Annotated in this window: 56 protein-coding genes and 1 tRNA gene (2 of these 57 cut by a window edge); 20 read left to right on the top strand and 37 right to left on the bottom strand. The window is 60.5% G+C overall.

The window, feature by feature from the left end; all coding sequences use genetic code 11:
* Positions 1-44: the beginning of a class I SAM-dependent methyltransferase gene (locus tag AB4Z24_RS04910; protein ID WP_441706279.1), read on the bottom strand. It extends 1,099 nt beyond the left edge of the window; only the first 44 of its 1,143 coding nucleotides appear in the window; its start codon is at positions 42-44; its stop codon lies beyond the left edge, outside the window.
* Positions 41-880 carry a prolipoprotein diacylglyceryl transferase gene (lgt, locus tag AB4Z24_RS04905; protein WP_441706278.1) on the bottom strand — a complete coding sequence of 280 codons (840 nt, stop codon included), beginning with the start codon at positions 878-880 and terminating at the stop codon, positions 41-43. The genes AB4Z24_RS04910 and lgt overlap by 4 nt, the downstream gene beginning before the upstream one ends.
* A gap of 208 nt (positions 881-1,088) precedes the next feature.
* On the opposite strand from lgt, the gene AB4Z24_RS04900 reads away from it, so the two are divergent.
* The 3 genes from AB4Z24_RS04900 to proC all read left to right on the top strand — a co-directional run bounded on the left by AB4Z24_RS04900 (position 1,089) and on the right by proC (position 2,997).
* Positions 1,089-1,367 carry an accessory factor UbiK family protein gene (locus tag AB4Z24_RS04900; RefSeq protein WP_441706277.1) on the top strand — a complete coding sequence of 93 codons (279 nt, stop codon included), beginning with the start codon at positions 1,089-1,091 and terminating at the stop codon, positions 1,365-1,367.
* 256 nt (positions 1,368-1,623) lie between these two features.
* Positions 1,624-2,121, top strand: coding sequence for a YbjN domain-containing protein (locus AB4Z24_RS04895; RefSeq protein ID WP_045836910.1), 498 nt, complete (start codon positions 1,624-1,626; stop codon positions 2,119-2,121).
* A 48-nt stretch (positions 2,122-2,169) separates the two neighbouring features.
* Complete coding sequence (gene proC / locus AB4Z24_RS04890) at positions 2,170-2,997, top strand: pyrroline-5-carboxylate reductase (RefSeq protein WP_441706276.1); 828 nt, start codon at positions 2,170-2,172, stop codon at positions 2,995-2,997.
* A 257-nt stretch (positions 2,998-3,254) separates the two neighbouring features.
* Here proC and AB4Z24_RS04885 read toward each other — a convergent pair whose 3' ends face one another.
* From AB4Z24_RS04885 to AB4Z24_RS04875, 3 genes are read right to left on the bottom strand one after another with little or no spacing between them, the layout of a single operon-like run.
* Complete coding sequence (locus AB4Z24_RS04885; protein WP_441706275.1) at positions 3,255-4,667, bottom strand: ATP-binding protein; 1,413 nt, start codon at positions 4,665-4,667, stop codon at positions 3,255-3,257.
* 52 nt (positions 4,668-4,719) lie between these two features.
* Positions 4,720-5,436: a response regulator gene (locus tag AB4Z24_RS04880; RefSeq protein ID WP_441706274.1), complete on the bottom strand. Its 717-nt coding sequence runs from the start codon at positions 5,434-5,436 to the stop codon at positions 4,720-4,722.
* A complete protein-coding gene (locus AB4Z24_RS04875) occupies positions 5,433-6,017 on the bottom strand; it encodes a MarR family winged helix-turn-helix transcriptional regulator (RefSeq protein ID WP_441706273.1) in 585 nt (194 codons plus the stop codon). The genes AB4Z24_RS04880 and AB4Z24_RS04875 overlap by 4 nt, the downstream gene beginning before the upstream one ends.
* 196 nt (positions 6,018-6,213) lie before the next feature.
* Between AB4Z24_RS04875 and AB4Z24_RS04870 the strand changes: the two genes are divergently transcribed.
* Entirely contained in the window at positions 6,214-7,110 is an 897-nt protein-coding gene (locus AB4Z24_RS04870; protein ID WP_441706272.1) for a branched-chain amino acid aminotransferase, read from the top strand.
* Positions 7,111-7,488: 378 nt separating this feature from the next.
* On the opposite strand, the gene AB4Z24_RS04865 is transcribed toward AB4Z24_RS04870, so the two are convergent.
* Positions 7,489-7,818, bottom strand: a complete 330-nt coding sequence (locus tag AB4Z24_RS04865; RefSeq protein WP_441706271.1) for a hypothetical protein — start codon at positions 7,816-7,818, stop codon at positions 7,489-7,491.
* A 403-nt stretch (positions 7,819-8,221) separates the two neighbouring features.
* On the opposite strand from AB4Z24_RS04865, the gene arfB reads away from it, so the two are divergent.
* Positions 8,222-8,641: an alternative ribosome rescue aminoacyl-tRNA hydrolase ArfB gene (arfB, locus tag AB4Z24_RS04860; protein ID WP_441706270.1), complete on the top strand. Its 420-nt coding sequence runs from the start codon at positions 8,222-8,224 to the stop codon at positions 8,639-8,641.
* Between the two features lie 166 nt (positions 8,642-8,807).
* Here the strand turns inward: arfB and AB4Z24_RS04855 are convergent, their stop codons facing one another.
* The 4 genes from AB4Z24_RS04855 to mnmA all read right to left on the bottom strand — a co-directional run bounded on the left by AB4Z24_RS04855 (position 8,808) and on the right by mnmA (position 11,940).
* Positions 8,808-9,482 carry a class I SAM-dependent methyltransferase gene (locus AB4Z24_RS04855; protein WP_441706269.1) on the bottom strand — a complete coding sequence of 225 codons (675 nt, stop codon included), beginning with the start codon at positions 9,480-9,482 and terminating at the stop codon, positions 8,808-8,810.
* Positions 9,483-9,709: 227 nt separating this feature from the next.
* Positions 9,710-9,786: transfer RNA gene (locus AB4Z24_RS04850), tRNA-Met, on the bottom strand.
* A gap of 149 nt (positions 9,787-9,935) precedes the next feature.
* On the bottom strand, positions 9,936-10,673 hold the full coding sequence (locus tag AB4Z24_RS04845; protein ID WP_441706268.1) for a class I SAM-dependent methyltransferase: 738 nt from the start codon (positions 10,671-10,673) through the stop codon (positions 9,936-9,938).
* A 43-nt stretch (positions 10,674-10,716) separates the two neighbouring features.
* Positions 10,717-11,940 (bottom strand): tRNA 2-thiouridine(34) synthase MnmA, encoded by a 1,224-nt coding sequence (mnmA, locus tag AB4Z24_RS04840; RefSeq protein WP_441706267.1) that lies wholly within the window; start codon positions 11,938-11,940, stop codon positions 10,717-10,719.
* Positions 11,941-12,347: 407 nt separating this feature from the next.
* On the opposite strand from mnmA, the gene sciP reads away from it, so the two are divergent.
* Positions 12,348-12,626, top strand: a complete 279-nt coding sequence (gene sciP / locus AB4Z24_RS04835) for a CtrA inhibitor SciP (protein WP_045836900.1) — start codon at positions 12,348-12,350, stop codon at positions 12,624-12,626.
* Between the two features lie 75 nt (positions 12,627-12,701).
* Here the strand turns inward: sciP and AB4Z24_RS04830 are convergent, their stop codons facing one another.
* Both AB4Z24_RS04830 and AB4Z24_RS04825 read right to left on the bottom strand, forming a co-directional pair.
* Positions 12,702-13,343, bottom strand: coding sequence for a hypothetical protein (locus tag AB4Z24_RS04830; RefSeq protein WP_441706266.1), 642 nt, complete (start codon positions 13,341-13,343; stop codon positions 12,702-12,704).
* A 219-nt stretch (positions 13,344-13,562) separates the two neighbouring features.
* A complete protein-coding gene (locus tag AB4Z24_RS04825; RefSeq protein ID WP_290992071.1) occupies positions 13,563-13,946 on the bottom strand; it encodes a flagellar export protein FliJ in 384 nt (127 codons plus the stop codon).
* Positions 13,947-14,628: 682 nt separating this feature from the next.
* On the opposite strand from AB4Z24_RS04825, the gene ctrA reads away from it, so the two are divergent.
* Positions 14,629-15,327, top strand: coding sequence for a response regulator transcription factor CtrA (ctrA, locus tag AB4Z24_RS04820; RefSeq protein WP_045836896.1), 699 nt, complete (start codon positions 14,629-14,631; stop codon positions 15,325-15,327).
* 315 nt (positions 15,328-15,642) lie between these two features.
* Here ctrA and AB4Z24_RS04815 read toward each other — a convergent pair whose 3' ends face one another.
* Complete coding sequence (locus AB4Z24_RS04815; protein WP_441706265.1) at positions 15,643-16,995, bottom strand: outer membrane protein; 1,353 nt, start codon at positions 16,993-16,995, stop codon at positions 15,643-15,645.
* Between the two features lie 191 nt (positions 16,996-17,186).
* Between AB4Z24_RS04815 and AB4Z24_RS04810 the strand changes: the two genes are divergently transcribed.
* Complete coding sequence (locus tag AB4Z24_RS04810) at positions 17,187-17,849, top strand: MBL fold metallo-hydrolase (RefSeq protein ID WP_441706264.1); 663 nt, start codon at positions 17,187-17,189, stop codon at positions 17,847-17,849.
* Between the two features lie 20 nt (positions 17,850-17,869).
* Here AB4Z24_RS04810 and AB4Z24_RS04805 read toward each other — a convergent pair whose 3' ends face one another.
* Entirely contained in the window at positions 17,870-18,247 is a 378-nt protein-coding gene (locus AB4Z24_RS04805) for a hypothetical protein (RefSeq protein WP_441706263.1), read from the bottom strand.
* 34 nt (positions 18,248-18,281) lie between these two features.
* On the bottom strand, positions 18,282-18,779 hold the full coding sequence (locus tag AB4Z24_RS04800; RefSeq protein WP_441706262.1) for a hypothetical protein: 498 nt from the start codon (positions 18,777-18,779) through the stop codon (positions 18,282-18,284).
* Between the two features lie 330 nt (positions 18,780-19,109).
* Here AB4Z24_RS04800 and AB4Z24_RS04795 point away from each other — a divergent pair, with 330 nt between their 5' ends.
* Complete coding sequence (locus AB4Z24_RS04795; protein ID WP_441706261.1) at positions 19,110-19,613, top strand: hypothetical protein; 504 nt, start codon at positions 19,110-19,112, stop codon at positions 19,611-19,613.
* Between the two features lie 19 nt (positions 19,614-19,632).
* Here AB4Z24_RS04795 and AB4Z24_RS04790 read toward each other — a convergent pair whose 3' ends face one another.
* Positions 19,633-20,223, bottom strand: a complete 591-nt coding sequence (locus AB4Z24_RS04790; protein WP_441706260.1) for a histidine phosphatase family protein — start codon at positions 20,221-20,223, stop codon at positions 19,633-19,635.
* Between the two features lie 116 nt (positions 20,224-20,339).
* Positions 20,340-21,071 (bottom strand): histidine phosphatase family protein, encoded by a 732-nt coding sequence (locus AB4Z24_RS04785; RefSeq protein WP_441706259.1) that lies wholly within the window; start codon positions 21,069-21,071, stop codon positions 20,340-20,342.
* 248 nt (positions 21,072-21,319) lie between these two features.
* On the opposite strand from AB4Z24_RS04785, the gene AB4Z24_RS04780 reads away from it, so the two are divergent.
* Together AB4Z24_RS04780 and AB4Z24_RS04775 are read left to right on the top strand one after the other, a co-directional pair.
* The gene (locus AB4Z24_RS04780) at positions 21,320-21,622 is read left to right on the top strand and encodes a hypothetical protein (protein WP_441706258.1); all 303 of its coding nucleotides are present in this window, start codon (positions 21,320-21,322) and stop codon (positions 21,620-21,622) included.
* Between the two features lie 92 nt (positions 21,623-21,714).
* Positions 21,715-22,254, top strand: coding sequence for a DUF3617 domain-containing protein (locus AB4Z24_RS04775; protein WP_441706257.1), 540 nt, complete (start codon positions 21,715-21,717; stop codon positions 22,252-22,254).
* Between the two features lie 60 nt (positions 22,255-22,314).
* Here the strand turns inward: AB4Z24_RS04775 and AB4Z24_RS04770 are convergent, their stop codons facing one another.
* The 3 genes from AB4Z24_RS04770 to uvrB all read right to left on the bottom strand — a co-directional run bounded on the left by AB4Z24_RS04770 (position 22,315) and on the right by uvrB (position 26,220).
* Positions 22,315-22,893 carry a type 1 glutamine amidotransferase domain-containing protein gene (locus tag AB4Z24_RS04770; protein ID WP_441706256.1) on the bottom strand — a complete coding sequence of 193 codons (579 nt, stop codon included), beginning with the start codon at positions 22,891-22,893 and terminating at the stop codon, positions 22,315-22,317.
* 102 nt (positions 22,894-22,995) lie between these two features.
* Positions 22,996-23,289, bottom strand: coding sequence for a GYD domain-containing protein (locus AB4Z24_RS04765; RefSeq protein WP_441706255.1), 294 nt, complete (start codon positions 23,287-23,289; stop codon positions 22,996-22,998).
* A gap of 84 nt (positions 23,290-23,373) precedes the next feature.
* Entirely contained in the window at positions 23,374-26,220 is a 2,847-nt protein-coding gene (gene uvrB / locus AB4Z24_RS04760) for an excinuclease ABC subunit UvrB (protein ID WP_441706810.1), read from the bottom strand.
* 275 nt (positions 26,221-26,495) lie between these two features.
* Here uvrB and AB4Z24_RS04755 point away from each other — a divergent pair, with 275 nt between their 5' ends.
* Both AB4Z24_RS04755 and AB4Z24_RS04750 read left to right on the top strand, forming a co-directional pair.
* Positions 26,496-26,711, top strand: a complete 216-nt coding sequence (locus AB4Z24_RS04755) for a PsiF family protein (protein WP_441706254.1) — start codon at positions 26,496-26,498, stop codon at positions 26,709-26,711.
* A 122-nt stretch (positions 26,712-26,833) separates the two neighbouring features.
* Complete coding sequence (locus AB4Z24_RS04750; RefSeq protein ID WP_441706253.1) at positions 26,834-27,565, top strand: SDR family NAD(P)-dependent oxidoreductase; 732 nt, start codon at positions 26,834-26,836, stop codon at positions 27,563-27,565.
* Positions 27,566-27,611: 46 nt separating this feature from the next.
* On the opposite strand, the gene AB4Z24_RS04745 is transcribed toward AB4Z24_RS04750, so the two are convergent.
* Both AB4Z24_RS04745 and AB4Z24_RS04740 read right to left on the bottom strand, forming a co-directional pair.
* Complete coding sequence (locus AB4Z24_RS04745; RefSeq protein ID WP_441706252.1) at positions 27,612-28,103, bottom strand: hypothetical protein; 492 nt, start codon at positions 28,101-28,103, stop codon at positions 27,612-27,614.
* An 88-nt stretch (positions 28,104-28,191) separates the two neighbouring features.
* Complete coding sequence (locus AB4Z24_RS04740) at positions 28,192-28,650, bottom strand: hypothetical protein (RefSeq protein WP_441706251.1); 459 nt, start codon at positions 28,648-28,650, stop codon at positions 28,192-28,194.
* A 292-nt stretch (positions 28,651-28,942) separates the two neighbouring features.
* Between AB4Z24_RS04740 and AB4Z24_RS04735 the strand changes: the two genes are divergently transcribed.
* Positions 28,943-30,145 (top strand): pyridoxal phosphate-dependent aminotransferase, encoded by a 1,203-nt coding sequence (locus tag AB4Z24_RS04735; protein ID WP_441706808.1) that lies wholly within the window; start codon positions 28,943-28,945, stop codon positions 30,143-30,145.
* 64 nt (positions 30,146-30,209) lie between these two features.
* Here the strand turns inward: AB4Z24_RS04735 and AB4Z24_RS04730 are convergent, their stop codons facing one another.
* Positions 30,210-30,458, bottom strand: coding sequence for a hypothetical protein (locus AB4Z24_RS04730; RefSeq protein WP_441706250.1), 249 nt, complete (start codon positions 30,456-30,458; stop codon positions 30,210-30,212).
* Positions 30,459-30,817: 359 nt separating this feature from the next.
* On the opposite strand from AB4Z24_RS04730, the gene AB4Z24_RS04725 reads away from it, so the two are divergent.
* Entirely contained in the window at positions 30,818-32,902 is a 2,085-nt protein-coding gene (locus tag AB4Z24_RS04725; RefSeq protein ID WP_441706249.1) for an elongation factor G, read from the top strand.
* Between the two features lie 62 nt (positions 32,903-32,964).
* Here AB4Z24_RS04725 and AB4Z24_RS04720 read toward each other — a convergent pair whose 3' ends face one another.
* The 8 genes from AB4Z24_RS04720 to AB4Z24_RS04685 form a co-directional block, all read right to left on the bottom strand.
* On the bottom strand, positions 32,965-33,717 hold the full coding sequence (locus tag AB4Z24_RS04720; RefSeq protein ID WP_441706248.1) for an RDD family protein: 753 nt from the start codon (positions 33,715-33,717) through the stop codon (positions 32,965-32,967).
* 176 nt (positions 33,718-33,893) lie between these two features.
* Positions 33,894-34,136 (bottom strand): formate dehydrogenase subunit delta, encoded by a 243-nt coding sequence (locus tag AB4Z24_RS04715; protein ID WP_441706247.1) that lies wholly within the window; start codon positions 34,134-34,136, stop codon positions 33,894-33,896.
* A gap of 27 nt (positions 34,137-34,163) precedes the next feature.
* Positions 34,164-34,961, bottom strand: a complete 798-nt coding sequence (gene fdhD / locus AB4Z24_RS04710) for a formate dehydrogenase accessory sulfurtransferase FdhD (protein WP_441706246.1) — start codon at positions 34,959-34,961, stop codon at positions 34,164-34,166.
* A 55-nt stretch (positions 34,962-35,016) separates the two neighbouring features.
* Positions 35,017-37,914, bottom strand: a complete 2,898-nt coding sequence (fdhF, locus tag AB4Z24_RS04705) for a formate dehydrogenase subunit alpha (protein ID WP_441706807.1) — start codon at positions 37,912-37,914, stop codon at positions 35,017-35,019.
* 55 nt (positions 37,915-37,969) lie between these two features.
* A complete protein-coding gene (locus AB4Z24_RS04700) occupies positions 37,970-39,538 on the bottom strand; it encodes a formate dehydrogenase beta subunit (RefSeq protein WP_441706245.1) in 1,569 nt (522 codons plus the stop codon).
* A complete protein-coding gene (locus tag AB4Z24_RS04695) occupies positions 39,535-40,065 on the bottom strand; it encodes an NAD(P)H-dependent oxidoreductase subunit E (RefSeq protein WP_441706244.1) in 531 nt (176 codons plus the stop codon). The genes AB4Z24_RS04700 and AB4Z24_RS04695 overlap by 4 nt, the downstream gene beginning before the upstream one ends.
* Positions 40,066-40,268: 203 nt before the next feature.
* Positions 40,269-41,174 carry a LysR family transcriptional regulator gene (locus tag AB4Z24_RS04690; RefSeq protein ID WP_441706243.1) on the bottom strand — a complete coding sequence of 302 codons (906 nt, stop codon included), beginning with the start codon at positions 41,172-41,174 and terminating at the stop codon, positions 40,269-40,271.
* A gap of 128 nt (positions 41,175-41,302) precedes the next feature.
* On the bottom strand, positions 41,303-42,046 hold the full coding sequence (locus tag AB4Z24_RS04685) for an SDR family NAD(P)-dependent oxidoreductase (RefSeq protein WP_441706242.1): 744 nt from the start codon (positions 42,044-42,046) through the stop codon (positions 41,303-41,305).
* A 335-nt stretch (positions 42,047-42,381) separates the two neighbouring features.
* Here AB4Z24_RS04685 and AB4Z24_RS04680 point away from each other — a divergent pair, with 335 nt between their 5' ends.
* Both AB4Z24_RS04680 and AB4Z24_RS04675 read left to right on the top strand, forming a co-directional pair.
* Entirely contained in the window at positions 42,382-44,703 is a 2,322-nt protein-coding gene (locus AB4Z24_RS04680; RefSeq protein WP_441706241.1) for an EAL domain-containing protein, read from the top strand.
* A gap of 136 nt (positions 44,704-44,839) precedes the next feature.
* On the top strand, positions 44,840-45,694 hold the full coding sequence (locus AB4Z24_RS04675; protein ID WP_441706240.1) for a TIGR01459 family HAD-type hydrolase: 855 nt from the start codon (positions 44,840-44,842) through the stop codon (positions 45,692-45,694).
* A 24-nt stretch (positions 45,695-45,718) separates the two neighbouring features.
* On the opposite strand, the gene AB4Z24_RS04670 is transcribed toward AB4Z24_RS04675, so the two are convergent.
* Complete coding sequence (locus AB4Z24_RS04670) at positions 45,719-46,699, bottom strand: NAD(P)H-quinone oxidoreductase (protein WP_441706805.1); 981 nt, start codon at positions 46,697-46,699, stop codon at positions 45,719-45,721.
* 194 nt (positions 46,700-46,893) lie between these two features.
* Here AB4Z24_RS04670 and AB4Z24_RS04665 point away from each other — a divergent pair, with 194 nt between their 5' ends.
* Both AB4Z24_RS04665 and rcdA read left to right on the top strand, forming a co-directional pair.
* Positions 46,894-47,085: a DUF1192 domain-containing protein gene (locus AB4Z24_RS04665; RefSeq protein WP_441706239.1), complete on the top strand. Its 192-nt coding sequence runs from the start codon at positions 46,894-46,896 to the stop codon at positions 47,083-47,085.
* Between the two features lie 380 nt (positions 47,086-47,465).
* The gene (gene rcdA / locus AB4Z24_RS04660; protein ID WP_290992147.1) at positions 47,466-48,014 is read left to right on the top strand and encodes a protease adaptor protein RcdA; all 549 of its coding nucleotides are present in this window, start codon (positions 47,466-47,468) and stop codon (positions 48,012-48,014) included.
* 89 nt (positions 48,015-48,103) lie between these two features.
* Here rcdA and rpmE read toward each other — a convergent pair whose 3' ends face one another.
* Entirely contained in the window at positions 48,104-48,328 is a 225-nt protein-coding gene (rpmE, locus tag AB4Z24_RS04655; protein ID WP_290992150.1) for a 50S ribosomal protein L31, read from the bottom strand.
* Positions 48,329-48,603: 275 nt separating this feature from the next.
* Here rpmE and AB4Z24_RS04650 point away from each other — a divergent pair, with 275 nt between their 5' ends.
* Positions 48,604-50,427 carry an ABC transporter transmembrane domain-containing protein gene (locus AB4Z24_RS04650; protein ID WP_441706238.1) on the top strand — a complete coding sequence of 608 codons (1,824 nt, stop codon included), beginning with the start codon at positions 48,604-48,606 and terminating at the stop codon, positions 50,425-50,427.
* A 225-nt stretch (positions 50,428-50,652) separates the two neighbouring features.
* Here the strand turns inward: AB4Z24_RS04650 and AB4Z24_RS04645 are convergent, their stop codons facing one another.
* From AB4Z24_RS04645 to AB4Z24_RS04630, 4 genes are all read right to left on the bottom strand, one after another.
* On the bottom strand, positions 50,653-51,681 hold the full coding sequence (locus AB4Z24_RS04645; protein ID WP_441706237.1) for a peptidoglycan -binding protein: 1,029 nt from the start codon (positions 51,679-51,681) through the stop codon (positions 50,653-50,655).
* Positions 51,682-51,686: 5 nt separating this feature from the next.
* A complete protein-coding gene (locus AB4Z24_RS04640) occupies positions 51,687-52,736 on the bottom strand; it encodes a flagellar motor protein MotA (protein ID WP_441706236.1) in 1,050 nt (349 codons plus the stop codon).
* A gap of 116 nt (positions 52,737-52,852) precedes the next feature.
* Positions 52,853-53,647: an inositol monophosphatase family protein gene (locus AB4Z24_RS04635; protein WP_441706235.1), complete on the bottom strand. Its 795-nt coding sequence runs from the start codon at positions 53,645-53,647 to the stop codon at positions 52,853-52,855.
* A gap of 81 nt (positions 53,648-53,728) precedes the next feature.
* Positions 53,729-54,649 carry the 3' portion of a tetratricopeptide repeat protein gene (locus AB4Z24_RS04630; RefSeq protein ID WP_441706234.1) on the bottom strand. 177 nt of this gene lie beyond the right edge of the window, so the window shows 921 of its 1,098 coding nt (coding positions 178-1,098); the start codon falls outside the window, past its right edge; it ends in the stop codon at positions 53,729-53,731.

Raw genomic sequence — 54,649 nt, 5'->3', positions numbered from 1 at the left:
CGGGACAGCGGCGTGTCGCGACGCAATCCAGTTTCCACGGTCACACGACAGCCTTTCCGGCAGCGCTCTTCCGGTTCGCAGTCCAGATCATATAGATGCCGAGCAGAAGCATCGGCACGCAATAGACTTGTCCGGCGGTGAAGGGACCGATGTTCAAGATGTGATCGGGTTCGGGCTCGCGGAAGAACTCGCAGATGCTGCGCGCGATCGCGTACCAGACGAGCCAGATGCCCGTTACGAGACCGGGCCGTTTCAATGCGAACAGACGATGGGTCGCGAACCTTATGATGACGAACATCACGAGGCCCTCGAGCAGTGCCTCGTAAAGCTGGCTCGGATGGCGCGGGTTCTCTCCGCCGTTCGGAAAGACCATGCCGACGTAGGCATCGGTGACGCGGCCCCAATGCTCCGAGTTGATGAAATTGGCGACGCGTCCGAAGAAAATGCCGATCGGCACGGCAGCGCAGCAGAGGTCCATCACCGAGCGGGCGCTGACCTTATAGATGCGGGCGAAGAGCAAGATGAGGAATGCGGAGGCGATGAGCGCTCCGTGGAAGCTCATCCCGCCTTTCCAGACCTTTATGATCTCGGCCGGGTTCGAAAAGTAAAAATCTGGATCGTAGAGCAGAACCTGACCGAGGCGGCCGCCGACGATGACAGCCCCGGTTATGTAGAGGAGAAGGTCGTCGACGCGCTCCAGCGTCATCGGCGGCTTGGCGTCGCGCCAGAGGTTCGGCGTCGATATCAGCCGGCGGATATACAGCCAGCCGAGCAGAAGCCCGGACATGTAAGCAAGGCCGTACCATTTGACTGAAATGGGGCCGAACTCGATCGCAACCGGGTCTATGTCGGGGAAGGTCAGAAGGGCGAGAGGTGTCATCGGCACTCCGAGCGAGGTTCGGCGATTGGCCGTTTCAGGGCCCTGAGAAAGCCTGAATGCGAAGCGTTGTTTGGGAACCCCTGAGCAAAGTCAAGCGGGCATCGTCGGCCGGTCCCTTGGCCCGCCGCGGCTCGGCGGCCGGGCTGAGCTTGCGGCCATCGGCGGCAATCGCCATAACTTGTGAACACCCTCAATTTCGAGACCCCAAATGACCCAGACGACGAACAGACTCTTCGACGACTTTGCCAAGCTCATGACGGACGCCGCCGGAGCAGCCGACGGCTTCAAAAAGGAGACGGAAGCGATCATCCGTGCCCAGGCCGAGAAGTTCCTGCGCGAAATGAACGTGGTGACGCGCGAAGATTTCGATGCGGTGCGCGAGATGGCGCAAAAGGCGCGTCAGGAAAACGAAGCGCTGGCGGTACGCATTGCCGCGCTCGAGGCACAGGTCACGCAGCTCTCGCTGCAAGGCACCTCTACCGTTTGAAGCATGCGCTCAAAGCATCCACAGATTAAGCGGCTTTTCACCAGCAAACGCCGCTGAACCGCCTTCCAGACCCCGGCGCGCCCGGGCTTTGCCACTTTGATCGTGGACAAGGTTTGCGCGCCGGTCCGGTCAGCTTGCGACTCGTATGGGCGTCTGGTTTTGTCCGGCGCAGCACTAAGCGGCGCTTTCGATTTGAGTGTTTTGCGTCGTTCGTTAGGCCATCCCGGCGCGCGGCAGACTTGGAGAGCGATAACAAATGGCAGTTGCGGAACAGGGTTCTGACCGCGTTCTCAATCCGATCGATCTCATCGAACAGCTTGCGCAGAGCCACGACTGGCCCTGCGAGCGGGCAAGCGACGAAGAGCTGACGCTCATCGTTGCCGGGACGTGGGCTGATTATCATATCTCGATCAATTGGCGCGACGATCTCGAAGCCTTGCATCTCGCCTGCGCGTTCGATTTCCGGGTTCCGTCAAACCGTCTGACGGAAATGTACCGCCTGATCGCGCAGATCAACGAGCAGCTTTGGCTCGGTCACTTCGATCTCTGGACGCAGGAAGGCCTCGTGATGTTCCGTCACGCGCTTTTGCTCAACGGCACCGTTGCGACTGTCAGGCAGTGCGAGGCCATGCTGAAGGCGGCGCTCGAAGGCTGCGAGCGCTACTATCAAGCCTTCCAGTTCGTGGTTTGGGCGGGTAAGGAGAGCAAAGAGGCCCTGGTTTCGACGATGTTCGAGACGCAGGGACAGGCCTAAGCCGGACGCCATCGCGGGTTCGGCGCTCTTCGCCGAGGTACCCTGAGAATGTCGTTGAAATTGAATGGTCCGGTGGTGCTTGCGGGCGCCGGCAAGATGGGCGCCGCTTTGTTGGAAGGCTGGCTCGAGCGAGGGCTCGATCCCGCGAATATTATCATCCAGGAGCCAAATCTTTCGGGTTCGGCTCTCGACCTCGCAAATCGGCACGGGATCAGGGCGGCGGCCAGCTTGGCTCCGCTCGACAAGGCGCCTGCCGTCATTGTCGTCGCGGTGAAGCCGCAGGTGATGGACGATGTTTTTCCGGGGCTGGCAAAAGTCTCGGGGCCGGAGACCGTGGTCATATCCATTGCGGCCGGCAAGACGTTGCAGAGTTTCGAACGTCATTTGCAGCCGGGCACCGCAGTCATTCGGGCGATGCCGAATACGCCTGCCGCCATCGGTCGCGGCATCACGGGCGCTGTCGGCAACGCGCATGTTAGTGCCACACAGAAGGCCGCTGCCGAGAGCCTGCTCGGCGCGGTCGGGGAGGTCGTGTGGGTCGACGACGAGAGCCTGATCGATGCGGTGACCGCCGTCTCGGGCTCAGGTCCGGCCTATGTTTTCCTTTTGGTGGAAGCTCTCGCGGCGGCTGGAGTGTCTGCGGGGCTCGATGAGGCGACGGCGAAGCAGCTGGCGCGTGCAACCGTTTCGGGTTCGGGCGAACTTCTCAATCAATCGCAGACCGATCCGGAAACGCTGCGGCGCAACGTGACGTCGCCCGGCGGCACCACCGCTGCTGCGCTTGCCGTGCTGATGCGGGAGGGTAGCGGTCTCAAGGAACTGATGACCGAGGCTGTGCTGGCTGCTCAAAATCGCGGCCGCGAGCTGGGACGTTGACCGGGGCTGGGATTTCGGTCTCGGTCTCAGTTCGCGGCTGCCAGTGTCATCCCGAACGGGCTGTGGCGGCCCGCGGCGATCGGGATTTTCGGTACCGGTGACTGCAGGCTTGGAGGACACCTTGCCAAAGTCGACGGGTTTGGCCCCCGGATCCGACGCCCATGAGGATGTAACTTCATAACATAACGGTCAAATCACGATGCCGTGTGTTCACGTCATAACGTATTAAAATACAAAGCGATTTTCGGAATTTTTCCCTACTTTGGCAGGGAAATAATCGCACGCAGGCCGCCCATGGAGCTTTCTCCGAGGGCGATATCGCCGCCGTGGCTCTTGGCAATGTCGCGGGCGATGACGAGGCCGAGCCCGCTGTTGCCTTCGTCCTGATTGCGGGCGTGGTCGAGCCGGTAGAACGGCCGGAATACGTTCTCGCGCTCGTGCTCGGGGATGCCGGGGCCGTCGTCATCGACTTCGATGCGCACCCATTGGCCCTCTGGCGCGACGCGGATGATGATGCGGTCGCCGAAGCGGGCGGCGTTGGTGACGAGGTTCATGATGGCGCGCTTCAGGGCCTGCCGTTTCAGCGGCAAGACGATGTCGCCTTTGCTTTTGCGGATCTTGAGATCGATGGTGCAGGCATAAATCGATGCGTCGTCAACGATCTCTTCCAGGAGTTCCTTCAAATTCGTCGGCTTGGCTTCCTCGCCGCCGTCGCCTTTGGCGAACGCCAGATAGTCCTCGAGCATGTGCTGCATCTCGTCGACGTCGCCCGAGAGCGCCCGCGTTTCGGGCGTGTCGTCGAGCAGCGCTAGTTCGAGCTTGAACCGCGTCAGCACCGTTCGCAGGTCATGGCTGACGCCGGCGAGCATTGTCGTCCGCTGCTCGACGTGCTGCTTGATGCGGTCGCGCATCTGCAGGAATGCGAGGGCTGCCTGGCGGACTTCGCGCGCGCCGCGCGGCCGGAAGTCTTCTGGGATGCCTCGGCCTTTGCCGAAGGCGTCGGCGGCATCGGCGAGCCGCAAGATCGGCCGGATTTGATTGCGCAAAAACAGGATCGCGACCGTCAGCAGGATGACGGACGAACCGACCATCCAGAGAAGAAAGATATGCGAGTTAGACGCGTAGGTTTGGCTGCGGGTCGCGACGAAGCGCAAAATGGCACCGTCGAGCTTGACGCGGATCTCGACGTTCTGGTCGCCAACGGTGTTGATCCAGAACGGCAGCTGAACGTGCTTGCGCAATTCGTTCGAGAGCGCGCGGTCGAGCAAACGGAAAAACGGCTTCGGTCCCGGCGGCGGAAGATCGCCGTTCGGAAGTACTTCCATTTGCAAGCTGAGACGTTCGCGCGCGAGATCGATGATCTTCTGGGCGCCGTCCGCTTTCGGCAGATCCTCATAGACCTCGATCAGCGCGGCAATGTCACGGGCGGTGGCTTCCGACAGGCGGCGCGTCACGGCCTGCCAATGGCGTTCCATGAACGCGAACGCTATGACGCCTTCGAGGACGACGATCGGCGTGATGATGATGAGCAGCGCCCGGGCGTAGAGGCCCTTCGGGAGCATCTCGGCGCCGATGTTGAGCAGGCCGACGACAAACGGGTGCTCACGGAAGCGCCGATACCGCGAGGCGCCGCTGCCGGTATCCGGTGTCGTTTCGGGCACAACCACCATTGAAGCTAATTTTCCACCGTTCGCGGAGCTCCGACGATGCCGGTCATCGCGGTCAATCCGTGTAGAGGATATAGCCCTTGCCTCTGACAGTCTGCAGGTAGACAGGGTTCGACGGATCCGCCTCGATCTTGCGGCGCAGGCGATTGATCTGGACGTCGATCGCGCGTTCGCTTCCGGTGCTGTCGTCGCTCGAGAGTTCGTGGCGAGGAACGGCAACGCCGATGCGCTGCGAGAAAAGCCTGAGGAGATCGCGTTCGCGTTCGGTGAGCTTGATGGCTTCGTCGTCGCGTTTCAGCTCGCCGCGGGCGATACTGAATATGCAGCCACCCATCCGGATTTCGTCACGTGGGGCGGATTGCACTTGGCCGCGGCGAAGGATGTTGCGCAGCCGGAGCAGCAGCTCGCGCGGATCAAACGGCTTCGAGACATAGTCGTCGACGCCGGCCTCGAGACCTGAAATGCGATCCTGAGCTTCGGCGAGGGCCGTCAACATGCAGATCGGGACAGGCCGCGTCAGCTTCAGATCGCGGGCGAGAGAGAGGCCCGACTCGCCCGGCATCATGACGTCGAGGAGCACGAGATCGAATGACAGGCCGCGCATGAAGGCGCGTGCCGCAGCGGCATCGGCAGCCTCGGTGACGCGGAAGCCGTTGCTTGATAGGAAGCGGCCGAGTAGGCCTCTGATCTTCTGATCGTCGTCTACAACCAGTATGTGCGGAGCGTTGTCCGCTAAAGGTTCGGCTCGATCCTGCGCCATCAGGGCTCTCATGGGTTATAATCGGATGCAGCGTCCGATGGGCCGGTCCGCTGACCTTTGATGAGGGTTTCTACCTGGGGCCGGTCTTTCTCTGTGATCATCGCAAAAAGAAAATTCCGCGCTACGGCATCGGCGCCTGGGCCGAGGTTCGCGAGCGCCCCCTCGATGCGTTTGGCCTGAATTTGTGTCAGTTTATCGTTCAGCCGCGCGCCTTTGGCGGAGAGGTATAGCCGACGCTCGCGCCGATCCTCGTTTCCGGCTTTCTGGATGATGAATCCTTCATCGACGAGCTGCTTCAGAACGCGCGCCAGCGACTGCTTGGTGATCTTCAAAATATCCAGCAATTCCGCGACTTTCAGGCCGGGATTGCGGTGCACGAAGTGTAGCACACGATGATGCGCGCGGCCGAAGCCGTACTGGGACAGAATGGTGTCCGGGTCGCACGTGAAGTCCCGATAGGCGAAATAGAAAAGCTCTATGTACGCGATCAGGTCGACGAGGGGGGAAGGCCGGCCATCAGCCCCCACGGAAGCGGACGGATGCCCAGTTCCGGCAAGGTGTTCTGATGGGCCTTCTGACGTTATGTCAGTCATGTTGACTTATTGGCCTCGATTGTATTCTGTTGCAAGCCAAAATGCTGACCTGTCCGGCAGGTCTCTCTGCTTCTGCGCGAGGCGCACTGAAACACAAGTTCCCGCGGTTTCAGCCTGCCAAGCCCCAGCTTTTCGAGACGCCCGGCCAACCTTCGGCACCCGCTAACCATAACGCCCTGGAAGGATTTTGACTCGTATGGCTGACCTCATCCCCTATCACGACCGCGATGGGCTCATCTGGTTCGACGGGGCCCTCATCCCCTGGCGGGACGCGAAGGTCCACCTGCTGACCCATGCGCTGCACTATGCCAGCTCGGTGTTCGAGGGCGAGCGCGCGTACGACGGCGAGATTTTCAAACTGACCGAGCACAGCGAGCGTCTGGTCGAGAGCGCCCGGATATTGGATTTCGAAATTCCGTATTCGGTCGCCGAAATCGATCAGGCTTGTCGCGATGTCATCGCCGCGAACAAACTCGGCGACTGCTATGTTCGCCCGGTAGCGTGGCGGGGCAGCGAGCAAATGGGCGTTTCAGCTCAGAATGCAAAAATCCATCTCGCGGTCGCGGCGTGGGACTGGGGCTCCTATTTCCCGATGGAGCAGCGTCTCAAAGGCATTCGCATCACGAATGCCGTTTATCGTCGGCCCGATCCCGCCTGTGCTCCGTCGCGGGCTAAGGCGGCAGGTCTCTACATGATCTGCACGATCGAGAAACACCGCGCCGAGCGCGCCGGATATTCGGATGCCTTGATGCTCGATTGGCGCGGCCGCGTCGCGGAGTGCACGGGTGCGAACATCTTCTTCATCAAGGATGGCGTGGTGCATACGCCGGAAGCCGATTGCTTCCTCAACGGCATTACACGGCGCACAGTGATTGATCTCGCGAAGGCACGCGGCATCACGGTCGTCGAGCGCGTGATCATGCCGGAAGAGCTTGGCTCTTTCAGCGAGTGCTTCATCACCGGCACGGCGGCAGAAGTCACGCCCGTTTCTGAAATCGGCGAGCACAAATACAAGCCCGGTTCAGTCACGGAAACTCTGCTCAATGACTATATGGAACTGGTGAAACCGAAGAAGCGCGCTGCCGCAGAATAGCGGTTAGCATTGGCGTTTACGGCTTGCACTGACGATCGGAGAGGTTGATGCTTGCGATTTGCGGCTTAAACTTTTCCGGTATTCATGATGGCGAGAGCATTACTTCTCTTCGCTGTACTGATGACCGCTTTTTGCGGTTTGGACGCCGCCTTGGCCCAAGAGGGTCCAGGCGGCGCGCTCGGTATTCAGCGCGACTGCCAAGTTCTTACGACGTGCAATTTTAAACGTGGCCGAGGCTGGCGGGGATGTTTGTCATCCTATTCCTGCCGGCGATGCGAGACCGTGCCCGGACCCTGTGTGGGTGGTGGTCCGAGAAAGCGCATTTGCGGACAATTGATTTGCGATTGGTCGGGGAGTTAGCCACTCGCAGCTTGCTCGCTAATTGCTCGCCGGGCGGCCATTTCGGGCGAGCGCGGTTCTCTTCGCAGCCCGGTCATCAGGAGACGCGTTCCGTAAGATGAGCGGCGCGCAGATGGCAAAAAGGAAGGTGGCGATGGTGAGGAACAGCGCCCCCACGGCGATGGGCGATAGCGAAATTCCTGCCCAATAGGCGATCAGCTCGGCCACGATGCACCAGAAAACGGCGGGCATGATCGATGCGATCGCCAGCCCGACGAACCGTGCGGTCCGGCCCCACTGCGCCTCACGAACGGCGGTACCGATGGACGAGATCACGGGTGTCGAGGCAGTTCGCATGGCGTCGAGCATGACCTTTCCGTCGTGTCATTCACTAGAATTCAGTGAAACCCCGATGGGAGCCTGGATTTCTTCGGCTACTCAATGACGCTAGGCGGCGACGTTAAAGACTCGGTAAACGCAATGACTTCAATTTGAACTAATGGGCCCCGTACTCGCTACGCATGAGCCGACGATTGGTTCCTTCAACGTAGTCAACAAATCGAGAATCGCCGAAAGGGATCTGCAACTGATCAACATGCAGAATAGGTTGTTGGCAACCTAGATGTCGTGTGGATTCCGGGGATCCTGTGGGTATTCCGGGGGAGCATATGCCTCTCTGTGCAGATTGCGTTCGGAGGGCCCGGTGATACATCTCCTTGAGCATAATGGACCCGTTGCGCGGCAAGCGCGGTCAGGAAGGGGCTGACGAGCCATGCGCGTGACGGACGCGGTCGAAATTGCCGAAACGGAACTCGAGGAGCGCTTCGTACGGGCGTCGGGACCGGGTGGGCAGAATGTCAACAAGGTCTCGACGGCGGTGGAACTGCGCTTCGACCTCCGGGCCAATACTTCCATTCCCGATTACGCGCGCGACAAGCTGAAACGTCTGGCCGGGCGCCGTTTGACGATCGACGGGATCATCGTCATCCAGGCGGATCGCTTTCGCAGTCAGGAACAGAATAGAGCCGATGCCCGATCGAGGCTCATCGAGCTCATCGAGACCTCGCTGGAGCGACCGAAGCTCAGGATAAAAACGAAGCCTTCCCGCGGCGCGCGCGAGGAGCGGATCAAGGCAAAGACCGTACGCGGAAAGGTCAAGAAGATGCGCAGCCGGAAAGTCGATTTCGATTGATTGGCCGCTGGCGGCTATGTGGAGATGTTGGGCAACCGTTGCCGCGAGGTTTGCCGGCGTCTTTAGGACGGTTTTGCGAACCCATCGAAAGATTGGCTCAGCGGTCGGTACCCGTTGCCGTTTTGGCGGCGCTGCCAAAATGTTGAACGGAATGGGTACCGAGGTGTTACAGCCAGAATGGGGTCTGGCAGCGCCGGGTTTCAGGCTTCGCGATAAAACTGATGATGTCGCGGTGGACCTTGATCGAGTACTTCCGACCTGGGCCCCAGCTGTCGGTTTGGAACAAGGTTACGAGCTCGGATTGCTCGACCATGGTCCTCATGTTGGAGGCGCTCATATCCTGTGCCCGCCAGCCGGCGTGTCGCGGATCGTCAGGGTGGTGGATGATTGCCAGCGCATCGGGTTTCATGATGCGCGGAAGCTGCTTGAGATAGTTGGAGGTGTCCTGGGCATCTATGTGCACGAACACGTCGAAACTCCAGACGAGGTCGACAGACTGATCGGGAATGCTGCTGAGATCGCCACCTGTCTCGACATATGTTGCAGCGCTGTCTCCGAACTTCGCCCGGCAGGCTTCGATGCATTTTGGAGAGAGGTCGACAAGCCAAAGTTTATCGACCTTGCCGACGAAATACTCGGACCACCGCCCGTGGCCGCAGCCGATCTCAAGGACCGATATGTCGGGCTTGATGTTCGGGATCAAGTAGGTGTCGACTAATGATTTCTTCCAATTGTCGTAGCTTTGGCCACGCGTCGTCGCGAACTCGTGGAACTCGTCCCCATCGGCTTGCCAGCTGTGGCCCGCGTTCCACGCTTCAAGATTTGCTGCAATGCTCGGCACGACTTCCCTCCGTCACGTATCGTCCCCGAAGCGCGACGTATCGTGAGTCGCGGCCGGACGTCGATCAGCACAGGTGACACAGACCCGGCACATCGAAGCAAGCACGTGATCTTAGCTGGTGGCCGGACGGCCTGGCTGGTGCGATCATTGACAACCTAGCCGTTGTCAGTCCGAGTCCAGACCGACTTCGTCTAGATGGAAAACATTCATCATTCAAACGGTGTGAGTGGTAGCGGGAGGCGGACTTGAACCGCCGACCTAAGGATTATGAGACCTTCGCTCTAACCACCTGAGCTATCCCGCCACACCGGCCAGCACGCTGGCATCGGAGCGACCGTCTATAGGGAGCGCCGCAGCTTTCTGTCAACACGGCGCTCCGTCCCGGCGGCACATGCGTGCCAACAAAATTCGATCGGGCCGGGAACGACACTTATTTCGCGTATTCCGCGCGGGCTATTCTGCGGCAAGCGGGCGCTGGCTGACTGCCCCTTCCTTGCGGAAGCGCATCATCGTGAAAATGCCCCACGGCCGCAGCGCCTTACGGTCGATCAGCTTCAGTTCGGGGCAAACCATCACACGCGACACGTCGAACACCGAGTGCCAGCCGACGAGGTCGGCGAACGGGGCCATCTGCCGCTCGACCCAGCCGCGCACGCCGTCGTCCTGGCTGAAGTGGTTGACGAGCATGACCTCGCCGCCGGGCTTCGTCACCCGCGACAATTCCTGCATGACCTTCTGCGGATCGGGCACGACCGTAATCACGTACATCGCGACCGTCTTGTCGAACGAGTTATCGGGGAAGCGAAGGTTGCTCGCGTCCATCTCGTAAAGGCCCGAAATGTTCGTCAGCTTCTCGGCTTTGACGCGCTCGCGGGCCTTGTCCAGCATCTCCGGTGCGAGATCGATGCCGACGATGTCCAAATGCTTTTTGTAATCGGGAAGCGAGAGACCAGTGCCGACCCCGACTTCGAGCACGCGGCCGTCACCGGAATTGATGATTTCGACGGCGTGACGGCGGCCGGCCGTCGAGATCGCGCCGAAGGTATAGTCATAAACCGGCGCCCACCGTCGGTAAGCGTCGCGGACCTGGCCTTCATCGAGCTGCAAAACCTTCGCTTCCGAACGCCTTTTCTGTGCTCCCGCACGCACTCCCGACGAGGCGTGGAAGCCCGAAGGCTTGTTATCGCTCACTGCCCGATCTCCATTCGTCCGCAACCGAATTCATGCGATGTGCCTAGCGGCCTGCGCCGGCCATCGTGGTGTTCCTTACCGCCTCTTCGGCGATATTTGTGGCCTTGATCGTTTTTGCAATATATCCCCCGCCAAGGACACGTCCCTCCGTCCCGGCGTCGGCATAAAACACGCACGCTTGTCCGGTCGCAATACCCTCTTCGCCGTCGGTCAGATCGACCCGGACGGCGCCGCCCTCTTCGACTGTGAGCAAGGCGGGCCGGAGCGCCTGCGACGAGCGCATGCGAACATAAAGCGAGAGACCGTCCGCCGCGACCTCGCGCAGCGGCTTCTCTCCGAGCCAATTGACGTTGCGAAGCATCAGACCGGTGGTCCTGAGCGCTGCTCGCGGACCGACGACGACTTCATTCTTCGATGCGTCGAGACGGACGACGTAAAGGGGCTCGGCGGCTGGGATTTTAATGCCGCGGCGCTGTCCGACCGTGTAATGCACGATGCCGTCGTGGCGGCCGAGAATGCGACCGTCGAGATGGACGATGTTGCCGGCGTCAAGCGCGTTCGGCTTCAGGCGTTCGATGACGTCGGTGTACTTCCCAGTCGGAACGAAGCAGATATCCTGGCTGTCCGACTTGTCGGCCACGGGCAGATTGAACGAACGTGCGAGGTCGCGCACGGCGGCCTTCTGCATGCCGCCGATCGGAAACCAGAGGGATGCGAGCTGCTCCTTCGTGATGCCGAACAGAAAATAGCTCTGATCGCGATCGGCATCGACGGCGCGCGAGAGGACGGGGCCATCCTTGGTGTCGTGCCGCTGAACGTAGTGGCCGGTTACGAGGACATCGGCGCCCAGATCCTTGGCGGTGTCGAGCAGGTCGCGAAACTTGATTTCGTTATTGCAGGTGACGCAGGGGATCGGCGTTTCGCCGGCGACATAGCTCTCGGCGAATGACTCGATGACCTTCGTGGCAAAGCGCGTCTCGTAGTCGAGGACGTAGTGCGGGATGTCGAGCGCTTCGGCGACGCGACGGGCGTCGTGGATGTCCTGACCCGCGCAGCAGCTGCCCTTACGGCCCGTCGCGGAGCCGTGGTCGTAAAGCTGCAGCGTGACGCCGATCACGTCGTGACCGGCGGCCTTCATGATGGCCGCGGCTACCGAGCTATCGACGCCGCCTGACATCGCCACGACGACGCGCTTTTTCGATGCGGCCGCCTGCTTTGGGGCGCGCACTGCGCTGCTGCCGGCAGATGATGTTTCGGTCTGGTTCATACGATCGACTGGCTCGGGCTCGTGGCAGGGGAGCGCAGTAAAGCTCCTACAACAATACCTCGACGCCGCTATCCTTCAAAAGATCCAAGAAATTCAGAGAATTGCCCGTCCGGGGCGATTGTGATCTCAGCGGGTATTGGGCCTTGTCCATCAATAATTGTCAAATCCGCCGTCTGCAAGGCGGTGTGGAGCCTCGCCACAGGGTTTTTGGCCCATTTTTCGCTGAGGAAAACGCCAAGACTCCACGGTGCTTCAAATCGGGACGGATCGCCTCAACAGCGCCCTGTTTCGGTAAGGTAATGTGGAATTGGCACGCCCATTTATATGTTTTTCACTCAATGGGTTAGTGCTAATTTAATCGCATGCGGTTATAACTAACCCTGGTCAAAGAGTGTGTATTGAGTATCATGACCGAACAGCAGATGAGAGCGCGCGGGCGCTACGTGATCGGACCTGATGGGTCGCCCCTCACGGTCGCAGACCTTCCCCCGCGGGATACGAAAAGATGGGTCATCCGCCGCAAGGCTGAGGTGGTTGCCGCTGTGCGCGGCGGTCTTCTCAGTATCGAAGAAGCTTGCGAGCGTTATACGTTGACCGTTGACGAGTTCCTGTCGTGGCAGCGTTCGATCGACAAGCATGGCCTGCCCGGCCTTCGCGCGACGCGTTTACAGGACTATCGGGACTAACTTTGTCAGGCTGACTTCGTCAGGCTGATTTCGTCAGTTTTCTAAAGTCCGTAGACCGATACAGCAGAGTGCAGTCTAGGGTTGCTGGGCCGGCTTGGCCTGGGCAGCCTTGACTTTTGCTTTTTGAGCCTTGGTCTTCTTCGCCGGTTGAGCTGCGTCTGCCGTCTCGGGCGGCGCAGGTATCCAACCTGGGACTGACGAGGTGGCTGCGCAACCATCTGTGCCCTTCGCCCATCGCGTGACGTCGTTCGTCATTGCAGAGGCGTATGCATCCGTCATCTTCCGGTTTTCGACCGTAAGCGTGGCGGAAGCTTCTCCCGTCGGTTCAATGCCGACGAGATAGGCCTTGGGTCCGCGCGGGTTGGGTTGCGTCGGATCCCGCTCATGAATGACGATTTCGGCCTTCCCCCCGCGCGAAGGTGCGTCGGCCGTCGCGTGAAAGATGTAATCTTTCTTGAGCGGGCCTCCCGCGGCGAACCAGCAGCTCATCGCGCCGCGAGCCAGCCGCGAATAAATCTCGGTTGCCGATCCCGTTGCGCCCGGAACGACCTTGGCCGCCGAGGTTTCGCCGCCGGGGAGCGCCGCGACCGTCGGCGCATTTTGACCGGACGGCTGAAGGTTCAGAGACTGCAATTCCGGTCCGTTGCCCGCGCAACCCGGCAACGCCGCCACGATCAGCAGCGCCGGCACCCATAGTGATGGACGGCGAACAGGCATTTTTCCCCGTGCGGCGGCGCACATAGACTCATTGCTTGAACACGAATGACAGTTGCAACTCGTGCCCGCCCGGCCTGATTTGGGCAAGGGGTCACGGTCGCACCAAACGGCGAAGCCAACAGAATTTGGAGGGAGAAAGGCGGCGTCTTTCGGGCGGGCCGCAGCGCCTGGGGCAAAGGGAAGCTGGGCTCTATGCGAGAGCCCAGCGACGCGAATCAATCAGCGGAGAGCGGTGATGCCGAAAGGGCGGTCCCGGCGGCCGGCGCGGGGATCGTCGAGGTTAGCGGCCTGCTGGGCGGCACGAGAGAATTGCTCAACCGTGTCATCCCGTTCGCGAACGGCGGCTGCCAGCTTCTCGCGCAGCCCTTCCGTCGACTGCCGGAGGTTGTCGCGCCGCTGCGCTGCCGCTTTTGCGAAGGTCGAATAGGAGAAATGCGCACGATCGCGAATGCCCGTGCGATCTTCCTCAAGTTGAATCTGGCGTTCAAGGTCGGCGGCCATCTGATCGAATTCGCGAATAATTCGCTCCAGATCGTCAACCTTCCTAGACTTCTCTTCTACTTCCCGACGCTTCAGGCGCATGGCCATGTCACGTGACTTCATCGTCCGATACCCCAAACAAATTCGAACTTTCCGTATCTTCGCCTTACACAAGAAGCGTGCCAACCAAGATGAGGCGTTGCTGCTACAGTAACAACGAAGAAACGAAGTCATTCCGATGGGCCGTCGCGTTGCACCAGCGTCCGATGACCCTCAATAATTAGGTATGACATACTGCGCTTAAGTTGCGGTAAAGCAACGGGTAACTATTTCTGACGGCCCGTCTCGTTTGGGGGCAAAATTTTAGTCATGCGCCGTCTAGGGCAATCTCACGAATTCTGTTAGCTCTTGATTCGAGCCGAATGCAGGTCAGAAGCGATCGGAGTCGGATAACGGGGTGGGCGCCTCGAAATCGGACTTTGCGGAAGATCTTGTCGGCGATCGAGAGGGGCGCAGTTCTAATATTTTGAAACAATAGCGGGCCATGCTTTGGCGCGAACGAGGATGCTTTGCCTCGCGACCGTCAATACCGTGACCGGCTTCGCGGAAGCTATGTCTATCTCCAGTTGCCGTCAGAACACCGGCAAGCCACGAGATGGTGAATTAGCTAACGCGAATTAGGGTTTGTTAACCTCTCGTCGCTAACTTCCTAACGATCGCTTAGCTCGATGGTTGTGCGTTTTCTTTGAGCGAAGGACAGACATAGCGCGGACACGGATCGGATTAGGGCACCAGAGGGACGGTCATGCGGGTTCTACTCATTGAAGACGACAGTGCCACGGCGCAGAGCATCGAGCTCATGCTGCAGTCGGAGGGTTTTAACGTTTATACGACGGACCTAGGCGAAGAGGGCGTCGATCTAGGTAAGCTTTACGACTACGATATCATTCTCCTTGATCTCAACCTTCCAGACATGAGCGGTTACGAAGTTCTGAAGACGCTTCGTGTTGCGAAGGTCGGAACGCCGATTCTGATACTCTCAGGTCTAGCGGGCATCGACGACAAGGTTCGTGGTCTTGGCTTCGGCGCCGACGACTACATGACGAAGCCCTTCCACAAGGATGAGCTCGTCGCACGCATTCAGGCGATCGTTCGCCGCTCGAAGGGACACGCACAGTCGGTCATCGAGACCGGCGATCTTCGCGTCAATCTCGACACCAAGACGGTCGACGTCAATAACCAGCGCGTGCATCTGACCGGCAAGGAATATCAGATGCTCGAACTCCTTTCGCTCAGGAAGGGCACGACCCTGACGAAAGAGATGTTCCTTAATCATCTCTACGGCGGAATGGATGAACCTGAGCTGAAGATCATCGACGTCTTCATCTGCAAGCTCAGGAAGAAGCTTCAGGCAGCAACCGGCGGCAAGCACTACATCGAAACGGTGTGGGGCCGCGGATACGTGCTGCGCGATCCGGGACATGAAGGTTCCGAAGCCGCTTAAGATTTCGCGCTCTTCGATCTTCACGCGCATTTTTTTTCACGCGCACAGGGGCCATGATGGCCCTTGTCGTGTTTTTGGGCGCAGCTTCGGCAACCCTACGGTCCCGAGAGTCGTTGCTGGCGAACGCCCCCCGCCACGTGCGGGCCGATAAGCTCGTCATCGCAGCCCACGCTCAGCGTCAGCAAACCTCCCACTTCCCGATCCGGCTTTAGCCCCGATACCTATTGTGGTCCACGCATGTGCTCAGGGGCCCACGAGGGGCCCCTGTCATTCGCATCAAGCGATCGATTTAGATCTGCGCCGAACCGGTGGCTGTCATGGGCGCCAGTTGATAGAAAGACGGCCCGTCTGAATGTCGGGATCGATGTGCGCGGGCGGGAAAGGGGATCCCAATCCGGGGAACAGCTCAAGGTTTTCGCTCGCCAGATCGATGTAGCGATATTCAGCTTTGAGCGAGAGCGAATCCCAGATTTTCGTTTCGACACCGGCGCCGATGAACGCACCCGAGATGCGCTTGGCGTCGTATAGAGTCGCACCGTTGCCGGGGCCGGGTCCGGCTAAAGAAGACAGGGTCGCTTCCATTCCCGCGTTCGCGTAGCCGCCGCTGACGAACAGCAGTGTGTCGGGAGCGGTGAGGTATCCCAACCTACCGCCGACCATCAGGATGTTCTTAAAGCCGCCGCGGCTTTCGTAGATGGGCGTGCCGGAGAAGCTGAGTTGATCCTTGTATTTCAGGTTCGACATATCAGCATCGGCGAGCGCGCCAACGACGAACCTTTTACTGAATTGATAGTCGTAGCCAACTGTTGCCGAGATGAAGCCGCCATCATTGCTGACGGGATTGTTCAGTGTGCTTGCTTCCGACGGGAAGGTTTCCTGCTTCTGGGCCACGCTGTAGCCCGCGCCGAAGCCGAGGTACGGTCCGGTCCAACTCGAGGTGATCGGCGGGATCGAGTTATCGACAACGTCCTTCTTGCCATCGCCAAAGCGGTAGTTGAGCGACATCCTGATGGTTTGGGTTTGCGGCTTCAACGTCTCAATCAATGTCGCTGACGGCACAGTGTCATTGAAAACAGCGCCTTCGGAGCGCATCGACGTATAGCGATACTCAGCCTTGAGGCTGAAGCCGTTGCCAATCAACGTTTCGACGCCGCTTCCCAGGAAATAGCCGTTGAAGCTTCCGATGTCGGCGCGCATCGAGGTTGGGCCGAAGTTGATGGTTACGTCACTCGGATCAGAACGGGCATAGCCGAACGTCGAGAAAAAGAGCGTTGTTGGTGCGACGAGGTAGCCGACGCGGCCGCCGACGGAGAGTTGATCTCCGAGCTTGAGGTGCCCAGTTTCGCTGAATAGGAAATTGGAAAAGTTGGTATCAGCGTCGGAGAAATCATAGTCGACAAAAACACCTACGACGAGCGGCCCGAACAAGGCGTGGTCATAACCCGCGCTAAGAGTGAGAAAGCCTCCAGCGCCAGCCTGGCCGTTTTTCTTATAATCAATGTTGGTCAGCCCGTCGGTCAGGCGGGTGTCGACGCGGGTGTTCGTCATGTCATACCCGCCGCCTATGCCGATATATGGTCCTGCCCAGTCGTTGGCGGAAGCCGGACCGGCGGCGATTATCAACGTGCTTCCTGCGACTAGCGCGAGGCCGGTCAGTTTCTCGATCATGGCATTCCCCGACAGGTGCACCAGAAAACGCGCTGCGCGCGTTTTGACGATGCTGAAACAATGGGCGCATATGTCCCGCTCATTGATATCGTTATCTGATTCGCGGACTAAGGGAGACGTAGCGCCAACGGGCCGCTTCGCGATCAGCGGTGGATTGTTTAAAATGGCCGGAGCAATACGGAGCTAGAGCCATGAGCGATACGACCGCCAAAACTGCATCCCCGCTCAAGGCGGCGATCGTCCGCGTGACGCCCTTCGAGCAGAACTGCACGCTGATCTGGGACGAGGCGACGAAGGCCGGCGCCGTCGTTGATCCAGGCGGCGATCTCGATCGCATCGAGCAGGCGATCAAAGAAGTGGGAATGAAGGTCGAGAAGATTTTGCTGACGCACGGTCATATCGATCACGCGGGCGGGGCGGCCGATCTCCGCGACCGGCTTGGCGTCAAGATCGAGGGACCGCATCGCAATGATGGCGTTCTGCTCGATGCTCTCGAGAAGCAGGGCGAGATGTACGGGATTTCCGGGGTTCGCAACGTGAAGCCCGACCGCTGGCTGGACGAGGGCGACAAGGTCACGGTCGCCGGGCACGAGTTCGAGATTTTTCACTGCCCGGGGCATTCGCCAGGGTCGGTCGTCTTTTTCGACCGGCGGCAGAAATTCGCGCTCGTCGGCGACGTGATCTTCCGGGGATCGATCGGACGAACCGACTTTGCTTACGGCGATCACGACGCCTTGATATCGTCGATCAAGACGAAGCTATTTCCGCTCGGCGACGATATCGCTTTTATTTGCGGTCATGGTCCGCCGAGCCAGTTCGGTCCGGAGCGGCTGACCAATCCGTTTCTGGTGTAAGTCTCCCAGGTGCCCGGCGGCTAGAAAGAGAATTCGTACGAGCCGCCGAGGCAGCCGAATATTCCGCATTCGCGCTGAAGTGTGCCGTAGCCGCCGTCCGAGATCGAATTGTCGTTGCTGTCGACCAAGTCGACCGTCTGCACACGAAGGGTCTCTTCGCAGCTTCTTCTACAAGCGGTCCAGCTGCCGCCGGGAAGCCGGACTTCCCAACCCCACTTCGGAGCGCGTCTGACGACGCTCTTGATAGCGCCGTTGCCGAAGCGGCTATAGGCGGTGATCACTTCGCCTTGCTTGTAGTTCGACCGAAGCCGGCCGATGTGTGCATCTGCGGCTGGCGGCATGATCGAAGTGAGAACTGCCGCGGTGCCTGCGACCGCTGCCAGCATTTTTGCGCGCATAGAAAATCTCATCCTTTGATGCTCGGGTTTCTTGCTAACGCGACATCGATATGTTGACGCCCTTGAACGACGGTCCGCTGGTTGCGACCGTTACCGAGTGCGAGCCTCCGGCAATCGAGACCGACATCGAGCCGCTGATGCCGCCGCTGATCGCCAGGTTCATTCTGTTGGATGACGCACGTCCGGTCACCGTTCCGGATTGATTGTACGTGCGCTCTTCCCAATCGCCGCTCACCGTGCCGTTGGCGTTGGTGAGATTGGCTCTGAGCTCGACCTTCGCGGAGGCGTTGGCGCAGCGAATCGAAAGACCGAGATTCGTTGGTCCGCCGTTGTTCGTATAATACCCTTTGCAGCGCAGGCTTTCGGTCTTGCCGTTATCGAAACGGGCGGTGCCCGAGCCGCTCCAAGTACCGGCGAGTTCGACAAACGGATTGTCCGACGCCGCTGCAGCGGGATTGAACGATAAGGCCAGGCCAACTGCTACAACGGCTGCCCACGCCGAGACTGACGCTGCAAGTCTATGATTGCGCACCACGAATTCATCCTTCCAAACTGTGGGCCCCCGAAGCGGCGGCATTATCATCCGATGTGAGCCGATTTGCGAGCCATATGGGAACGACAATGCTGCGCGTTCAAAGGTGTTGCTGCCGAGCGACACTCGCCACCATCCGTCGGTGCCGAGGTACAATCGTACGATCGATATGCAGCCTGCGAGTTTCCCAAATGTAGCCTCCAAAGCGTCGCGATCGAATTTCAAACTCCCGGTATTGTTGGGTGGCGCTGAGAAGCAAGACAGCGGCATTGCCGCGGGGTGGGACTCGGGGTGCGCCATCGTCAATCGATATGTTGAGGGAGTTCGAGCATGGGCCGGTCGTACCGCGTTGCCACGTATGTCGTTGCTGCAGCAATTTCAAGCCTAGTCGCAACCGAAAACCGGGCGGCTGCGCCTATCGATCCGCTGGCGAACCTCGCAGGGCGCTGGGTCGGCATGGCAACGATGACGTCGATGTCGGGACCCTCGTCGAATTTCAAATGCGTGGTGACTTACGTTGCGCGTCAGGACGGCGTGCGCGGCATGCGGCAGACGCTCCGCTGCGAAGACGGTGCGAACTTCAAGCTTCACGCGGCGACCGATCTTGCCGTCGAAGGCGAAAAGGTCACCGGCGCATGGACGGACAAGATCAACGACATCGGCGGCACGGTTGCGGGCATCGTAACTGCCGACGGCTTCGACGTGCAGCTTTCCGGCAAGTTCTTCGAAGCGCACATGGCGGTCGCCGGACAGGGCTGTGATCAGTCCGTAAAGGTTCTCCCGCAGGATGCGAGCGTATTCCGGGAACTTGCTGCAACTCTCAAGAAGTGTTGAGCCGCCACTTTCGATATCGTCAAAACGGCTGAACGATCTGGCCGACGACGGGAGCTGCGTCCGACTTCGGATCGTAGCGGAAATCCAGGATCAGGTTGAAGACGTTTTGCGGCCAGAACGCCGGATAGCTGCCTTCGCGGGCGCCGAGGAGTGACGCGATCTCCGGCAGCTTCTTATGGTGCCAGCAGATCACGATCATCTTCCCGCGATATTCGGGTTTCGAAAAAATCTCGGTGATGAGGCTTTTGAAGTCCCTGTCTTCGATGTGATGCTGGACCTCGATGTTGAGTGCGGCGGCGAGCGGTTTCACCGTTTCGATCGAGCGGATCGAGCGTTTGGAGCGTGCGGCCGCGTAAATGAAGTCTGGACGTCCGAACGTCTTGGGAATGTACGTCACAAGGCGCGCCGCGCGTACGACCCCTTCCGGAGAAAGCAGGATATCGTTCGGGTCTCCCGTTTTCTCGGCGTGGCGCATCAGCAGGATGCGGCCCGGCGCGCCCTCGGGGTGATGTGTCGCGGTAATTTCTTCCGGAGCCATCAGCCCCAGCGAACGGGCGAGCGCGCACAGCCATGCTTTGATGCCGCGATCCGGCTCAGCAGAATTTTTCACATCATGCCCCTTCCGTGCGCTTCTGCCACGCGACCCTAAAAGTCATCGTCAACGCCGCGGCGCACCGCTGACGTCATGGAAATTCGCGCCGGTCTTTGCAGAAATTTGGCGGGCGTTCAAAACGGTTCGATGACGCGGTTGACCGTTGGGGCGCTACCCGAGTTCGGATCGTATTGCAAATCGAGAATGAGGTTATAGGCGTCGTCGGGCCAAGGATCCGGGTAGCTGCCGGCGGGGGCGCCCAGCAACGTTGCGATTGCGGGCAAGCTTCCGTGATGCCAGCAGATGACGAGCGTTTTGCCCTTGTAGTCGGGATCGTTGAAAATCATATCGGCCAGGTCTTCAATTTCGTCCTTTTCCATATCGTGCTCGACCTTCATTCCGAGTGCGTCGGCGAGCGGTTGAACCGTTTCTCTCGGGCGGTCCGAATGCTTCGAGCGAGCCGTCGCGATGATGAAATCGGGCTTGCCGAAGGTTTGCGGAATGTAGGTCGCCAGATGTTCGGCGCGCGCGCGTCCGGCTTCGGAGAGATCTTCGTCGCCGTCGTCGCCGGTCTTGTCGGCATGACGCATCAGGATGATGCGCTTCGGGCCGCCGAGAAAGTGTTCGACGGGCGCATAATCGCCGGTGTTCGCGCGAACCTCAGTGCAAAGGGTGCACAGCGGCCGCATTTCCAGCTTCGGCAAGCCGGCGGCGAGAAGACCAATGTAATTGGCGCCGTCGCGGGAGGAGGAGGCCGCGCCGGCCGGTGCGCCGTGAAGATCGAGGAGGAATGCTATCGAAGCAACACCTGCCAGAAAAAGGGCTGCCGTCGCGGAGCGCCGGAAAAGAACAGAGATGCGTTTCATTCGTTCACTCCCGCTTGTTCAGACCCACGTTTCGCAGCGCAAACCTTTCAGCGTGCGGACTGACTGCGAGACATTGCAAGTGGCTTATGCTCCTGCAGTTCGCGGAAAGGAGCCCAAATGCTGGAGGAAAGACGCGCGGCAAGGCGCCCAAGTTTCAAAACCGGGCATAGCGTCAACCCTTACGCAACCTTCGTTGCCTAATTTTGACGGATTAGGAAGGTCAAAACGATTCGATTCGCGACAACGCCATGACGTGCGCCACACCCGACCGCGAACTGCTGCGGCAACTCTCGGACATTCCCGAGGTTGCGTTGAGCGGGTTTTCTGTCAGGGAAGGCTTGGCCGGCACGGGCGTGACAGTGATGAAGGGCCGGAACTATTTCGGCAGCTGGCGGGCGGTGGACAAGCAACTTGTTTGGGTGCCAGCCAACCTGACCGAACCCGGCCACATCGTCGAGACCGTTGACTTGGCCGTTCGCCACACACTCCTCCTTATTTTGAAAAGCATCCAGACGCAGGGCTCCACGCCGCCGCGCGCACTTGCCAGCTGATCGCGGCCAAAACCAAAAATTCGTCTCAGCGGACCGTTGCAAAGTCAGCGGGTAGACGCGACTGTCAGGCGACTTCGCACGGGAGCGCTATCGTGAACATTCGCCGTCAAACGCTGTTGCCTATATTTCTCCTCGCGTCGATATCCGGCGCTGTGGCCGATCCGGTCGAACTGCCGTCGCGTAAGCCCGGGTATTGGGAAATTGCCATCGCGCATGGGTCGAAGTCGACGTTCGCGACGACGGTGCATGCCTGCATCGATGCGGCGACCGATAAGGCGATGATGCAGGCCGGGACCTCGGCGATGGAGGCGATGTGCTCCGATCACGAGATCAAGCGCCAGGGCGACGCTTACGTGTGGGATACCAAGTGCGCAATGGGCTCGATGAAGACGACGTCGCACGTGGTGATCACGGGTGATTTTCAATCGGCCTATCAGATCGAAATTACCGGAGATGTCACGGGTCTGCCGTCAGCTGAAAGAACACTGACGACGCAAAAGGCGAAGTGGTTGTCGGATGCTTGTCCTGCGGGTGTCAAACCGGGCGACATGCAAATGCCGGGCGGCATAACGGTCAATGTCAGCGATATGATCAAGTCGCTCGGCGTGGCGAAGACGCCGTGGCAGCCGTAGACGCGAAACGCGCGCAGATGACTGCGGCCGCTTTTCCGGCAGCCGCAGTCGTGTTGTGATTTACGCGGCGAGCACCGCACGCTCGTGTTTTCCTTGTTCGATCTCTTCGATGATCTTGGCGACGAAGGCTTCGAGATCGCCGGGATTGCGGCTCGTGACGATGCCCTCTTCGGCCACGACGGGTTCATCGACCCAGTTGGCGCCGGCATTGATCATGTCCGTCTTGATCGAATTATATGACGTGGCCTTGCGTCCGCGAACGCCCTTGGCCTCGATCAGCAGCCACGGTGCGTGGCAGATCGCGGCGACGACTTTGCCATCGGCAAGAAAGGCCTTGATGAGCTTTATCGCATCCGGGTTCTGGCGGAGCGTGTCCGGGTTCATCTGGCCGCCCGGTAGCACGATCGCATCGTAAAGTGAGGTCGATGCGTCGCCGAGTTCGACATCGACCTTAACGGGCTTGCCCCAGTCCTTATTTTCCCAGCCGATGATCGAGTCTTTCTGCTTGCGATCTTTCGGCGCGGCGACATGGACAAGCTGCGCCACGGCTTTCAGCTTCTCGCGCGGAACGTCAAGTTCCGACTGCTCGAAACCGTCGGTCGCGAGAATGAGAATTTTCGCTTTCGAGATTTTGGGCATTGGAGGTTCCTCGATTGCTTTGCAACTGAGAAACAACCGATCTGGCTTGCCGGAGTTCCGCTCCGCGGCATGAGCGGATTGAAGCGCACGAGACGACCTTGCTCACACCATTTTGCCGAGGATTCTCGTCATTTCCTCCAATGAAAAGGCGCGCAGCGTTTGCGTTCGAATACTCCCGCGTGCGGCAACGCTTAACGAAAAAGCTGTGGCCGTCTCATCGTCTGGTGCCTCGCAGATCGAGACGGCGTCGAATCTGCCGATCGTCCAATACATGTGTTTGACCGTGACGCTTGCGTTCGCGGCCATGGCTTTGAACTTGTCGGCACGGTTTATGGTGTCCTTGGCGTCGTGAATGCCTTTGTCCGTGAAGTTGGCAAGAATGACGTACGTTGCCATGAGAGCCTCCATTGTGGTGGTGCTCCCCCGTTGCCGCGGATGTTAGATCCGCAAGCGATCCAAATGTAGGAAAATCTGCGGCTGCTACTGGCCTGGGCGTCCCGTTTTGCGGGGGCGGCCGCGGCGGGTCTTCTTCTCTGGGCCACCCTCGAATTCGCGGGTCCGCGTCGGCATCGTGATGCGTGAGGGCTTTTCGCCGGACTTCACGGGCAGCGAGGCGTGCGGGCCCATTTCATCGAGCGTCGGCTTGTGGGGGCCTGCGATTTTCTCGCCGAACGCGCCGGCCTTCACTCGGCTATCGACGTGCTGCGTCCGTGCCGGGACAGGCCGGTCGGTGCCCGGCCCCATGTCATCAAGCGATGGCTTCTTGATGCGAGACGTGGACTGCGCGTACGTCGGCTGCACCGGTTCGTATTCCGTCGCAATGCGGCTACCTTCGGGTTTGGAAGGCGGGACGTTGGCGCTCGCTCCGTATTTTCGCGCGCCTTTGAAGCTCCCGGCCTTGTCCTCGATCTCCGACTGCCGCGCCAACGGATCATCGGCGATGGCGAGCTCGGTTTCGCGCAGGCGCTTGATCTCGTCGCGCATTCTCGCGGCCGTTTCGAATTCGAGATCGGCGGCTGCCTCCTTCATACGCCGTTCCATGTCGGCGATGACGGCCTGCAGGTTGTGACCGAGTACCTGGACGTTCTCGCCGTCGGCGAGACCGGCATCAACGGTGACGTGATCCTGCTCGTAGACCGATTGCATGACGTCGGCGATATTCTTCCTCACGCTTTCCGGCGTGATGCCGTTCGCCTCGTTCCACGCCAGCTGTTTCTCGCGGCGGCGGTTGGTTTCGGCCATAGCGCGATCCATCGAGCCGGTGACCTGATCGGCGTAGAGAATGACCTTGCCATCGACGTTGCGGGCGGCCCGGCCGATCGTCTGCACGAGAGACGTCTCGGAGCGCAGGAAGCCTTCCTTGTCGGCATCGAGAATGGCGACGAGGGCGCACTCCGGAATGTCGAGGCCTTCGCGCAAGAGGTTGATGCCGATCAGCACGTCGAAGGCGCCGAGGCGGAGATCGCGGATGATCTCGATGCGCTCCAGCGTTTCGATGTCGGAGTGCATGTAGCGGACGCGGACGCCGTTCTCGTGCATGTACTCGGTCAAATCTTCCGCCATGCGCTTTGTCAGCACGGTGACGAGCGTCCGATAGCCTTTTTTCGAGACCTGACGCACCTCGTCGAGCAGATCATCGACCTGCGATTTCGCGGGGCGCATCTCGACGACGGGATCGATCAGGCCCGTGGGGCGGATGACCTGCTCGGCGAATGAGCCGCCGGTCTGCTCGAGTTCCCAACTTGCGGGCGTGGCGGAAACGAAGACGGATTGGGGACGCATCGCGTCCCATTCCTCGAAACGTAGCGGCCGGTTGTCCATGCAGGAGGGCAGGCGGAAGCCATACTCGGCAAGCGTTGCCTTGCGCCGGAAGTCGCCGCGGAACATGCCGCCGATCTGGGGCACGGTGACGTGGCTCTCGTCGGCAAAGACGAGGGCGTTATCGGGCAGATATTCGAAAAGCGTCGGCGGCGGATCGCCGGGATTGCGGCCCGTCAGATAGCGCGAATAGTTTTCGATGCCGGCGCAGGAGCCGGTCGCTTCCATCATTTCCATGTCGAAAGTCGTGCGCTGTTCCAGGCGCTGGGCTTCGAGCAGCTTGCCGGCGGCATATAGCTCGTCGAGGCGCTGCTTCAGCTCGATCTTGATCGACTTGATGGCCTGCTGCAGCGTCGGCTTCGGCGTGACGTAGTGCGAATTTGCGTAGAGCTTCACGAGCGCCAGCTCGTCGGTCTTGTTGCCCGTCAGCGGATCGAATTCGACGATCGATTCGATCTCGTCGCCGAACAACGAGAAACGCCAGGCGCGGTCTTCCAAGTGGGCCGGGAAGACTTCGACGGTGTCGCCGCGCGCGCGGAAGGAGCCGCGGACGAAATTCTGATCGTTGCGCCGATAGTGAAGGGCGACGAGGTCGGCCAGCAGCTGGTCGCGCGAAAGCTGTTCGCCGACGCGGACGGTGAACGTCATCGCGGTATAGGTTTCGACCGAGCCGATACCGTAGATGCACGACACCGAGGCGACGATGATTACGTCATCGCGCTCGAGGAGGGACCGCGTCGCGGCGTGACGCATACGGTCGATCTGTTCATTGATCGACGCTTCCTTCTCGATGTAGGTGTCCGTGCGCGGCACATAGGCTTCGGGCTGGTAGTAGTCGTAATACGAGACGAAGTATTCGACCGCATTCTCGGGGAAGAAGCTCTTGAACTCACCGTAGAGTTGCGCTGCGAGCGTTTTGTTCGGCGCGAGGATGAGCGCGGGGCGCTGGGTCTTCTCGATGACGTGCGCCATCGTGAACGTCTTGCCGGAGCCCGTTACGCCTAGCAGCACCTGATTGTGCTCGTGCTTGCCGACGCCTTCGACGAGTTCCTTGATGGCTTGCGGCTGGTCGCCTTTCGGATCGTACTCCGAGACGATCTTGAACCTGACGCCGCCTTCGCTTTTTTCCGGCCGGTCGGGTCTGTGCGGAACGAACGTCGGCATACCGCCCGAGACGATCGGGTGGGTCGCCATGAGCGGCTGACGGGAGAGGAGTTCTTTCGCTCGCTCGGATCGTTCCTGCGGCTTGGTCAGGAGCGCGGTCAGGCTATCGGTCAGGCTTTCGCCGCCCATCGGCGGGCGGGGACCGGATTGACGAAGCGCAGGAAGACTCGGAAGTCCCGTCGCTCCGCGTTTCGTCGAAAGGTCGGCCGGCGCGAAATAAGAACCCGCTTCTCCGAATCCCGGCGTTCCGGCTTCAGTCTCCATTGGAGGCTGAGTCGGCTTTCCCGATTTACCGCGGGAAGGACGAGGTGCTTTCGGTCCGGATGATTTTGTCGGTGTTGCCACGGGAGGAATATAGGAAAGAAGGCCTTCGTCATAAATGCCGATTTGGCGCCACAGTGTCACGTCCGAGCAATAGCAAAAAATTCGGGCCGATTTGGTTCCCGAAAATTCTCCTTACGTAACCGTATGTACTGGTGTTCTCCGCAGGATGATAGCGAAACGGGAACAACTCGGCCGTTGTGCGTTATCGGGTTGTGAAAAGGGGGGCCGCTACCGGCCGGACATGGTTCGGACGGTGCTGGCGGAGGAAACCCCAAATAGAGAAGACGGAGATTTAAATGATCACCACCAGATTGATTGCTGCTGCAGTTGCCGCCACGTTTGTCATGGGCAGCGGAGCCGCATTCGCCGCGGCCGAAAAGTCTGCTGCCTCCCTGGAATGCTCGAAGCAGGCGGATGCGAAGGGCTTGCACGGCAAGGATCGCAAGAAATTCCGGGCGCAGTGCAAGCACGAGATGATGCACGGCAACACGAAACCTGAAGAAAAGAAATAACTTCGTTTGACGAAAGTCCGACTAGGTGAGAAACCCCGCACCTTCTTGCGGGGTTTTTTCGTTGGCGGCATATGGCGGGCAATACGCTATCGGAAGATGCTATCCCATGCTTGGAGAGTGTCATGCCGCACACGGAAGGATCCAAAACTGCACTCGTGACGGGGGCCAATCGCGGCATCGGATTCGAGATTGCGCGGCAGCTTTCGCTCCTGGGTTTCAGCATTCTTGCCGGCGTCAGATCGCGTGAGAAAGTCGTCATGGCCGTCGACGACTTCAAGAAGGCCGGTGTCGACGTCAAGCCCGTCATCCTCGACATGGCGAACTCCGGACGCCTGCTCGACGCGCTCACGGAAATCGAGCTTACGCATGCGCCGATCGATGTTCTGGTCAACAATGCCGCAATTCTGATCGATGGGCCCGGCGGTTTCAATTCCTCTCTCTTTGACATGACGGACGAGGTGTTCCGGCGCACTTGGGAGACCAACGTGCTCGGACCTTCGATCACGATGCGCGCGCTGATGCCCGGCATGCTGACGCGCGGGTTCGGCCGCGTGATCAACATGTCGTCTCTCGCCGGGCAGTTGAGCCAAATGGGGAAGGGCTACCCGGCTTACCGAGTTTCGAAGGCGGCGCTAAATGCCCTGACCCGGATTGCCGCGGCGGAAGCTGCTGCATCGGGTACGGACGTGAAGGTCAACGCGTGCTCGCCGGGCTGGGTCAGGACCGGCATGGGCGGTAAGGATGCGCCTCGTTCGCCTGAGAAGGGTGCGGAAACCGCGGTGTGGCTCGCGACAATCGACAGCGACGGACCCAACGGCGGGTTTTTCCAAGACAAAGAACTGCAGGCCTGGTGAGGCCGCTCGAAACGTCTGTCGATCAGATTGACAGAAATTCAGCGCGTCAGAGAGTGCGGCCGGTGCGGCTGGTGACGACCGGCGAGCCGTTCTGCTGGATTTCCATGACGAAGCGGATCGGACGCGCGCCGGAATCGCCCAGGTCGCGTGCGGTCACGAGCACCAAGTGGCTTGGCGCCGGCGACGTATCGATCTGGGTGATCTTGGGAGAAAAGTCCGAAACGGTCGCGACTTCGAGCGTGCGCCGGACGCCGCCAAGGTTCATAGAAATCTGATCGCCGACAGAGATCGTCTTGTTGACGGGCATCGTGCCGTCACGCATCGCGGACAGCCAGTAGTCTTCCGAACCGGAGATGGGAGTGGACGAGGCCGCTACCATTCCTGCCTTGGCTTCGGTGCTCGTCCGATTGAGGGCAGTCTGGAAGCTCTTACGCAGGACGGTTTCGCTATTGGCGGAGAGCAGCGCGCCGGCGATGGCGGCAACGGCGGCACCCGCCGTCAAGCCCAGCCAAAAGGGTCTCAAGTCCTGCTTCGTCATGCTTCGGCCTCCAGCATTCCTATCAGGCAGCGAACCGGCTCAGATTCCGTCTCGCCGCCCCCACAGGTACAATCGAGATTAAGGCAATTCAATAGCGCTCAGAGCCACATCGGCCGATTACCCTATCTCGTTTGCAGGAAAGGGCAAATCGCGGAGAGTAAACGCGCTTCACATGCCTAAGAATGGCTAAATTCAGCGCTGCGAGCATCGAAAATGCAACCCCGAGCAGCCCCCATGCCGCGGTCGCGCTGGTCCGGCGGTAGATTGCCTCGGCGGGAGAACTGGCGGTTGCGATCTCGACAATCGGCGGCGGGCCGGGATCGGCGACGGCTTTTATGGCGAACGGCGTGGCGCTGTGGTGGATGCCTGCGAACGCCGTCGGAAAGGTTCCGGCTTTGACCGGGGCACAAAACGTCGTGCTGACTAGAACGAATGCCAGTCCTGCGACGGCGGCATCGATCAAGGGCCGCCATAGCTGATTGGAACACCTCGGCGCCACGCCGCTTTTCCGGCGTTTGCGCGTTTCCGGCTGAACGCTGACTGGCATTGTCTCAATTCCTCCCGCTCGTCATCAACTCAGTAAGTAGATCACGTGAGGAAGTTGACCTGCGCTTCTGGGCGGCGATGGGTTCGGATTGTGGCGCAAGCTCGTGAAACCGGCAGTTCCAAATCATTCCGGTGCATTTGTTGCGCTGTAGCATCAGCACGGATGTGGTGCTCATCGCGAGGCCCTAGAAAACGCCGACTTGCGACACGGAAACATTGCAATTACGGTCCGCGCCGCTTATTCCGCGATGCGAAAACGCTAGATCTCAATCTCGATAACAGGCCGCTTGAACATGGGCTTCATCGCCGACAGTCTGAACCGAATCCAACCCTCCGCCACCATTGCCGTCTCCATGAAGGCGCGACAGCTGAAGTCGCAAGGCCGTGACATCGTTTCGTTGTCGGCGGGCGAGCCGGATTTCGACACGCCGCAGAACATCAAAGATGCCGCCAAGCGGGCGCTCGACGAGGGCAAGACGAAATACACGGACGTCGACGGCATTCCGGAACTCAAGGCGGCGATCGTCGCGAAGTTCAAGCGGGACAACGGTCTCGACTATAAAGCGAGCCAAGTCTCGGTCGGGACCGGCGGCAAGCAGGTGCTCTATAATGCGCTGCTCGCGACGCTCAATCCGGGTGACGAGGTCGTCATGCCGGCGCCGTGCTGGGTGTCCTATGCGGATATCGTGATACTCGGCGGCGGCAAGCCTGTGTTCGCCGAGACGACACTCGAAGACGGCTACAAGCTCCGCGCGGACGCGCTCGAAAAGGCGATCACGCCGAAGACGAAGTGGTTCATTTTCAATTCGCCTTCCAATCCGACCGGAACGGCTTATTCGGCCGACGAGCTGAAGGTGCTGACGGACGTCCTGCTCAAGCATCCGCATGTGTGGGTGCTGACGGACGATATGTACGAGCACCTGCTTTATGACGGGTTGAAGTTTGCGACGCCGGCGCAGGTCGAGCCGAAGCTCTACGACCGGACGCTCACGATGAACGGGCTGTCGAAGGCCTACTGCATGACCGGATGGCGTCTTGGATATGCCGCGGGTCCGGAAGTTCTCATCAATGCCATGCGCAAGCTGCAGTCGCAGTCGACGTCTAACCCGTCGTCGATCGTGCAGTGGGCGGGCGTGGAGGCTCTCAACGGGCCGCAGGACTTCATCGCTGCGAACAACAAGGTCTTCGTCGAACGGCGAGATCTCGTCGTCAGCATGCTCAATCAGGCAAAGGGCTTGCAGTGCCCGAAGCCGCAGGGCGCGTTCTACGTCTATCCGAGCATCAAGGCGTTGATCGGTAAGACGAGCAAATCAGGCACGGCCATCAAAAACGACGAGGACTTCGTCACGGCCTTGCTCGAGGAAGAAGGCGTTGCGGTGGTGCATGGCGCTGCGTTCGAGGGTTCGCCGTCGTTCCGCGTGTCCTATGCGGCTTCGACCGAGTCGTTGAAGGACGCCTGCACGCGCATTCAGCGCTTCTGCGGAAATCTCACTTGAGAAACAAAAAGCGCGCGATCTCAATCGCGCGCTCCTCACATCGAGCACTTACCTGTTTCGTCGCTCAGGCCGGCGTTGCGCCGTGGTGTACGAAGCGGTCGGTAAACCAGTCCCAGGCGTTGGAAATGTGCCCAGCCAGAGGCTTGCCATCAACGGCGGGTACGACCGGACGCCAAATCGCCAGCGCCGTCGCCGGCTGCGACTTGAATTCAAACACCTGAGGTTCGGCGCCGAATGTCTCGGGGAGTTGTTCTTCGGCGGCCATGACGTATCCGGCAGCGTTGGCCGCGGACATCAATGTTTCTATACTCATAACCCAGCCTCGCATTTCCTGAGCCAATTTCCCTCTGGCCCATTCCGAATTTCTCGCCAGTGCCCTAAGAACGCGTGAAACGCCGGAAGAGTTCACAATGCGACAAGTTTAAAGTTATTCAAGTTATTTTTGCCTTTCCGGACTGCCCTGGCGGAGCAATTTAAGAAGTCGCTTTGGCGATGCAGTATAGGAACGCGGTTTTCTAATAATTCTACCGCATCGCAATACATTCTTCACGAAACCGTGCGGCGATTCCCGTTGTGCGGACCTGACTTTGGAGCGAGCATCGACTTGCCGCTCTCTTCCGAGGTGCGGGGCGCGGCTCTATGGTCGTGCGCCTCGCAACATCGGAGGCAATCATGACGAGCTCAGATGGCCCGAAGGGCGGAAATGGCACACAAGGTAATAGGGCTGGGGTCCGAGGCGCGCGCTGCGTAGCGCTCATCGGGCCCTTCGCCAGCGGTAAGACGACACTCCTCGAAGCCATACTCGCCCGCACGGGCGCCATTTCACGAGCCGGGTCGATCGCAGCCAATTCGACGCTTGGCGATAGTACTCCGGAAGCACGCGAGCACGCGATGAGCGTCGGCCTCAACGTCGCCGATGCGACGTTCCTCGGGGAAAATTTCACTTTTATCGATTGTCCAGGTTCGGTCGAGTTCGCGCATGAAGGCACGATCGCGCTACCGGCTTGCGATATGGCCGTCGTGGTCTGCGAGGCCGATCCGAAGCGCGTTTCGGCGCTCCAGGTGATCCTGAAGCAACTTGAGGATATGAGCGTTCCGCACATCCTCTTCCTGAACAAGATCGATGTGTCGCCGATCCCGATGCACGACGTCATTCCGAGCCTGCAGCCCGCCAGTGCCAAGCCGCTGGTGCTGCGCCAGATCCCGATCTGGGAAAATGGCATTGCCACGGGCTTCGTCGATCTCGCGTCCGAACGCGCCTACGTCTATCGCGAACATGCGCCCAGCACGATCATCGAGCTGCCGTCGGCGATTGAAGCGCGCGAGAAGGAAGCGCGATTCCAGATGCTCGAGAAGCTCGCCGATTACGACGATGAGCTGATGGAACAGCTGCTCGCCGATATTCCGCCGCCGAACGACCGCGTGTTCGACGATCTCTCGAAAGAGCTGCGCGACGGTTTGATTTGCCCCGTTCTTATCGGCTCGGCCGAGCATGGGCACGGCATCCTGCGGCTACTGAAGGTGCTCCGTCACGAATGTCCTTCGGTCGAAGATACGGCGAAGCGGTTGAAGGTCGATGGCCTCAAATCGGCGGCCTATGTCTTCAAGAGCGTTCATACGAGAGCGGGTGGTAAACTGTCGTACACGCGCGTCTTCGCGGGAGAGATTCCTGATGGGGCGACGGTTACGGGTGCCAACGGTCACGAGCAGCGCGCCGCCGGTATCTTCTCCATTCGCGGCGAAGAAGCGGTGAAGCGTGGTGCTGCAAAGCCCGGCGATACGGTCGCGCTGGGCCGTCTCGACGGCGTTCACTCGGGCGAGACGATTGCCGTCGGCAAAACGTCGATCGAGCAGATTCCCGTGCCCGAGGCTTCGCAACCCGCGCTCGCAATCGGGCTTGGCCTCAAAGATCGGAAAGACGAGGTGAAGCTGTCGGCGGCGGTCACCAAGCTGATCGATGAAGATCCGTCCCTGACACTCGAGCACAATGCCGAGATGCATCAGATTTTGCTGCACGGACAGGGCGAAATGCACATTCGCGTGGCGCTCGAACGGCTGATGCGCAAGTACGGCATCGACGTGCAACGCGAGAAGCGGCGTGTCGGCTACAAGGAAACGATCCGGTCGGCGACCGAAGTCCGCGGGCGGCATAAGAAGCAGTCGGGCGGGCATGGTCAGTTCGGTGACGTCAAACTCGACATCAAGCCGCTGCCCCGAAGCGGCGGGATCGTCTTCGACGAGAAGATCACAGGCGGCGCCATTCCGAAGAATTTCATTCCTTCGGTCGAAATCGGCGTGCGCGATTACCTCAGCGAAGGCCCGCTCGGCTTTCCGGTGGTCGATGTTGCGGTGACGCTGACGGACGGATCGTATCATTCGGTTGATTCATCCGACATGGCGTTCCGGCAGGCGGGGCGGCTGGCGATGTCGGAGGGGCTGCCGAAATGCAATCCTGTTCTGCTGGAGCCGATCATGGCGGTTTCGATCGCGGTGCCGTCGGAGGCCAACGCACGGATCAACAGCATCATCTCGCAACGACGCGGGCAAATCCTCGGCTTTGATGCGCGCCCCGGATGGTCGGGATGGGATTTGATCCAGGCTCACATTCCCGAAGCAGAGATGGACAGCCTGATCATCGATCTCAGATCGGCGACGGCGGGCGTCGGATCGTTCACGTTTGGGTTCGATCACCTGTCGGAAGTGACAGGGCGGCTCAAGGACCAGGTCATCGCTGCCAGCAAGGCGGCGGCCGAGTAAACGGTTTCGATGGAGCCGAAGCGTGCACGGGGCCTCAGCTTGTGCACGCTTCAGTTTGACGATTAGCGAGTGCGCTTTGCACGCGCACCGAACAATTTTCCGCGCCATCCTTGGGCAAGAACAAATAGCCATCCGCCTATCTGGCCAATGCCGAGCGCTCCGAGCGTGGCGGTTTCGGCCGCGCTGCAGCCCGCTTGCGACTTCAGGCAAGGTCCGGACATCTCGCGAGTGGCAAACAAAACGAGGATCACGATCTGCACCGATACCCCTATCAAGAACATGTATCCGAATATCACGAGCGCACGTCTCAGCCGGGACGGCATGTTGGGGCTTCCGATATCCGGGTCGGCACCGCTATAGTGATGGGTCTCGGCTATGGCTGCGTTGCGGATCTGCACGGTGGATCGCGTCAGGACGTCATGAAATGCCTGCCGACGTTTCGTCAGCAGCATTGCGACGAACGATAGCCAGCCGAGCAAGCCCTTTACGATGAAACGGATGAAAGCCCTGGCTAGACTAATGTTGCCGCCGGTTCGATCATCGACAACGCGCAGATTTTTCCGCCAATGTCCGATCGTCCCGCCGGTGGCTGCAACCATGGCGGCCTCGTAGAAAATCAGTGCAACGCAAAAAGCTGTGCCAATTACCCAGGCGACCCACTGATTGTTTGTTGCGGTAACGAGGCTTAGGCAGGCGAGTATGCCTGCGAAAAATAGAATGGCGTCGATGGCCATTGCCTGGATCCGCCGGGTGAAGCGCGCATACTTGGGCTCTTCGTTGGGCTCGCTTTCCAGAGCAGGGGCACTCTGATCCATTGGTGCTCGCACAGTTTAAGCGATCAGGGCGGCGCCCTATCGATGGAACTTACATTAGAAATATATACTCTGAGAGAAAACAACGAAATTGACAGTGGGCCGTGCGCGCACGCACCGGAATCGGCTGGTCCGATAACGTGAGTTGACTCGGTGTTGCGGCCGCTTTCGATTTTCTATTAGCGCGCCGCGGCTTTGACCGGCGATTTTGGGCCTTTGAAGTAATCGGTCATCGCTTCGAGAAACAGTGGCGACAAGCCTTCGCCGCCGGCATCGATGTGGGCTTTCAGAGCATTGCGCATCCGCGGTTCCCACGATGCCTGGATGTGCTTGGCGATGCCGTCGATAGCTTCAGACTTCGGGTAGATGCAGAAGTAGTCCGTTATTTGATTGGCCATGCGGACGAGATCGGAAGCTTTCATCAGATTGCTCGATTGAGGTTGCGTTGATCAGGAATGGAATACGACGGGGCCACCGGGCCCGAGCGACGCCAGAAAGAGATTGGCCTTCTTGGCGAGTTCGAGGGCGAGGGCGGTTGGCGCGGAGACGGTCACCAAGGCCATGATGCCTGCTGTCACGGACTTCTGAACGAGTTCAAAGCTGCAGCGGCTGGTCATCAGGACGAAGCCGTCCGTCCGGTCGATGCCGCGGACGTAGAGCGCACCGATGAGCTTATCGAGCGCGTTGTGGCGGCCGACGTCCTCGCGGACGAATTGGATCTCGCCGTCCTTCGACACCCAAGCGGCGCCGTGAACCGAGCGGTTGAAGCGGTTCATCGGCTGGTGCTCGAAGAGGCTCTTCTCGGCGCGCCTGATGGCTTCGGAAGTGGGCGACCAGGTCCGGTCGAGCTTCTGCAATGGCCGAACCGCGGATTCGATATCTTCGACGCCGCATAGGCCGCAGCCCGTGCGTGCTTCCATAGCGCGGCGCGCGAGACGCGACGTTTCAATCGCGGTCTCGGGCACGGCAACGTCGATCGCCATGCCGCCGTCGACCGGCATCACGAGGATGCCCTGGATTTTCGATGGATCGGGGACGATGCCTTCGCCGACGAGAAAGCCGGTGGCGAAATCGCGAAGATCCGCCGGCGTCGACATCATGACCGTATAGGGCTCGGAATTGATCTGCAGCGCGACGGGCACCTCCTCGGGGAGTTGCCACGTCACGGCTTGCGTGCCGGATGCCGAATGCAGCTCGCCCACGGCAGGGCGGGAGCAAAGCTCCGCGCCACCGTCAGGCTGAGACACGCTTTTCGGCGCCACGTTCACCGTACGTCACCTCCAGCTTGGACGGCAGAGCCAGTCACTCTGCCGGCTCCAGCCTCTTTTCTTTGCCGATGCGCTTGTTCTCGATCTCGCGGCCCTGCCACTCCTCCTGCCACTCGGACGGGTGGTTGGAGACGGTCACCTGCACCGCCGTCACCTTGTACTCGGGGCAGTTGGTCGCCCAATCCGAGTTGTCAGTGGTGATGACGTTGGCGCCCGTAACCGGGTGATGGAACGTCGTATAGACGACGCCCGGCGGCATCCGGTCGGAGATCTTCGCCGTGAGCGTTGTCGCGCCGACGCGGCTCGCGAGCGACACCTTCATGCCGGTCTTGATGCCGCGCAGTTCCGCGTCGCTCGAATGGATCTCGAGGATGTCCTCGGGGTGCCAGGCGACGTTGTCCGTGCGCCGGGTCTGGGCACCGACGTTGTAGTGCGCCAGGATGCGCCCTGTTGTCAGGATCAGCGGGAAGTTGCGGTTCGAGCGTTCTGCCGTCGGGACGAAGCCTGTCAGCATGAAGCGGCCCTTGCCACGCGTGAACTCTTCCGTGTGCATGACGGGCGTACCGACCGGGTGCTCTTCGTTGCACGGCCACTGAATGGATCCAAGCTCGTCGATCCGGTCGAAGGAGACACCCTCGAACGTCGGCGTAACGCGGGCGATCTCGTCCATGATCTCAGCCGCATTGTTATAGCGCATCGGATGACCCATGGCGGTGGCGATGCGGGACACGACCTCCCACTCTGGCATCCCCTGCTTCTCACGCATCACCTTGCGCACGCGATTGATGCGCCGCTCGGCGTTCGTGAAGGTGCCATCCTTCTCGAGGAACGACGTACCGGGCAGGAAGACGTGAGCGAACGCGGCCGTCTCGTTCAGGAACAGGTCCTGGACGATGACGATGTCCATCGATGACAGTGCATGCTCGACGTGATGCGTGTTGGGATCCGACTGGGCGATGTCTTCTCCCTGGATGAAGAGGCCCATGAAGGTGCCGTCGGATGCCGCATCGAACATATTGGGAATGCGCAGACCAGGCTCGGATTCGAGCTTTGTGCCCCATTCCTTCTCGAAGATGGAGCGCACTTCGGCGTTGCCAACGTGACGGTAGCCCGGGAATTCGTGCGGGAACGAACCCATATCGCAGGAACCCTGCACATTGTTCTGGCCGCGGAGCGGGTTCACGCCGACGCCTTCACGGCCGATGTTGCCGGTTGCCATCGCGATGTTGGCCATCGCCATGACCATCGTCGAGCCTTGGCTGTGCTCGGTGACGCCGAGGCCGTAATAGATCGCACCGTTGCCGCCCGTCGCATAAAGGCGGGCCGCTTCGCGAACCTGCTGTGCCGGAACGCCGGTGATCGATTCGAGAGCTTCCGGTGAATTCTCCGGCCGCTTGATGAACTCTTCCCAGCGATAGAAATCGGCTGGTTCGCAACGGCGGTTGACGAACTTGCGATCAATCAGGTTCTCAGTCGCAATGACGTGACCGATCGCGTTCATGATGGCGACGTTGGTCGAGGGCTGGAGCTGCAAGTGGTAGGCAGCCTCGACGTGCGGCGAACGAACGATGTCGGTGCGGCGCGGATCGATGACGATCAGCTTTGCGCCTTCGCGGATGCGTTTCTTCATGCGCGAACCGAAGACGGGGTGACCATCGGTCGGGTTGGCGCCGACGACCATGATCACGTCAGTCTTATCGATACTCTTGAAGTCCTGCGTGCCGGCGGATTCGCCGAACGTCTGCTTCAAGCCGTAGCCGGTTGGCGAATGGCATACGCGAGCGCAGGTATCGATGTTGTTCGTGTTGAAGGCACCGCGAACCATGCGCTGGACAGCGTAGACTTCTTCGTTCGTCGTGCGCGAGGAGGTGATGCCGCCAATCGAGTCCTTGCCGTACTTCGCCTGCGTCTCTTTCAGGCGCTTCGCGGCGTAGTTGATGGCTTCGTCCCAGGACACGACCTGCCACGGATCGGTGATCTTCTCGCGGATCATCGGCGTCAGCACGCGATCCTTGTGCGTCGCGTAGCCAAACGCGAAGCGGCCTTTAACGCATGAGTGACCTTCGTTCGCGCCGCCGTCCTTGTAGGGAACCATGCGCGAGACTTCTTCGCCGCGCATTTCGGCTTTGAACGAGCAGCCGACGCCGCAGTAGGCGCAGGTCGTGACGACGGAGTGTTCCGGCTGGCCGAGATCGAGCACTGATTTCTCGATCAACGTCGCCGTCGGGCAGGCCTGCACGCAGGCGCCGCAGGAGACGCATTCCGAGGCCAGGAACTCTTCGTCCATGCCGGCAGAGACGTGTGAAGCGAAGCCGCGGCCGTCGATCGTCAGTGCGAACGTGCCCTGCACTTCTTCGCAAGCGCGGACGCAACGCGAGCAGACGATGCACTTCGAGGGGTCGAACTGGAAGTAGGGGTTCGAGCCATCCTTCGGCTTGAAGCGGTCGTTGAGTTCACCATCAGCGCGCTTGGCGAATACGTGGTTCTCACCGTCGTAACCGTAGCGGACTTCGCGCAGGCCGACGGCGCCCGCCATATCCTGCAGCTCGCAGTCGCCGTTGGCGCCGCAGGTCAAGCAGTCGAGCGGGTGGTCGGAGATGTAAAGCTCCATGACGCCCCGGCGGATGTTGGCGAGGCGGGGATTTTGCGTCGTGACCTTGATGCCGGGCGCGACGGGCGTCGTGCATGATGCGGGCGTTCCGCGGCGGCCTTCAATTTCACAAAGACAAAGGCGGCAGGAGCCCCAGGCGTCGAGGCTATCGGTGGCGCAGAGCTTCGGAATTTGAATTCCGAGCTGCATCGCCGCGTTCATGATCGAGGTGCCTTCGGCAACCGTGATTTCGCGGCCGTCGATTTCGAGCGTCACCATTTTGGTGGCTTCGTGAATCTCCGGGCTCGGCGTGCCGTAGTCCGTCTCTTTGATGAGGGTCATCGGCTTGACGTGATGGTTCATGGAGCGTCCTCGTTGAGGATTGTAATCCTGGAAATTACTCTGCTGCGTCCGCTAGAAACTTGTTTGACGGCGCGGGCTTTTGAAAGTCCTCGGGGAAGCCGCGCACCGCACTCATGACTGGGAACGGCGTCAGTCCGCCCATGGCGCAGAGCGAACCGTCCGCCATCGTCACGCATAGATCTTCGAGCAGGGCCAAATTCTTCGCGCGGTCGACGTCGGCGATGATCTTGTCGATCACCTCGACGCCGCGCGTCGAACCGATGCGGCAGGGAGTGCACTTGCCGCAACTTTCAATGGTGCAGAACTCCATCGCGAAACGCGCCTGCTTGGCCATATCGACCGTATCGTCGAACACGACGAGACCGCCGTGGCCGACCATCGCGTCGACCTTGGCGAATTCCTCGTAATCCATCGGCACGTCGAACTTCGATGCCGGGATGTAGGCGCCGAGCGGGCCGCCAACCTGGACCGCGCGTGCCGGACGGCCGGTTGCGGTGCCGCCGCCCCAGTCTTCGATCAACTGACGCGTCGTGACGCCGAAGGCCTTCTCGACCAGTCCGCCTTGCTTGATGTTGCCGGCGATCTGGAACGCGAGGGTGCCGCGCGAACGGCCGACGCCGTAGTCGCGATAGAACTCGCCGCCCTTGTCAATGATGATCGGTACGGCCGCGAAGCTCATCACGTTGTTGATGATCGTCGGCTTGCCGAACAGGCCTTCGATCGCGGGGATCGGCGGCTTGTAGCGAACGATGCCGCGCTTGCCTTCGATGCTTTCGAGCATGGAGGTTTCTTCGCCGCAGATGTAGGCGCCTGCGCCCATGCGCACGAAGAGATCGAAGGAATATTTAGATCCTTGGATATTGTCGCCGAGCCAGTTGGCGCGACGCGCAATCTCAATAGCTTCGCGCAGAACATGCACGGAGTGCGGATATTCGGAACGGACGTAGATGTATCCCTTTTGCGCACCGCCCGCGACGGCCGCGATCGTCATACCCTCGATCAGGCAGAAGGGATCGCCTTCCATCAGCATGCGGTCGGCAAAGGTGCCGCTATCGCCTTCGTCGGCGTTGCAGGCGACGTATTTTTCGCCGGCGGGCAAATCGTGAACCGTCTTCCATTTGATGCCGGTCGGGAAGCCGGCGCCGCCGCGTCCGCGAAGCCCCGATGTCGTTACTTCCGTGACGATGTCGATCGGCTTCATCTGGAGGGCTTTCGCCAGACCCTGGAATCCGCCGTGAGCGCGATAATCTTCAATCGAGAGCGGATCGGTGATGCCGCAGCGGGCGAACGTCAGCCGTTCCTGGTTTTTGAAATAGGGAATTTCTTCGGTGCGGCCGTGGCCCAAAGCGTGCGATTTGCCTTCGAGGAAGCCGGCATCGAAGAGGCCTGCGACGTCGCTTGGCGCAACCGGTCCATACGCAACGCGGCCCTTGGGCATTTCAACTTCGACCAGCGGCTCGATGTAGAGCATGCCGCGCGAACCGTTGCGGACGATCTGAATGTCGAGCTTGCGCTTTTTTGCTTCCGCAGCAATTGCGGCCGCAACTTCATCGGCGCCGACCGAGAGGGCGGCGGCATCTCGTGGTACGAAAACCCTGATCATTCCGCGGCTTCCTTCTCGAGGCTGCCGATGATCTCATCGAAACGTTTAGGATCGACTTTACCATAAAGTTTTTCCCCGACCATAATCGCCGGCGACAGCGCACAGTTGCCGAGGCAGAAGACCTGCTCGATGGTCACCATTCCGTCGGCCGTCGTGCCGCCGAGCGGCGTGCGCAACGATTGCTCAGCGTGCTGACACAACGCGTCGGTGCCCATGGACTGGCAGGCCTCGGCCCGGCAGATCTTAACGACGTGCTTGCCGACAGGATGGCGCTTGAATTCGTGATAAAATGTCAGGACGCCGTAAATTTCGGCGCGCGAGCGGTTCAGTGCCCTCGCGATGACGGGCAACGTAGCGTCGGGCACGTAGCCGAGCTGGTGCTGCAAGTCGTGAAAGATTTCAAGAAGCTCGTCAGGCTTGTTTCCGTGGCGTGCGCATGATGCCAACGCCGCGACCTCAGCAGGGGTCGGGGCCGGAACTTGATCCACCCGTGAGCCGTTCGTTTGCTTTACGGCTTTCTTCGCCATGTTTGGCGTTTCCTCAGTGTTTGTTGGCGGTCGCCGTGACGCAGAAGGCCACTTTGCCGCATGATTTTAAGTGTGGCATCCGATGCCCGTATTCAAATCGATATGGTCGATCTCATTATAGATTTCATCTATGAGGCGACGCAATAACTGCGGGGGAACTCACAGTTTGAGGCAAATATGGCGGTCTAAGTGGCCGTTTCTCCTTAAGAAATAATGTTTACTGAAAATTTGGCGGCGGCCGCCTGAAAGGCGCGGACGAGGGGTGCGACAGGATCACGACTCTGTGTGACCAGTCCCACGCTGTGGGCGACTTTAGGCTCGACGAGGGGAATGGCCTTCAGTTCCTGCTCGCTCCCGAGCAGGTCCAACAGATAATGGGGCATCACACTCGCGAGGTGCATCAGCCGGACATTTGAATAAAGATTGATCACCGAGTTGGTTTCGAGCGCGGGCGTGGGACGGCATCCGGCGTCGTGAAAGGCGCGATCGATGATTCGGCGGTTCTGCATGTTTGACGTCAGAAGTCCGAGCGGCAACTCGGCGGCTTCGCGCCAAGTCACGGTCTCTCGATCGGCAAAGGCATGGCCTTCCGGGATGAACAGGCAGTAGCGTTCGAAATAGAGCGGTGTCGCGACCAAGCCGTTGATCGGCTCGTTGTCGAGATAGCTGATGCCGGCGTCGATCGAATAGTCGTCAAGCCCGCGGAGAATTTCCTCAGAGCTCATAGACATGATTGTGAAGTTGATCTGCGGGTGCAGGCGCTGGATGTCCCGCGTCAGGTAGGGGATCATCGGCAACGCCGACGGTATGGCTCCGAGCGTCAGCCGGCCGGTCAGACCGAAGTCGCTGATCGCGAGGTGGGCCAGCTCCTGATGCATCGACGCCCAGTTGTTGAGGATGAGTTGCGCCCACTTGAGGACGCGCTCTCCCTCCTGCGTCAGGCCCTGATATCGCTGGCCGCGTTCGACGATGGGGACGCCAAGCTCGAGCTCGAGCTGGCGGATGCGCCCCGAGAGTGTCGGCTGCGTGACGTTGCAGGCCTGGGCGGCGCGCGTGAAATGCTTCTCGCGTGCGAGGGCGACGAGATATTGAAGCTGGCGGATATCCATTTGTCTCTCTCTCCCGAGAGAGGGCTAACCATCGGCGGCCCTATGAGCAAATGCAATCTCGCAGCCCGTCTAGCAACCCGTCCTGGGCTCGACCGGCTCGCTGGCGTGGGCAAGGCCTAGCCGCGGGTTTAGAAGTCGATTCCGCCGGCGTCGAAGACGTGGCCCGAAAGGGAACGTCCGCGGCGCGACGCCAGATGGAGTGCCAGCGTGGCGACATCGGGCTCGTTCGCGAGGTAGGCGCCGGAATGGCCGCCATCATAGAAGGCCCTCGGACCGACGCCGTTGATGCGGATGCCTTTGCCGGCCCATTCGCGCGCTTCACTCGCAATCATCGCCGCAAGAGCGGTGCGGGCGAAGCCGGCGACAGCGGCCGTGCGGCGATCTTGGGGTTCGGGCATTTTCAGGACGTTCAAGACCATGCCTTCGCTCAGTACCACGCACATGCGATTGGCGATGACGCGCGTCAGCTGCGCGAGCGGCGCGAGCTTCGAGGAGACGAGGGCTTCGAGATCGCCGTCGGCGTTCAGGGCCTCAATTTCGGTTGACGAGATCGACGCCATATTGATTGCCGCATCGAGGCCGCCATAGGTCTGGGCCGATGTTTGCGCGAACTTCGCGGCGCAATCGGCGTTCGATATGTCGAGTGTATGGAGGCGAATTTCGCTGGCGCTCTGCGTCAACAGCGCGGCCAGTTCGACCAGTTCAGGGGAAAGGTCCGTCGTATGGACAACGAGGCGGCCTTTCAGGTCCGCGAAGGCGCGTGCAACGTCAACGCCCGCTACGCCTGTGAGACCCGTGATCAGGATGCGTGCCCGCGCAAGCTCGCTCGAGACTTCACTTTCGACGCTGGTACCTACTCGATCCATGTACATGCGCTCTTCCCCTCTTGAACAATACGCTTAACCGGCGAACGCGAGAGGCGCCGTCGGTTGCACGATAGCATGCCGATTCGCCTAACGAGACCTAAACAGCGCGCCGATTCGGGTTTGCGGGAGACAGGTCAAGGGCGCTTTTGCGGCTATGCACGGGTGCGGACATATGTTCGCAAGATATAATCGTGTGACCTCAGCGCCCCTCAGGGGGTATGATCACTCTGGTTGTGGCGGTGCCGCGCGAAAAGGTGGTGATAGCGGCCGTCAGTACATTGCTTCCGTTCTTCCGTCTGCGAAGGTTAAAGGCAGACGAATCGAAGGCAGCCTGGAACACCATGACAAAGCAGGACATTTCAAAGCCGCAGGCCAGTGTCGCTCCTGTCGACATTGCTGCGCCGTCGCAGGCTCTCGGTGCCGCCTCGGGGCCCGCCCCCGCGACCGGTCCCGCCGCGCCTACAACCGATGAGGCAAACGATACGCTGCCAGAGCCGGCACCAAGGGACGGGCTCATCGTGCTTTCGATCGTGATCGTTTCTGCAGCGATTGCGATGATGTGCTTCGCGCAAATCGGGCTTTCGCTGTCCGTTTCAGCCGCGACCGGCATCGTCGTGCTCGCGCTCTCGATGCTCCTGCACAAGCAAGTTCAGAAATCGGCGCAGATCGCTCAGCTCAAAGCTGAGCTTGCGCAAACGCGGCACGACGTGAAGCCGAACGGCATCAAAGCGAACGAGGTGAAGGCTGTTCCTGCAAAGGTAAAGGGCGCGCCGACGCGTCCATCCACGGCTGCGGCGCCTGCCGCGCCTGCCGTCGCTCCGGCTTCGAGCACGCCCGAAGCGCGGATCCGTGAACTGAGCCGCGATATCGGCAATCTGGTACCGCGTGCTGAAGCGGCTGGCCCCGCGCAGCCCGCCGGTGCACCGCAGCCGAAGGCGGTTGCTCCGGAGCAGGTGGCTGTCCGCGCGCCTGCGTCTGCCGATACCATACCCGATCGCGGTGGCGACAAGCAGGGGCGTCCCGCGCCTCGTCCCGTCATGCAACCCACTCTGCAACAACCCTTTATGCAGACTTCGACGCAGCCTTCTCTAGAGGTTCCTGCAAAAGCCCCATTGAAGCCGGTGCCAGATGCCAAAGGCCGTCCGGCGTTTGCAGCTCCGGTGGCCGACAGACCTGCTCCTCCCGAGGCGGGCCGCGAGCGCTGGTCGTTCCGGCGGCGGGTCGACGCGCAGCCTCAGCCTGTCAAAGGGCCGGCGCCAGCTCCGGGCTGGCCGGCTGCCGATGCTACGCCTGCTGCCAACCCGGCCGTGACGATCGAAGGCGATCTCGAGCTGGTTCAGCGGAAGATCAAAGAGCTTGCGGATGAAGTGAACGCCGCCGAAGCTTTGCGCGCGCCGAAGCCTGTGCGTCCGAACGATCGCGCGAAGACGCCTTCAGGCGCGCTCGAGGAGTCTATCGGCGCGCTCCGGGCGGTTGCCAACAACATGCGGCAGCGTCCTTCGCTCGGTGATTTCGTTCCAACGCTCGACACGGCAGTGCCGAAGCCGGCTGCAGCGCCAGCGCCCGCACCGATGAAGCCGGCCGCTGCCGCTGCCGCGATGTCCGCACCGGCTCAGGCGTTACCGGCTCAGGCGTTTGTTCCGCCGGTCGCGGCGGAACCTTCGCCGTCGCAAGGTCTCGGCGAACTCGTCATTCCGGCGACCGCTGAGCGTATCGCCGGTTTCGAGGCCGACGAAGATACGAACGCGGGCTCAGGGTTTGATCAGCCGGGTTTGCAGATGACGGGTGAGCAAGCGAGCGGGCATGAGGAACAGCAATTGCCGCTTCCCGACCTGGCGCTTCCCGAACTGCCCATTCTGGAGTTCGGGGCAGAGGCGGCATCCAATCCGGAATTGCCGCCGCGTGTGGCTGCGGTTGCGCGCGCCATCGAAGACGAGCTGCTCGATGTGATGCTCGGGCCGATCGTTACGCTCGCGGAGCATTCGGTCGGTCACTACGAAATGACGACCATTCTGCGATCGTCGACGGGCGACGCGCTCGAAGCAAACGAAGAGGACTTCGCTCTGATCGGCGAACTCGATTCGCGCTTCGATATTGCGCGTCTCAACCGTGCGGCGGCGCTTACGGGCCGGATGGATGCGCGGGACAGAGGCGGCTTGCTACTGACGAGTTTCCTCGGATCGTCGGTTACGAGCAGGGCATTCCTCGAATCCTTTGCTCACACCTACGAAGCCCGGCCGAGAATTGCCGCGCAACTCGTGCTGACGTTCTCTCAGCGCACCCTCGACGGCTTCTCGCCGGCGGCATGGCAAGCGCTGCGGGATATGCACTCGTTCGGTTTCCACTTTGCGCTCGATCAGGTCACGCACATGGGAACGGACTTTGCCGCGCTTCAGCAAACCGGCTTCCGCTTCGTCCGGCTCGGTGCGCAAGCGCTTCTCGACGGCATGACGTCACGCGACCGTTTCGTGCCGGCGGAGGAGATCCTGCAGCGGGCGACGCTTGCTGGACTGTCGATCGTCGCGAGCGGAATCACGGACGCGGCGACGCAGAAGCGGTTGCTCGATACCGGCGTATTGCTTGGCCAGGGAACACTCTTCGGCGCTCCCCGCCAGGTCAACGTCGGTGGCGGTGCGCCGGCCAAGCATTCGGCTGCCGCATAACGAGCCCCATAGTGAACTGCCGCGACTGCCCAAAAAGGCGTGTGACGACGGAGCCGGATGACAGTCCGGCTCCGGCTCGTTTATAGGCCGCAAATCGAGGTCGCATTAACGGATCTGATCTCGCGTAAGGCCTCGCATGACCGCCATTCCGCTTATTTCCTCTATCGCGCCTTTTGCCGCCTCGTCCGATCTCTGGTTCGTCGACATATGGGGCGTGATGCACAACGGCGTCCGGCCGTTCGCGTCATCGGTCGCGGCGTGCGAGGCTTTCCGGAAGCAGGGCGGCACCGCACTTCTCGTCACCAATTCTCCCCGTCCGCACGAGAGCGTCGCGCGCCAGCTCGACAGCATCGGCGTGGCGCGTTCGGCGTATGACGGCATCGTCAGCTCGGGTGATGTTTCACGCAGCCTGATCGACGCCTGGGCCGGACGGCGCATCCTGCACATCGGACCGGAGCGCGATCTGCCGATCTTCGCCGGCTTGCGTGCGGTGCCCGGAGCGTCCGCGGACGACGCGGAGGTCGCGGTCTGCACCGGGCTCTTCGATGACGAAAGCGAGACGCCAGACAATTATTCGGCGCTGCTGCAAACGCTCAAGGCGCGCAACGTGCCGATGATCTGCGCCAATCCCGATTTGAAGGTCGAGCGCGGTGGCCGCATCATCTATTGTGCCGGTGCGATCGCTGCCGCCTATGTGGCGCTGGGCGGGACCGTGAATTATGCCGGCAAGCCCTTTCGTCCGATTTACGATCTGGCGTTGCGCACGGGGTCCGAATTGCGCAGGGGCGAAGTCAGCAAAGATCGCGTTCTCGCCATCGGGGACGGCGTCGGGACCGATATCGCGGGCGCGTCGAACTTCGGCATTCGTTCGGTCTTCATCGCGAGCGGCGTTCATGTCCGCTCGGATGAATTGCTGCCTGAGGCGGCCGGGCGACTTTTTCCTTCGGATATGCCGCAACCGGTTGCGCTGATGAAGAGCTTCAGCTGGTAGGCGGCTCGCGCACGCGACCGCTACTCAAGCAACCGTCAGGACTATCTTGCCGATGTGCGCGCTGCTTTCCATCCGCGCGTGGGCTTCGCCGACTTGTGCGAGCGGATAAGTGCTGTCGATCGGCACCTTGATCTCGCCCGTCACGATGCGGGGAATGACATGCTCTTCGATACTGCGGGTAATGTGGCCCTTCACTTCGGGCGAGCGAATGCGCAAGGTCGATCCGGTGAGCGTAAGCCGCTTCAGCATTACGCGCATGAAGTCCACTGTCGCCGTCGAACCCTTCTGAAAGGCGATGTTGACGAGACGGCCGTCGTCGCCGAGTGAGCGAATGTTCTTCTCTATGTAGTCGCCACCGACCATGTCGAGAATTACGTCAACGCCTTTGCCGGCGGTCTCGCTCTTGATGACCTGTGCGAAATCCGCTGTCCGGTAATTGATCGCCACGTCGGCGCCGAGAGCGCGCGCAGCTGCGCATTTTTCATCGGAACCGGCGGTCGTGAAGACCGTCGCGCCGAAGGCTTTCGCGAGTTGGATCGCGGTGACGCCGATGCCGCTCGTGCCGCCGTGGACGAGGAATTTCTCGCGGTCCTTGAGATGGCCGCGATCGAACACGTTGTGCCAGACCGTGAAGAAACTCTCGGGGATTGCTGCCGCTTCGATAAATGAAATCGCGTCCGGCTTCTTGATGCAGGAAAGCTCAGAGACGGCGACGTATTCGGCATATCCGCCGCCGGGGACGAGCGCCATGACGGCATCGCCCACCGCGAGATGATGGGCGTTCTCCCCAAGAGCTGCGATGACGCCCGAGACTTCGAGGCCCGGCAGCTCGGAATGGCCTTTCGGCGCCGGATAATTTCCCTGCCTCTGGAGCACGTCGGGCCGGTTCACACCCGCAGCTGCAACCTTGATCAGCACTTCACCGGCTTTCGGCTGCGGCACCGGCACGTCGGTCAGCTGCAACACCTCGGGGCCGCCGGATCCAGCGATCACAACGGCTTTCATCGACGTCGGCAGATCCATCACGCTCGCTTTCTCATTGAAGACGCGAGAGGAATGCACCGGTACGTCGATTGGAGCAAGCGGATCGGCGCAACGGCTAAGGTTCGTTCCACTGATCATGTCGTTCCCGATAGCAACTCTCGACCGCTTGCGGCATCTCACATAAGCTGCCGCAAAAGAGACTTGGAGGAACAGCCATGGACCTCGATGATCTAATGCCGCGAAAGAAGCCGGCCGGTATGGCGATCGGAGACAATCTCGAAACGCTGTCCGTCGCCGAGCTCGAAAGGCGCGTGAAGGATCTCGAAGACGAAATCGCGCGCGTGAAGGTCGAGCTTCAAAAAAAGCGTCAGCATGAGGCCGCTGCCCGCGCGCTTTTCAAATCGTAAAGAAGTTCTGAAGTATTTATCTGAAATGCGTTCGATGCCGTTCGATTTCGAGACTGGTCAAATTCGAACAATGTGCCAATTCGCTAATGCCGCACTGTCCAAAGGCTTACGCGACTTAACTCAGCTTTAAGCAAATCCGGGCAATTTGGGCGCCGATCCAGGCCATCTGGATATAAGCGGCCCCTCTGCCGCTTAATTGACGCCTCCCTGTTGACTTTCGGGCCGCTCGATGAGGGCGGCTCTTTTTTTGCATTGTCCACAGGAGCATCGGCCAGTTGGGGATACACGCCCCGTTTTGGGCGTTCTTGTTAACTATGGTGCTCTAATGTCAGTTCGTGGTAGCAGTTGCGGACGGGTAAGCGTTTGTATCGTTGAGGGTCATGAGTAACGTATATCGCGTGGATGGTGCGCCTATTGGCAGCGCCACAACGGTCTCGTTCGGTGAGCGGTTTCAGTCCTCCGAACAGTTCGACCACATCTTCAAAGAAGGCATGGCGCTCGTGGAGCGCACGGCCAGCTACCTTGATGGACCAGGCCGTAAGGAAGCCAAGGATCTCGTCGGCGGCGTAGGCGTGCTCTATGCCACCGAAAGCATGCGGCTGACAACTCGGCTGCTCGACCTCGCCTCATGGCTGCTGATCCGTCGCGCATTGCGTGAGGGGGAGATCACACCGGAAGAGGCACAGAAGAAGCGCCGCCGCGTGAAGCTGCAGGCCTTCGGCCGGCCTTCGCACGTCAAAGGCTATTCCGATCTTCCGCAGGGTCTGCAAAACCTGATCGAAGAAAGCTTCCAGCTGCACGATCGCATTTCGCAGCTCGATCGCGTTCTGACCAAGCCTTCGGCTGCCGATACGCCGGAAGCGGCCGTCAATCCGGTCGCGCAGCAGGTTGGCCTGCTGGAGCGCGCGTTTGCAGGCAAATACAGCTGAATTCAAGATTTCGCGCATTGAAAAAGCCCGGTCTCGCGACCGGGCTTTTTTGTTATCAAGCGAGAAGACGTTCGATCGCGCTTCGGCGATCAGAACATGCCTTCGAACTTCTTCTTGAAGCGCGACAGGCGGCCGCCACGGTCCATCAACTTCGCGTCGCCGCCGGTCCAGGCCGGGTGCGTGTTCGGGTCGATGTCGAGGGTCAGCTTGTCGCCGGCCTTGCCATAGGTCGAATAGGTCGTGAATTCCGTTCCATCGGTCATCACCACCGTGATCTGGTGGTAATCCGGGTGAAGGTCGGCGTCTTTCTTCATAGCCTTGGGTCCGTCTTGTAATGCGTTTTCACGGCGAAGCTCTGAAGAGCCTCGGCCCCGGTCGTTGCAAAGGGGACTGAATTGGCGGGTTCTTTAGCCGAGATAAGCACGCTAGACAAGGCCGGATCATAGGCCGAACCTGGGCAAATCGTAAGGATCGGCGGCCAAAAAGCGGCCCATTGTCTCTTGAGCCCGGCGGTCGTGTGGGGCATGGTCCGGGCCGGCTCCAGGGTTGAATCATCTTGTTTCCCCGAGCTTTGGACCAAAAAAGGCCGATGAGCAGCGACGTTGCAGATCAGGGCCCCGAAAGGGCCCAAACCGCCGACGAGGGTACGCGACAATCGAAGCGCACGGCGCTCAAGCCGCTCCTTGCACTCAGGCCACTCATCCTGTCGCACAAGGGCGCCCTTTGGGGTGCGATCATTGCGCTCGTCGTTTCGGCGTTGGCGATGCTCTCAGTGCCGCTTGCCGTGCGCCGGATGATCGACAACGGCTTCGGCAGCAACGATTCGACGTTAATCAACAACTACTTCCTGACGATGATCGGCATCGGTCTCATCATCGCGATCGCGAGCCCCGCGCGGTTCTATTTCGTCAATTGGATCGGTGAACGGGTCGTTGCGGACCTCAGAACGAAGGTCTTCGCCAAGCTCGCCAAGCTCGGTCCGTCGTACTTCGATCTCAACCATTCCGGCGAGATCATGAGCCGCCTCACGGCGGACACCACGCAGATCAAGGCCGTAGCAGGTTCGGCATTGAGCCAGGCGGCGCGCAATTCGATCATGCTGGTCGGCGCGCTCATCATGATGTTCATCACGAGCCCCAATCTGTCGGCGCTCGTATTTCTGGCGATTCCGATCATCGTTCTGCCGCTTGTCGGATTTGGCCGCGTCGTCCGCCGGTTGTCTCGGCACGCTCAGGATACGCTCGGCGAGGCGTCTGCCTATGCCTCGGAAAACCTCGGCGCCTATCTGACGATGCAAGCCTATGTGAATGAGAAGACGGTCTCAGATCGCTTCTCGCGTGCCGTCGAGCGGACGTTCTCGGCAGCGCGGCGGCGGATGCTCGCGCGCGCGGCGCTGACGGGCGTTGCGATCTTTCTCACCGTCGTGAGCGTGACGGGCGTGCTCTGGTATGGCGCGTCCGAGGTCGTCGAAGGGGACATGACTGGCGGCCGGCTCGGGCAGTTCGTGCTTTATGCGCTGTTTGCGGCTGGAGCTCTGGCCGAGCTGTCGGAAGTCTGGGGAGAGGTCAGTCAAGCGGCGGGCGCCGCGGAACGGCTTTCGGAAATGATGGCGACGGTGCCTGACATCCGTTCGCCAGACAATCCAACGCCGCTGCCGGAGCCGTCGACCGGCACCATCGCATTCGAGAACGTGACGTTCGCCTATCCGACCCATCCGGCGGAGAAGGCACTCAGCGGCGTCTCCTTCCGCGCCAACGCCGGCGAAACGCTGGCTCTCGTCGGCGCATCGGGGGCGGGCAAGACGACGATCTTCAATCTGCTTCTGCGCTTCTACGATCCCAGTGAAGGCGTCGTTCGCGTGGACGGTGTCAACGTCGCCGATGCCGACCTTGCGGCGCTGCGCCGGCGTATCGCCCTCGTGCCGCAGGACGTCGCGCTCTTTGCCGATACGGTTGCCGAAAACATCCGCTACGGAACGCCCGGTGCGACGCTCTCAGAGGTTCGCCGCGCAGCGACGGCGGCTCAGGCAGACGAGTTCATTCGCCGTCTTCCCGACGGCTACAATACGAAGCTTGGCGAACGGGGCACATCGCTTTCCGGCGGCCAGCGGCAGCGGATCGCCATTGCACGCGCCATTCTGAAGAACGCACCGATCCTCCTGCTCGACGAAGCCACTAGCGCTCTCGATGCGGAGAGCGAAGGCGCCGTGCAGCGGGCGCTCGAAGACTTGATGGAAGGCCGGACGACGATCGTCATCGCGCACCGGCTAGCAACGGTGCAGAAAGCCGACCGTATCCTCGTCATGGAGAAAGGCCGGATCGTCGAAGCCGGCACGCATCTCGAGCTGGTTCGCCGCGGCGGAATTTATGCGCACCTTGCCGAGCTGCAATTCGGGCGCGAAGCGGCCGAATAGCCTAGGCCGGTCGCTTTTTAATCGGCTCTTAATATCTGCGTGCTGATCATCAGTAGCATGAGGGCTTTGACGGTCATTGTCGCGCTGTTTGGCTGTTTCGTGTACGATATTTCGTACAACAACGGCGATATCATCCGTTGGCTCGCCTATACCCTCGGCATCGCGTAATCGGCAGAACGGAGCGGGTTTCGACATCGCTCGCCTTCGGCGCGAAAGCGCGATCCCTTATCTGTTCGTCAGCTTCAGCTCGATGCGGCGGTTCTTTTGGAAGGCTTCTTCCGTCAAGCCGGTGTCGATCGGCGCGAACTCGCCGTAGCCCGCGGCGACAAGGCGATCGGGCGGGACACCTTTTGAGATCAGATATTTGACGACGGACGCGGCGCGCGCCGTCGATAGTTCCCAGTTCGACGGAAACTGCGAGCGCGAAATCGGGCGTATGTCAGTGTGGCCGTTGATCTGCAACGCCCAATCGATGTCGGGCGGGATTTCCTTTTGCAACTCGAGGATCGCCGACGCGATCTGGTCCATCGCGGCGTCGCCTTCGGGCGTCAGTGTCGCCGATCCCGCGGGGAAGAGAACTTCCGATTCAAAGACGAAGCGATCGCCCGCGATGCGAATGTCTTTCCGGTCTTTCAGAAGCTCTCTCAGGCGGCCGAAGAAGTCCGAACGATAGCGCTTCAATTCCTGCACCTGCTGCGCGAGCGCAGTGTTGAGGCGGGCGCCGAGATCCTTGATGGTCTTGTCGCTCTCGGTGCCCTTCTTCTGGGATACATCGAGAGCCTCGCTCAGCGCCGCGATCTGGCGGCGGAGGGCGACGAGCTGCTGGTTGAGCAGATCGACTTTCGACAGGGCTTCTGCCGAGATGTTCTTCTCTTTTTCGAGATCGGAGCCGAGGGCCACGGCGCGTCCTTCCGCTGCCTTGGCGCGCTCATCCGAGCCGAGCCCGGCGCCGGTCAATTTCTCGTTCTCGGACTTCAGGGCGGAGAGGGATGCTTGCAGTGCGGATAGGTCGTCTTGCGCTGACTGGGACCTGCCCTTTTCGAGCGAGAGCATCGAGGTCAACTCGGTGATCTGCCGGGTCAGGCGCTGGAGGGCTGAGTCTTTTCCCGTCGACTCCTGGGCGGAGAAGTATTGGGCAATCATGAAGATCGACATCAACAGGGTGACGACGAGAAGCAGCGTCGACAGCACGTCGACGTAGGCAGGCCAGAATTCCCCGTATTCACCGCCGCGACGGGAACGTCCGCGTGCCATGGGCCTTAGACCCCGCGCTTCATGGCGTCGGCGAGGTTGCGCAGCATGTGGGCAACTTCGGCCTGGCTCTGCGCCTGCTCATCGACCCACTCGCGGACGACCTTTTGCTCCGAGCGCATTTGCGTGACGAGCTGGTTGACGCCGCGTGCAAGGTCTCGCACGTCGTCCTGCGCGGGCGTGCCTTTCGCCGGTCCCGCCGTCTGATCGACGACGCGGTTGGCGAAGTCCTCGAGCGACCGCTGCATTTCGACGACCGCCGACAGAAGCTGGCGGCTGATATAGTCATTGGTGTTGGCACCTGCGCCCGAGGGCGACAGCTCCGTAATGCCCGACAGCCATTCCTCGAGCTCGTTGTAGAACCGGTTGTGGGCGTGGCTTGCCTGAAGCTCCAGGAAGCCCAGGATCAGCGATCCCGAGAGACCCAGCAGCGATGACGAGAAGGCGGTGCCCATGCCCTTCAGCGGGGCGGACAAGCCAGCTTTCAAATCGCTGAAGAGCTGAACGTTATCGGTCGCCTTGCTGTCGAGGGTATCGATGGCCTGGCCGACCGACTGGATGGTCTCGAGAAGACCCCAGAAGGTGCCGAGGAGGCCGAGAAACACAAGCAGGCCGACGAGGTAGCGGCCGGTATCCCGGGCTTCGTCGAGCCTTGAGCCGATCGAATCCATGAACGAGCGCATCGCCGCGGTCGACAGGGACAGCGTGCCGGTTCGATCGCGCAGCATCGTGGCCATCGGCGCCAGCAGCACGGGGCGGGCGCTAATCGATAGACCAGGATCGGAGATGCGGAAGGCGTTAACCCAGCGGATTTCAGGGTAAAGCCGGAAGACTTGGCGATAGGCGTAGACGATGCCGAGCGCCAACGTTCCAACGATCAGGCCGTTGAGACCCGGATTGTTGAGGAACGAGTGCTGCAATTGATCAAAGAGTATCGCGGCCAGAAAGCCGACCAACGTCAAAAAGATCGTCATGCGCAGCAAAAAGACACCGGGTGGTGTCAGCCGCCGTGATACCGGCGCGAGTGCCGAAGCATCGCCCGGGCGGATCTTGGCCATTATTCCTCGCCCTCCGAAGCCCAGCTATCCGCTAGAACTCTAGCGCAAGGCTGTTCCATCGAAAACGGGCAACTTCATGCCGAAGTCGCGGCCAGACCGCGACCATGCAGCACGATTCAGGCCTTATTGATGAGATATGACCCCAAAGCTTTGTGAATGGTGGCGTTGGCGGCCAGAATGTCGCCAGTTTCCAGCATCTTATCGCCACCGTTCAAATCGGTGACGAAAGCGCCGGCTTCGCGGGCGATGACGATGCCCGCGGCAACGTCCCACGGCTGAAGATTGTGCTCCCAGTAGGCGTCGAACCGGCCCGCGGCGACGAACGCGAGATCGAGGGCGGCCGAACCCGTCCGGCGGATGCCCGCGACTTCCTTCATCATCACGTCCATTTCTTTCAGATAGCGTGCGTGTCCCTCGCGGCCGCGATGAGGGATGCCGGTCGTGATGAGCGCATCGCCGAGGTTCTTGCGTGCTGCGACGCGCAGGCGGCGGTCGTTCATGAACGCGCCCTTGCCCTTTTCGGCCGTGAAAAGCTCGTCGGTCGCCGGATTGTAAATGACGCCGGCAACGAGTTGACCTTCGCGTTCGAGGCCAATCGAGACGGCGAACATCGGGTTCGAGTGGAGGAAATTGGTGGTTCCATCGAGCGGATCGACAATCCACGTGTGTGTTTTGTCAGCGCCGACGATTTCGCCGCGTTCCTCCATCAGGAAGCCGTAGGTGCCGCGAGACTTCGAGAGTTCCTTGAAGATGATGTCTTCCGCCTTGTGGTCGGCGGCGGAAACGAAGTTGGCCGGGCCTTTGATCGAGACCTGCAGCTGCTCGACCTCGCCGAAATCACGAACGAGGCTGCGCCCCGCCTTACGTGCCGCCGCGATCATGACGTTGAGGGTCGGGGATACGTTATTCATTTCATTGGTCCGGACGGCCGCAAAAAAGGGGAGTGCCGGGCTCTAACGGCTCTTGCACCGGGTGGCAAGGCGACTGAAAGGCTACGGCGCTTCGGCCATGCCGGTGTCGACCCGAATGCGGTCGGTCCAGGCGGATGCCTCTGCCTCCGCTTTCTGGCGGTCGGCTTTCGGCATTTTGGCGATCTGGTCGTCGAGCGTCTTGTCGTCAATACCGCCCTTTTTGGCGATCAGACGCCACTTGGCTCCCTCGATTGGATCTTTCTTCACCTTGATGCCATCGAGGTAAATGTAGGCCATGCGGTTCTGGGCGCCGACGATTCCCTTGTCGGCGGCGGCTTTCATCAGGATCGGGATTTTGGGCTCGTCTTTCGTCAGGCCCATGCCCTGGATGAGGCGAACGGCGTAATCGTACTGGGCCTCGGGATAGCCCTGCTCGGCGGCGCGAGACAGCCATCGCGCAGCCTCGAGTGCGTCGGCATTGGTGCCCGTTCCAGTCTGGTAAAGCTCGGCGAGGTCGTATTGTGCCTGCGCCAAGCCTTTTTCCGCGGCATAGCGGATGTGCTGGAAGGCGCGAATGGGGTTTTCGGGCTTGCCGTCGCCTTTGAGGAAAAGAAGGCCGAGATTGTAGTTGGCTTCGGCCTGGCCGGTCAGCGCTGCTTTTTCAAAAAAATCGGCGGCGATTTTGCGGTCTTTCTTTACGCCACGGCCTTCGGCGTAGGAGATGCCAAGCGCGAAGGTGCCTTGGATGTCGCCCATGTCGGAGGCGCGTTTATAGTATTCGAAGGCTTTCCGGTCGTCCTTCTGGACGCCGAGACCTTCCGTGTAGATGCGCGCGATCAGCGTGTTGGCCTGGGGCTCGCCGCGCGCGGCCGCTTCCTCGGCGAGCTTCAGAGCCGTCAGATACTGGCCCTGATCGAATGCAGTGTAAGCCGCGTCGTCACCGGTCGCCGGTACCGTCGATGGAATTGATTTCCGGATGTCGGTCGTTCCGTCCTGCGCCTT

Origin of the sequence: Hyphomicrobium sp. 2TAF46, assembly GCF_052114865.1 — a bacterium.
Lineage (GTDB): Bacteria > Pseudomonadota > Alphaproteobacteria > Rhizobiales > Hyphomicrobiaceae > Hyphomicrobium_B.
Note: the sequence above shows the minus strand (reverse complement) of the source record. Positions and strands in the feature narration are given on the sequence as shown.

What these genes read in the sequence shown, in the direction of transcription:
- AB4Z24_RS04635 (WP_441706235.1), bottom strand. Translation starts at nt 53,647, where the DNA reads ATGAATAACGTATCCCCGACCCTCAACGTCATGATCGCGGCGGCACGT.
- AB4Z24_RS04785 (WP_441706259.1), bottom strand. Translation starts at nt 21,071, where the DNA reads ATGAAACGCATCTCTGTTCTTTTCCGGCGCTCCGCGACGGCAGCCCTT.
- AB4Z24_RS04795 (WP_441706261.1), top strand. Translation starts at nt 19,110, where the DNA reads ATGGGCCGGTCGTACCGCGTTGCCACGTATGTCGTTGCTGCAGCAATT.
- rpmE (WP_290992150.1), bottom strand. Translation starts at nt 48,328, where the DNA reads ATGAAGAAAGACGCCGACCTTCACCCGGATTACCACCAGATCACGGTG.
- proC (WP_441706276.1), top strand. Translation starts at nt 2,170, where the DNA reads ATGTCGTTGAAATTGAATGGTCCGGTGGTGCTTGCGGGCGCCGGCAAG.
- AB4Z24_RS04745 (WP_441706252.1), bottom strand. Translation starts at nt 28,103, where the DNA reads ATGACGAAGCAGGACTTGAGACCCTTTTGGCTGGGCTTGACGGCGGGT.
- arfB (WP_441706270.1), top strand. Translation starts at nt 8,222, where the DNA reads ATGCGCGTGACGGACGCGGTCGAAATTGCCGAAACGGAACTCGAGGAG.
- AB4Z24_RS04815 (WP_441706265.1), bottom strand. Translation starts at nt 16,995, where the DNA reads ATGATCGAGAAACTGACCGGCCTCGCGCTAGTCGCAGGAAGCACGTTG.
- AB4Z24_RS04810 (WP_441706264.1), top strand. Translation starts at nt 17,187, where the DNA reads ATGAGCGATACGACCGCCAAAACTGCATCCCCGCTCAAGGCGGCGATC.
- sciP (WP_045836900.1), top strand. Translation starts at nt 12,348, where the DNA reads ATGACCGAACAGCAGATGAGAGCGCGCGGGCGCTACGTGATCGGACCT.
- AB4Z24_RS04690 (WP_441706243.1), bottom strand. Translation starts at nt 41,174, where the DNA reads ATGGATATCCGCCAGCTTCAATATCTCGTCGCCCTCGCACGCGAGAAG.
- AB4Z24_RS04740 (WP_441706251.1), bottom strand. Translation starts at nt 28,650, where the DNA reads ATGCCAGTCAGCGTTCAGCCGGAAACGCGCAAACGCCGGAAAAGCGGC.
- AB4Z24_RS04765 (WP_441706255.1), bottom strand. Translation starts at nt 23,289, where the DNA reads ATGGCAACGTACGTCATTCTTGCCAACTTCACGGACAAAGGCATTCAC.
- rcdA (WP_290992147.1), top strand. Translation starts at nt 47,466, where the DNA reads ATGAGTAACGTATATCGCGTGGATGGTGCGCCTATTGGCAGCGCCACA.
- AB4Z24_RS04715 (WP_441706247.1), bottom strand. Translation starts at nt 34,136, where the DNA reads ATGAAAGCTTCCGATCTCGTCCGCATGGCCAATCAAATAACGGACTAC.
- AB4Z24_RS04770 (WP_441706256.1), bottom strand. Translation starts at nt 22,893, where the DNA reads ATGCCCAAAATCTCGAAAGCGAAAATTCTCATTCTCGCGACCGACGGT.
- AB4Z24_RS04665 (WP_441706239.1), top strand. Translation starts at nt 46,894, where the DNA reads ATGGACCTCGATGATCTAATGCCGCGAAAGAAGCCGGCCGGTATGGCG.
- lgt (WP_441706278.1), bottom strand. Translation starts at nt 880, where the DNA reads ATGACACCTCTCGCCCTTCTGACCTTCCCCGACATAGACCCGGTTGCG.
- AB4Z24_RS04895 (WP_045836910.1), top strand. Translation starts at nt 1,624, where the DNA reads ATGGCAGTTGCGGAACAGGGTTCTGACCGCGTTCTCAATCCGATCGAT.
- AB4Z24_RS04670 (WP_441706805.1), bottom strand. Translation starts at nt 46,699, where the DNA reads ATGAAAGCCGTTGTGATCGCTGGATCCGGCGGCCCCGAGGTGTTGCAG.
- AB4Z24_RS04805 (WP_441706263.1), bottom strand. Translation starts at nt 18,247, where the DNA reads ATGCGCGCAAAAATGCTGGCAGCGGTCGCAGGCACCGCGGCAGTTCTC.
- AB4Z24_RS04900 (WP_441706277.1), top strand. Translation starts at nt 1,089, where the DNA reads ATGACCCAGACGACGAACAGACTCTTCGACGACTTTGCCAAGCTCATG.
- fdhF (WP_441706807.1), bottom strand. Translation starts at nt 37,914, where the DNA reads ATGACCCTCATCAAAGAGACGGACTACGGCACGCCGAGCCCGGAGATT.
- AB4Z24_RS04750 (WP_441706253.1), top strand. Translation starts at nt 26,834, where the DNA reads ATGCCGCACACGGAAGGATCCAAAACTGCACTCGTGACGGGGGCCAAT.
- AB4Z24_RS04865 (WP_441706271.1), bottom strand. Translation starts at nt 7,818, where the DNA reads ATGCTCGACGCCATGCGAACTGCCTCGACACCCGTGATCTCGTCCATC.
- AB4Z24_RS04825 (WP_290992071.1), bottom strand. Translation starts at nt 13,946, where the DNA reads ATGAAGTCACGTGACATGGCCATGCGCCTGAAGCGTCGGGAAGTAGAA.
- ctrA (WP_045836896.1), top strand. Translation starts at nt 14,629, where the DNA reads ATGCGGGTTCTACTCATTGAAGACGACAGTGCCACGGCGCAGAGCATC.
- AB4Z24_RS04720 (WP_441706248.1), bottom strand. Translation starts at nt 33,717, where the DNA reads ATGGATCAGAGTGCCCCTGCTCTGGAAAGCGAGCCCAACGAAGAGCCC.
- AB4Z24_RS04875 (WP_441706273.1), bottom strand. Translation starts at nt 6,017, where the DNA reads ATGACTGACATAACGTCAGAAGGCCCATCAGAACACCTTGCCGGAACT.
- AB4Z24_RS04830 (WP_441706266.1), bottom strand. Translation starts at nt 13,343, where the DNA reads ATGCCTGTTCGCCGTCCATCACTATGGGTGCCGGCGCTGCTGATCGTG.
- mnmA (WP_441706267.1), bottom strand. Translation starts at nt 11,940, where the DNA reads ATGAACCAGACCGAAACATCATCTGCCGGCAGCAGCGCAGTGCGCGCC.
- AB4Z24_RS04700 (WP_441706245.1), bottom strand. Translation starts at nt 39,538, where the DNA reads ATGATCAGGGTTTTCGTACCACGAGATGCCGCCGCCCTCTCGGTCGGC.
- AB4Z24_RS04870 (WP_441706272.1), top strand. Translation starts at nt 6,214, where the DNA reads ATGGCTGACCTCATCCCCTATCACGACCGCGATGGGCTCATCTGGTTC.
- AB4Z24_RS04650 (WP_441706238.1), top strand. Translation starts at nt 48,604, where the DNA reads ATGAGCAGCGACGTTGCAGATCAGGGCCCCGAAAGGGCCCAAACCGCC.
- AB4Z24_RS04735 (WP_441706808.1), top strand. Translation starts at nt 28,943, where the DNA reads ATGGGCTTCATCGCCGACAGTCTGAACCGAATCCAACCCTCCGCCACC.
- AB4Z24_RS04885 (WP_441706275.1), bottom strand. Translation starts at nt 4,667, where the DNA reads ATGGTGGTTGTGCCCGAAACGACACCGGATACCGGCAGCGGCGCCTCG.
- AB4Z24_RS04730 (WP_441706250.1), bottom strand. Translation starts at nt 30,458, where the DNA reads ATGAGTATAGAAACATTGATGTCCGCGGCCAACGCTGCCGGATACGTC.
- AB4Z24_RS04645 (WP_441706237.1), bottom strand. Translation starts at nt 51,681, where the DNA reads ATGGCACGCGGACGTTCCCGTCGCGGCGGTGAATACGGGGAATTCTGG.
- AB4Z24_RS04675 (WP_441706240.1), top strand. Translation starts at nt 44,840, where the DNA reads ATGACCGCCATTCCGCTTATTTCCTCTATCGCGCCTTTTGCCGCCTCG.
- AB4Z24_RS04780 (WP_441706258.1), top strand. Translation starts at nt 21,320, where the DNA reads ATGACGTGCGCCACACCCGACCGCGAACTGCTGCGGCAACTCTCGGAC.
- AB4Z24_RS04880 (WP_441706274.1), bottom strand. Translation starts at nt 5,436, where the DNA reads ATGAGAGCCCTGATGGCGCAGGATCGAGCCGAACCTTTAGCGGACAAC.
- AB4Z24_RS04640 (WP_441706236.1), bottom strand. Translation starts at nt 52,736, where the DNA reads ATGGCCAAGATCCGCCCGGGCGATGCTTCGGCACTCGCGCCGGTATCA.
- AB4Z24_RS04680 (WP_441706241.1), top strand. Translation starts at nt 42,382, where the DNA reads ATGACAAAGCAGGACATTTCAAAGCCGCAGGCCAGTGTCGCTCCTGTC.
- AB4Z24_RS04695 (WP_441706244.1), bottom strand. Translation starts at nt 40,065, where the DNA reads ATGGCGAAGAAAGCCGTAAAGCAAACGAACGGCTCACGGGTGGATCAA.
- AB4Z24_RS04755 (WP_441706254.1), top strand. Translation starts at nt 26,496, where the DNA reads ATGATCACCACCAGATTGATTGCTGCTGCAGTTGCCGCCACGTTTGTC.
- AB4Z24_RS04725 (WP_441706249.1), top strand. Translation starts at nt 30,818, where the DNA reads ATGACGAGCTCAGATGGCCCGAAGGGCGGAAATGGCACACAAGGTAAT.
- AB4Z24_RS04685 (WP_441706242.1), bottom strand. Translation starts at nt 42,046, where the DNA reads ATGTACATGGATCGAGTAGGTACCAGCGTCGAAAGTGAAGTCTCGAGC.